Origin of the sequence: Liquorilactobacillus hordei DSM 19519 (genome assembly GCF_019443985.1) — a bacterium.
GTDB lineage: Bacteria > Bacillota > Bacilli > Lactobacillales > Lactobacillaceae > Liquorilactobacillus > Liquorilactobacillus hordei.
On sequence record NZ_CP049303.1, the window covers coordinates 346028 to 403698 of the forward strand.

A 57671-nucleotide genomic window follows, 5' to 3' on the forward strand; every position below is an offset into this window, starting at 1 on the left:
ATATTTTACAAAAGGCGTTAAAATGATTATGAAAGCGGTTTACAAAAGGAAATATAACTCGGTGGAAAGAAACAAGTTGTATTGCGAATTGCATTGTGAATGCGGCTTATTATAATGTTTTGCTTGATAATGACGAGGAGGTCTAGAGATGTCAAAAAAAATAATCGATTTTGAACAATTAAAAAAGTTTGACGATGAATTCAAACCGGTACAGCTCTTATCGACAGAGGGTAAATTGTTGGAACCTGATTGGGAGCCAGATCTGAGTGATGACGAACTGGTTGAACTCTTTAAACAAATGGTTTGGTCAAGAACACTTGATGAGCGTTCGACAAAATTGAATCGTCAAGGACGCCTAGGATTCTATGCACCTACTGCAGGTGAGGAAGCAAGTCAGATTGCATCGAATTTTGTAATGGAAAAAGAAGATTTTGTTTTACCAGCATATCGTGATGTACCACAACTTGTGCAACATGGCTTGCCATTATATCAGGCATTTTTGTGGTCACGGGGACATGTTGATGGAAATAAGTATCCTGCTGAATTACGGGCATTACCACCACAAATCATTATTGGAGCACAATATGTTCAAGCTGCAGGGGTAGCACTTGGCTTCAAGTTAAAAGGCCAAAAGAATGTGGCCTACACTTACACTGGCGATGGTGGAACATCACAAGGTGATTTTTATGAAGGAATCAATTTTGCAGGTGCATTTCAAGCTCCCGCAATCTTTGTTATTCAAAATAATGGTTTTGCAATTTCAGTACCGCGTAGCAAGCAAACAGCTGCCGGAACTTTGGCCCAGAAAGCAGTGGCTGCCGGAATTCCTGGAATTCAAGTAGATGGAATGGATGCATTAGCTGTTTATGAGGTAACCAAGGAAGCTCGCGATTATGCGTTAGCGGGTAATGGTCCAGTGCTGATTGAGACACTGACTTATCGTTATGGACCGCATACACTTTCTGGAGATGATCCAAAGCGTTATCGTACAAAGGAAACAGATGAACTTTGGGTCAAAAGAGATCCATTGGTAAGGATGAGACTCTATCTGGAGAGCAAAGGACTCTGGAAACAAGAAGATGAAGAAACTTATGTTGAACAAGTCCGTACAGAAATTAATGAAGCAATTAATAAGGTTGAAAATATGCCAAAACAAAAAATTAGTGAATATTTAAAGAACACCTTTAAAGAAACACCAGTTGGAATTCAAAGAGAAATTGAGAAATTTGAAGAGAAGGAGGCAAAATAATTATGGCGAACAAGACAATGATTAAGGCAATAACTGACGCACTAGATCAGGAACTGGCAAGAGATGAGAAAGTTCTTGTTTTTGGCGAAGATGTTGGAAAAAACGGTGGAGTTTTCCGTGCTACGGAAGATCTTCAAGCAAAGCATGGTGAAGAACGTGTTTTTGATACACCTCTTGCTGAGTCCGGAATTCTTGGACTTTCAACTGGACTAGCTTTGGAAGGCTTTCGTCCAGTACCCGAAATTCAATTTTTTGGTTTTGTTTTTGAAGCAATGGACCAAATAGCAGGACAGATTGCGCGAATTCATTTCCGACTAGGCGGAACCCGTGAGATGCCAATTACAATTCGTGCTCCTTTTGGTGGTGGTGTGCATACACCGGAGCTACATGCTGATAGTTTAGAAGGGTTAGTATCACAAATTCCGGGATTACGCGTTGTTATCCCAAGTAATCCATACGATGCTAAAGGTCTCTTAATCTCAGCGATTCGTTCTGATGATCCAGTAGTATTCTTAGAACATATGAAATTGTACCGTTCAATCAAGGCTGAGGTTCCTGATGAGGAATATACTATACCTTTGGATCAAGCTAACATCGTAAAAGAGGGTACGGATTTAACTATTATTGCTTATGGTGCAATGGTCCAAGAAGCAATCAAAGCAAGTGATGAATTGGCAAAACAAAATATCAGTGCAGAAGTAGTAGATTTACGAACTGTGTCGCCGATTGATGAAGAAACTATTTTGGAGTCAGTTAAGAAAACCGGTCGTGCAGTAGTTGTGCAGGAAGCCCAAAAACAAGCAGGAGTGGGTTCGCAAGTAGCTGCACTTATTGCTGAGAAAGGTATCTTATATTTAAAAGCACCAATTGGACGCGTTGCAGCACCGAATACACCTTACCCATTTAGTGAAGCTGAAAGTGACTGGCTACCTAACAAGCAGGATGTAGTAGAAAAAGCACAAGAAATTTTGGAATATTAGGAGGCGAGCAAATGGGTGCGTATCAATTTAAATTACCAGATATTGGTGAAGGAATTTCAGAAGGAACAGTTGCACAATGGTATGTAAAAGTTGGTGATGTTCTAAAAGAAGATGACGATTTATTAGAGATTGAAAATGATAAGTCAGTTGAAGAAATTCCTTCCCCAGTGGCAGGAACAGTCAAGAATATTCTTGTGGATGAAGGAGAAACTGCTGAAGTTGGACAAGTTTTAATTGAGTTTGAGGTCGAAGGAGCAGGAAATGTTACCAACGGTGCAGAAACAGCAGCACCACAAACATCTGTTGAACAGACACCAGCTTCTCCAGCTGTAGAGGCAGTGACAGAAACTAGTGTACCTGAGATTGAGAAAAAAGAAACTAATGTTACCAAAATGGCTGAAGTAGACAGAACGTTGCCAGTCTTAGCGATGCCAGCAGTTCGCGTATATGCTAGGGAAAAAGGCGTGGATATCATAAATGTGAATGGTACAGGGTCCCATGGACATGTCACGAAAGAGGATGTTGATGCATTCTTGCAAGGTGGAAATAAACCTGAGGCAGCAGAAACAAAAGAGACAGAAAGTGTAGTCACAACAAGTTCTGCAAGTAATAGTTCGCAAGCAACAAGTCAGAAATGGCCAGAAACTAGAGAAAAAATGTCAGGAATTCGTAAGGCTACAGCTAAAGCAATGGTGAATAGTGTTGGTGAAATTCCACACGTTACAGTTTTTGACGATGTTATAGTTGATAAATTATGGAACCATCGTAAACAATACAAGACGATGGCAGCCGAACGAGAAGTCAGACTTACTTTCTTGCCATATGTAGTTAAAGCATTAGCAGTTGTAATGAAGGAATCCCCAATCTTTAACTCATATGTAGATATGGAAAAACAAGAAATTGTATATCGTAACTATATCAATGTTGGAGTTGCAACGGATACCGATAGAGGTTTATTTGTGCCGAACATCAAAAATGCTGATCAAAAGAGCTTGTTTGGTCTAGCAAAACAAATTACGGAAAATACGGAAAAAGTAAAAAATGGTAAACTCGCCAGTGATGATATGAAGCATACAGGGATGTCGATTACGAATATTGGTTCAATTGGTGGAGGTTTCTTTACACCAATTATTAATTGGCCAGAAGTTGCAATTTTAGGTTTGGGCAAAATTACAAAAGAGGCAGTTGTGGTGGATGATGAAATTAAAGTGGCCTATGTACTGAAACTTTCACTTTCGTTTGACCATCGTATTATTGATGGTGCAACAGCTCAAAGAGCGCTTAATCGCCTAGATGAACTGTTGAGTGAACCAGAACTGTTATTGATGGAGGGGTGAGCAGATGGTAGTCGGAGATTTTGCAATTGAACTCGATACAGTTGTGATTGGTGCTGGACCTGGTGGGTATGTCGCAGCAATCAGAGCTGCTGAAAAAGGTCAAAAAGTTACGGTTATTGAAAAAGAATATATAGGTGGCGTATGTTTAAATGTTGGCTGTATTCCTTCAAAAGCATTGATAGAGGCAGCTCATCGTTACCAAAGAGCAATGAATTCATCTGAAATGGGTTTACGTGTTACGGCAGCAACCCTTGATTTTAAACAAACACAGAAATGGAAACAAGAAAGTGTAGTTGATAAATTAACAGGTGGTGTGGCAGGATTATTTAAAAAACATCATATTGATGTAATTTGGGGCAGTGCATTTTTGAAAGATGACCATAGTTTGCGTGTAATGACAGATGATTCTGCTCAGACGTACAGTTTTAATAATTTAATTATTGCTACTGGTAGTCATCCAATCGAGATTCCTAACTTTAAATTCAAAGGAAGGGTCCTAGATTCAACAGGAGCTTTGGCACTTCAAGAAGTTCCTAAGAAGTTGATAGTAGTTGGTGGAGGTTATATCGGATGTGAACTGGCTTCTGCATATGCTAACTTGGGGGCACATGTTTCTATCCTTGAAGGGGCAGACCGAATTCTAGCTAATTATGAAAAAGATTTGGTATCTGTTGTTGAACATCATTTTAGCGGCCAACACGTTGATATTTATACTAATGCAATTGCGAAGATGTCAGAGCAGACAGATAAAGGTGTTAAAATTAAATTTGACGTTAATGGCGAAGAAAAAGAATTGGAAGCTGATTACTGCATTGTTTGTGTAGGACGCAAACCAAATACTGCGGATATGGGTTTGGAACATATCGGTGTGAAGATTGGGGATCGTGGACTGATTGAAGTTGATGCACAGTGCAGGACGAGCGTTGACAATATTTATGCAATTGGTGATGTGATTCCTGGTGCTGCACTGGCACATAAAGCCAGTTATGAAGGGAAAATAGCGGCAGAAGCTATTTCTGGTTCCAAAGGAATTGTAGATTATCGTGCTATGCCGGCCGTTTGTTATACAGATAGTGAAATCGCAACGACAGGCTTAACTGTGGCAGAGGCTAAGGAACAAGGACTTGATGTTAAGAAGGCACAATTTCCGTTTGCAGCTAATGGGCGAGCAATCTCAATGAGCAGTACCAATGGTTTTGTACGTCTTGTATTTGAAAAAGATAGCCAAGCAATTGTTGGAGCACAAATTGTTGGGCCAAATGCCAGTGATTTAATTACAGAGTTAACACTAGCAATTGAAACAGGTGCAACTGTTGAAGATGTTTCATTAACTATTCATCCACATCCAAGTATTAGTGAAGCTGTTATGGATGCTACTGACATTGCCCTAGGATTACCAATTAATATTTAGGGAGTGATTTTGAATATGCAATATGTAGCGATGAAGACATTCGATATTCGAAGGAACCTAGCAACTGAGCAGTACTTAATGAACAGTGATAAATTAGAATTACCAGTTGTGTTATTTTATATTGAGGATCGTTGTGTGATTGTTGGACGCAATCAAAATACTATTGAAGAAGTTGATCAGAATTATTGCAGAGAAAACGGAGTGACAGTTACCAGAAGGCTCTCTGGTGGAGGTGCCATGTATCAAGATCTGGGGAATTTATGCTTTAGTTTTATCGTTGATGCTAAGAACCAAGAGTTTGGTGATTTTAAAAAAATGGTTTCCCCAATAGTTAAGGCCCTACACGAAATGGGTGTGACAGGAGCAGAAGTAACTGGACGTAATGATATTGTTGTTGATGGAAAGAAATTCTCGGGAAATGCAATGTATACTAGAGGCGGAAAAACATTTTCACATGGAACGCTGATGCTAGATGTAGATACTTCAGAGGTTGCCAAGACATTGACAGTACCTTTAGACAAAATTCAATCTAAAGGAATAAAATCTGTACGTAGTCGAGTTACAAATTTACGTCCCTATCTTTTGCCAGAATACCAAAATATTACGACTGAAGAATTTCGTGATTTGTTGATCACTAAAGTTTTAGGAGTAGATAGTATTGAGCAGGCAAAGGAAAATGAATATCTCTTAACAGCTGAAGATGAAAGCAAAGTTGATGAAATAGAGGCACAATATTACAGTAACTGGGACTGGGTATATGGTAAATCACCTAAGTTTACTGTAAAGAAACGTAAACACTTTACAAGTGGGACAATTGACGCACGTATTCTTGTCGAAAAAGGAAAAATTGAAAACATAAAATTCTATGGTGACTTTTTCGGAACAAATAATGTGAGTGAGCTCGAAACAAAGCTTACAGGTAGTGTTTTTGATAGACCACAATTAGAAGCAAAACTTCATGATAGTAACTTAAGTCAATATTTTCAAGGTATTCCTGAAAAAGAAATAATTGATTTATTGGCTGGTTAATCTAGCTAATAGAGATTGCGCAGCATTATAAAAGAAGGACTGTATTTTGTGACAGTCCTCTTTTTGTATCTCATACTGGAGATGATATTGTATGAAGTTGAATGTAAGAAGGGGAGAACGAAATGAAGTGGCAGACTGCTTGGGTACATGAATGCGGTGATTTTTCAGCTTTACCTTTTAAAATGACTGAACTAACAGAAATAATTCAAATGACATTGAACGTTAGCGGAAATGCTGTCAGATTTGAGTTATCAAATCTATATGGTGAGGAAGATCTTGTGTTCAATGAAGTGAGTTTTAGTGCGGATAAAAAGTTCCACGTGAAACATAGAATATATTATGATAGTAAGACGACGATTATCATACAAAAGGGCACAACTATAATGACTGATGCGTTAGATGTTAAGATTCTTCCAGGACAAAAAGTTTTTCTAAGGTTAATTAGCAGTCGAACACAGAAATATATGGACTTTGCTAGTACCTATGATACATCAATGACAAATGCTGCAATTGTTAGAAGAGCTGGAGTAAATCCATCTTTACGGCAAACATTTGGCGCAAGGCGAGGCTGGTTTTGTTTAAGCAAAGCAGAAGTGTTTAGTAATTACCAACCAAAAATTGTTTCACTAATTGGAGACTCATTAATTGAAATGGGATATGTCAGCGATAGTCTCATGGCATTGCTATATCAGAAATTTCCAAACAAAGTAGTTGTTTTAAACCATGGAGTTTCTGGACAAAGATTACTCAACGACGCACCTCAAGGTGAACCACTTTTTGCAACCTTTGGGATGAAAACAAGGAAAATTCTACCAAAAGTTTTGCAGAATAGTCCGAACATAGTATTAATGTTTGCTGGACTAAATGATTTAATATTACCTGTTTTCAGTCAAGAAGCAAAAAATCAATTAGCTCAAGCTCAAGTTCTTTTTAAGGAAGTTGAATATATTTATAAACAAATAACAAGCAACAAGAGTGAGTTTATGTTAAGTACAATAACACCATTTGAGATTGGGCACACAAAAGAGATTCATACTTCAGTGATGGAGCAAAATCTTCTCACCAGAATAAACTTAAATAAACTTTTCCAAAAAAAATATCAAACTGAATTAATTAATAGTGCAGCATTAGTTGAGGATAAGACTTGCCATTTGCTTAGAGAATATGATTTGGGAGATCATATTCATATTAATAAGGCAGCCGGTGAAATTATTGCACAGAATATATGTGATAAAGTTATAGCAAAAACTGGATTAGTATAATATTGTCTTGGTGATGTGTATGGAAGAGTAGTATACTGTGCATAGAAAATTACTACGAGGTTATATGATGATTGACTTACACGAAATACTAGATAAAATGAATCCAAACCAAAAAATTAATTACGATAAGATCCTTCAGAAAATGGTAGTTACTTGGCAAAAAGATAAAGTTAGGCCATCAATTTTGTTGCATAGTTGTTGTGCACCATGTAGTACCTATACTTTAGAGTACTTGACACAGTATGCCGATGTAACTGTCTATTATGCAAATTCAAATATTCATCCAAGAGCAGAGTACCAACGAAGAGAGTATGTCCAACGAAAGTTTATTAGCGATTTTAATCAAAAAACGGGGAATGATGTGCAGTTTATTGCAGCACCATATGAACCGCAAGAATATTTTTTGGCAGTTAGAGGTCTTGAAAAAGAGCCTGAGGGTGGACAAAGATGTCGTGCATGTTTTAGCTACAGACTTGATTTGGTTGCCGCAAAGGCGGTGGAATTAGGGTTTGATTATTTTGGAAGTGCATTAACAATTAGTCCACATAAGAATTCACAGGTGGTCAATAGTGTTGGGATAGAAGTCCAAAACTTTTATAGTACGATGTATTTGCCAAGTGATTTTAAAAAGAACAATGGATATCGACGATCTGTAGAAATGTGTCAAGAATACGATGTTTATCGGCAATGTTATTGCGGTTGTATTTTTGCTGCGAAGGCACAGGGAATTGATTTAGCAAAGACGAGAAGAGAAGCTTTGGCATATTTGAAGGATAAAGATGTAGCTGAAGATTTTATGAATATCAAGTTTGTATACCATGAGGAAGAAAATAACCCTTTAAGATGAACGGCTTTTTTAAGGGAAAAATCGTTTTCTAAACTTTAGAATCTGTCAAAAAAAGTGACAGATTCTTTTTTTTATATATCTTTTTCTTAAAATGTATATTTTGCCTTTGTAATGTATAGATGTGATGATAGAATGCTTTTAAGGTGTATATTTTACAAAAATAGGGGGTATTCAAATGAAAGTGATGCTTTCCGACTTTAAAGAATTAATGCAGAAAGATAATATGGTTGAAATAAAATTATTAAAAAAAGACCATCCAGACTGGACAATTGTGACACAACCCTATGACGAGAAAGAACCATCGGCTTTTTTCGCTGAGCTTAAGGATGTCGATGCATTGATTACAGCTTTTTTACCGATTAATAAGATGATACTTGATGCAGCGCCAAGATTAAAATTAATATCGATTAGTGCAGTTGGCTATGAAAAAGTTGATTTGAAAATGGCGCAAAAAAGAGGTGTCAGAGTCTGTGCAATCGGAGAGTACTGTACTCAAGATGTAGCTGAATTTACAATCTCATTAATGTTTGCACTAGTAAAGAGATTGAAACAATATGATAGACTTGTGGTTGAAAAACATCGGTGGGAGTATGATGCATTTATGGCTCAACCCAGACTTTCACGGATGACATTAGGTATTTTTGGTTACGGCCGAATTGGTGCGGCAGTTGCCAAGATGGCAGTTGCGCTAGGTATGCGTGTAATAGCATATAGTCACCATATCACTGCTGGAACAATAAAAGATAATGTAGAATTTGTAAGTGAAGAAGAATTATTAGCGAAATCGGATATTATATCTAATCATATGAGGGCAACAACTGAGAACTACCATTTTTTTAATGCAGATATTTTTAAAAAAATGAGACAAAAAAAGCCTTACTTCATTAACGTTTCAAGAGGTGAAACTGTTGATGAAACAGAGCTTTTGTCAGCCATTGATAATGGGATGGTTCGAGGAGCGGCGCTCGATGTTTTAGAAAGTGAGCCTCCTGCTTTAGTCAATAATCCTTTGTTGCAGCGAGATAACATCATAATTTCTCCACATGCAGCCTTTTATTCTCAAGATTCGATGGCGATGTTGCAGCGAATTTCATGTCAGAATGTAACTTCTTTTTTTGAGGGACGAGATGAAAAAGTTTTTAACTTTGTTGATCAGTATTGATTTTATAATTTTTCAAATAAGTTCTAACTAAAAAGGCCATCAAAAGCAACAAAATTACAGTGAACCAGATTGATAATCGTGTTCCAAGCGTGAATGAATAGGGAATATCGGCAATTACAATCATTATTGTTGTTGATACAGAAGCAGCAATTTGGCGGAAAGTATTGTTTAAGGCAGATGCATGGCTAATATCTGGTGGATTGATATCTTTGAATGCTTCTGACATTGCTGGTGCAAAAACCAATGAGTTTCCGATCATTCTTGTAAGGTAAGCAGTAGCTATTAACCAAGACGGTGTTGTTTTTGTTAATAAAACTAGTGGAATAGTCGCAAGTAGCATTAGAAAAATACCCATATATAATAAGTGTTTGGGACCATGGCTGTCATAATAGCGACCTGCTAGCGCTGCAAAAAGTGCATTTAAAATAGCACCTGGTAGCAGAATGAGCCCTGCTTGCATGCTGTTTAAGCCTTGGACGTTTTCCACAAAGATTGGAATAATTTGCTCTGTGCCGATTAGAACCATGAAAGCAATCATGCCAATTAGAGTTAAGAGACTGAATGATCGGACTCTAAGAATTTGAACTCTAAGAACTGGTTGAGGAAGGTGCAACTGTCGTTTGTAAAAAGTACTTAATAAAAAAATACCAATGATAAGTGCAAGCCCAGCTAATAGATAACTTTGCTTATATAAAGTTAGGCTTGCTAGTGACAGGGTTGCTCCGGTAAGAGAAAGAATTACGGATAAGATGTCAATTTTGACGTCTTTTTTTTGTGAGTAATTAGGAAAATAAAAGAAGGCAATTAACCAGACAATAATAATGAGAGGTAATACAAGGATAAAAAGGAAGCGCCAAGTTAAAAAGTGTAAAATAACACCTGAAATTGTTGGCCCAATTGCTGGACCTGAAGCAATTACTAGGCCGGATAATCCTAAAACAGTTCCTCTTTTTTCAGGAGGATAAATTGTAACCATGGTTGTCATCTGGAAAGACATCAGTATTCCACCAGCACAAGCTTGAAGAATACGGGCAGTCAACAAGACGAGGAAAGTAGTTGCTAAAGAGCCTAAAATAGTACCAAAAATAAAAATGCCAGTTGTTACTAGAAATAACTGTCTATTTGAGTATTTGTCATACAAATTAGAAGAAAGAGGTGTGATAATTCCAATAATTAGAATGTAGCCAGTTGTCAGCCACTGAACATTACTTAAAGACACATGCATTGTTGTTTGAATAACAGGTAAAGCAGTAATCATCATTGTTTGGCTGGCTAGTGTAAGGAATGTAACTAGCAAAACAAGAATTGTAACAATTGTTCTTGTTTCTTTTGTAATATTTATATTCATAGATGTTTCCTTTCCATATAGGTAGATATTCATATTAAATCTTTGCACATAAGAAATATATTATAATAGTTGTCTTAACACTCAATGTTATAGTTTATTTTAAGCGATATCAAGAACTTTTTCGGTTGATGAAATAATGATAAATTAAATAATAATATTCGTTTTTAGATTATACTTGTATGCTAAAGCCTGTATCGAGATAGTTTTTGTTAAAATTATTAATTAAAAGACGAATAATACGGATTAGTGGCGTTGCAGAACAATGTATAAAAGGATATACTTGGGAAAATAGATTTAATAAATTGAATGAGGTGCTGAAATGAAAGCAATTCTGACTACAATTGGTAAGGACCAAGTAGGAATTATCGCGGGTGTTAGCCATTTTTTGGCTGAAAAGGAAATTAACATACTTGATGTTTCTCAGACTATCATGGACGGCTATTTTACAATGATGATGATGGTCGAGATAAAGAATGAAGATGCTGATTTTACTGTTCTTTCAGAAGAACTTGAAAAATTAGGAACAAAATTGGGCGTTGAAATTAAAATTAGACGTGAAGAAATTTATCATGCAATGCATCAGTTATAGGAGGATATTTAATTAAAGATGGAAACCGAGAAGATTATTGAGACAATCCACATGATTTCTGACGAGAACCTTGATGTCCGTACTATTACAATGGGAATTTCTTTACTTGATTGTATTGATAGCGACAGCACAAAAGCCTGTGAGCGCATTTATAATAAGATAATGAAAAAGGCTAAAAATTTAGTCAAAGTTGGTAAACAGATTGAAGCAGAGTATGGCATACCAATTATCAATAAGCGAATCTCTGTAACACCAATCTCAATTATTGCAGCAGCAAGTGCTGATAAGAATTATCTGAAGTATGCACAAACGTTAGATCGTGCGGCCAAAGAGTTAGGTGTCAATTTCATAGGTGGATTCTCTGCACTTGTACAAAAGGGCTATCAGACAGGAGATCTTAAATTAATTAAATCATTACCACAAGTTTTAGACGAGACAGACTTAGTATGTGCCTCAGTTAATGTGGGATCTACACGCAGTGGGATTAATATGGATGCTGTCGGAGAAATGGGTAAGATTATAAAAGAAGCATCAGAACGTTCTTTTATGACAAACACAAAAATGGTTGTCTTTTGCAATGCAGTTGAAGATAATCCGTTTATGGCTGGTGCTTTTCACGGTGTTGGTGAGCAAGATACAGTTATTAATGTTGGTGTTAGTGGACCAGGTGTTGTTAAACATGCACTTGAGAATGTTAAAGGTGCGTCAATGGATGTTGTTGCAGAAACTATTAAGCAGACGGCATTTAAAGTTACGCGAATGGGACAACTAGTTGGAACGATTGCGGCAGAACGTTTAGGAGTTTCCTTTGGGATTGTCGACTTGTCTTTAGCACCGACGCCAGCTGTCGGAGATTCTGTTGCACAAATTCTCGAAGAAATCGGGCTTGAAAGTGTGGGAACTCACGGTACAACAGCGGCTTTAGCCTTGTTAAATGATGCGGTTAAAAAAGGTGGAATTATGGCCTGCAGTCATGTGGGAGGATTATCTGGTGCATTTATACCAGTTTCTGAGGATGCAGGGATGATTGCTGCCGTTAATGCGGGTGCTTTGAATATTGAGAAGCTTGAAGCGATGACTGCTGTTTGTTCTGTCGGATTGGACATGATTGCAATTCCAGGTGACACCCCTGCTGATACAATTTCTGCGATGATTGCTGACGAAGCAGCAATTGGTATGATTAATAACAAAACGACTGCTGTTAGAATTTTACCAATTCAAGGTAAAAAAGTTGGTGAAATGGTAGAATTTGGTGGATTGCTTGGATATGCTCCTGTGATGGGTGTTAATAAGGCTTCTTCATCACAAATGATAGCTAGAGGTGGATTAATTCCAGCACCTATCCATAGTTTTAAGAATTAAAATTAATGTAACGATTATTTTGGCAGATAGTACTGATTTCTTTCAGTAATCTGTCTTTTTTAGTACCTAAAATATAGATATTTAGATAATAAGACTTATAATTAGTGAGTGATAAAAGCCTTTTCGTTCAAAAACAATCATAAATGCTTATTTATATGATTGAAAATGAGTTTTTTTGCATTTTTTTGATTGATTTTTCGGGCTAGTGATGGTAATATGCTTTAGGAGGTAATGTAAGTGCTTGCAGAAGAACGGCAACAAGTAATTTTGAGAATGCTTCGTGAGAATGGAATTGTAAAGTTACATGATGTTTGTGAAGAAGTTAAATGTTCAGAATCGTCAGTTCGTAGAGATTTACAAGAATTAGAAGAGAAGGGTATTTTAATTCGTGTGCATGGTGGTGCCAAAATACGTCAATCCTTACAAAAGGAATTAGATATGAGCGGCAAATTCTCTCAGAATACTGAACAAAAAAATCAAATTGCGAAGATGGCAGTAAGTCTTATTCAAGACGAGGATGTTATCTACCTTGATGCAGGCACATCTACATTGGCTATGATTCAGTTTCTGAAACAAAAGAAACAATTAACTGTGGTTACAAATGGAATTATGCATGCAACTGCACTTGCTGACCAAAATATTAGAACTATCTTGGTTGGTGGAGAGCTGAAAAATACGACAAAGGCAATTGTTGGTGTAGAAACAGTTAAGGAATTGCAACGTTATCGGTTCAACAAAGTCTTTTTGGGAATGAATGGGGTTCATATCGAATATGGGTATACAACTCCTGACCCTGATGAAGCAGCTGTCAAGCTTGCAGCAATAAAACAAGCTGCAGAGACATTTGTTTTGGTAGATAGCACAAAATTCGACCAATTCTCTTTTGTTAAAGTGGCAGAGGTATCAGAAGCCAAGATAATTACTAACAAGTTATCCAAGCTGGTTTTTGACCAGTATAATAATCAAACAGAAATTCAGGAGGTTTCGTTATGATTTACACAGTTACAGTTAATCCATCAATTGATTATATTGTGCAACTCAAAGAACTGACTTTAGGTGAAGTTAATCGTATGGATTATGATGCAAAACTTCCCGGGGGAAAAGGAATTAATGTTTCACGTATTCTCCGAGAATTAGGACAAGATAATGTTGCTCTTGGTTTTTTAGGTGGATTCACAGGTAATTTTGTTGAAAAATCGTTGAAGACAAAGGGTTTGAAGACGGAATTTACACATATAGCAGCTGATACACGTATAAATGTGAAAATCAAAGCACAGGCTGAAACAGAAATCAATGGTAAAGGTCCTAAGATTTCTGATGATGAAGTTGCAGCTTTCAAAAAACAATTTGATAAGTTAACAGAAGATGATGTAGTTATTTTATCTGGTAGTTTAGCTCCAAGTTTATCAAAGGATTTTTACTTTGAATTAATCGAATTAATCAGCAATAAAGGTGCAGATTTTGTAATAGATACGACTGGTGAAAGTTTAATGAGAACATTGAAGGAACATCCATTAGTTGTTAAACCAAATCATCATGAATTAGCGGAGTTGTTTGGTGTTGAACTAAAGGGAATTCCTGACATTGTTGAATATGGCAAAAAATTATTAGACTTAGGTGCGAAACATGTATTAATTTCAATGGCAGGCGACGGTGGATTGTTGATCACACCTGATAAGGTTTATTATAGTCAAGCGCCAAAAGGAACTGTAATCAATTCAGTTGGGGCTGGAGATTCAATGATTGGTGGATTTGTGGGGACGTTTGCAGCTACAAAGAACTCACTTGAAAGTTTCCGATATGGGTTGGCATGTGGGAGTGCAACTGCTTTTTCAGAAGATTTAGCAGATCGTGCTAAGATCGATGAGATTCTGCCACAAATAAAAATAGAAGAGTATAAAAATTAAAAAAAGGAAGTGTAGTAATGGATATTCGTGAATTGTTATTAAAAGATGCAATGATTATGAATTTAAAAGCAACAACGAAACAAGAAGCTATTGATGAAATGGTACATCAATACTATGTTACGGGTGTTATCAATGACGAAGAACTTTACAAGAAGGATATTGTAGCTCGTGAAGCCCAATCTACAACAGGAATTGGTGATGGCATTGCTATGCCACATGCAAAGGATAAGGCAGTTCAAAGAGCAACCGTTATGTTCGCTAAGAGTGAAGGCGGAGTTGATTATGCTTCACTTGATGGTAACCCAGTTCACTTGTTCTTTATGATTGCTGCTCCAGAAGGTGCTAATGATACTCATTTGAAAGCACTTGCTACTCTATCAGGTCTCTTGATAAATCCAGATTTGGTTGCAAGTTTGAAAAAAGCACAAACACCTGAGGAGGTACAACAATTATTTGCAGATGCACAAGCTGCTAAGGAAGCTAAGGAAAAAGTAGAAGAAGAAAAAGAAAAGGCTGCCGCTAAGGCACCGGTTTCATCTAACCGTCCTTATATTGTAGCTGTAACAGCTTGCCCAACTGGGATTGCCCACACATATATGGCTGAAGAAGCATTGAAAAAACAAGCTGAAGCAATGGGTGTTGACATTAAAGTTGAAACAAATGGTTCAGAAGGTGTAAAACATCTTTTAACAGCTGATGAGATTTCTCGTGCCGCAGGTGTTATTGTTGCTGCTGATAAGAAAGTTGAGATGGCACGTTTTGATGGTAAACATTTAGTTAATCGTCCTGTTGTTGATGGAATAAAAAAAGCTGAAGAACTTATTAATAAAGCAGTGGAACAAGATGCTCCGATTTTTCATGCAGATGCAGATTCTAGTCAAGAAGATGAAGGTGCAAATGGAACAGTTGGAAGTAAGATATATAAGGATCTAATGAATGGTGTTTCTCACATGCTGCCTTTTGTTGTAGGTGGTGGTATCTTAATGGCGTTGTCATTCGTTATTGAACAATATCTTGGTGGAGCCAAGTCAACTGGTTTTATTTTCTTGAATAATGCAGGAAGTCTTGCCTTTGCATTTATGATTCCAGTGTTAGCAGGATATATCGCTGAATCCATTGGTGATCGACCAGCATTGATGCCTGGTTTCGTTGGTGGATTTATGGCAACTGTTTATAGCGGTTCATTTGGTGGAGTTTATACTGCTAATGTTATGACAAATGCTAAGAGTGCAGGTGGATTCTTAGGTGGAATCGCTGCTGGTTTTATCGCTGGTTACTTAACGATTTTCCTGAAACATTTATTCTCTAAGTTACCTAAGTCACTTGAAGGTATGAAACCAATGCTTCTTTATCCAATTGTTGGTTTGTTCTTAGTTGCTTTCTTGATGTTCTTTATTGTAAACCCAATTTTTGCAGTTATTAATACATGGTTAACCACATTCTTGAACCACATGGGAACAGGCAATGCTGTATTACTTGGTTTGATTTTAGGTGGTATGATGTCCATTGATATGGGTGGCCCATTCAACAAAGCTGCATATGTTTTCGCTGTTGGTGCATTTACAGCAACTAAAAATGGTGATTTGATGGCCGCTGTAATGGCTGGTGGTATGGTTCCTCCATTTGCAACAGCTATTGCAACAGCATTCTGGCCAAAGAAGTTTACGGATGATGAGCGAAAAGCAGGTATCACTAACTGGGTACTTGGTTTCTCCTTTATAACTGAAGGTGCCATTCCATTCGCAACAGCTGATCCATTACATGTGATTGGTTCAAGTGTACTGGGAGCTGCAATTGCTGGTGGTTTAACACAGCTTTGGCACGTAAGTGTTCCAGCTCCTCATGGTGGTTTATGGGTAACACCATTAGCTACTAATGCTTTTGGTTACATTGCAGCCGTTGTAATTGGTGCAATCATTGCAGGTGTTGTATTAGGAATTTGGAAAAAAGAAAAAGTAAATAATTAGGAACAAAAAAGCCAAGCTGAGGAAGAAATTCTTCAGCTTGGCTTTTTTTCTGAGCAAAATTTAAAACGTTGATCTTACCTTTGATCTTTAAAGATACTGTACGATCTTTTTAATAGTTTAAATGTTTTAACATAAGTATGATAAAAGCTAAAAGTAAACTTCTCCAGGATTAAGCTCCAAAGGTCTTGGGAAAACACTTGTTGAAAATACAATTTGAGTCTTTGTTTCACCAAAACGTTGAATATCATTAATAAAATTATCAAGAGCCCTAGTGGACTTAAAGTAACATGTGATGATTTGCGAATAGCTACCTGTTACACAATCACAAGAAATAACGTTTCCTACAGATTTTATATATGGATAAAAATCATCTTTATCTTTAGGTGAAAGCCGTAAGCTAACATATGCTTTGATGGGATACCCAAGAACCTTATAATCAATAGAAGTCTGATAATTTGTAATGATGCCGCGTTCTTCAAGATGTGTTAAGCGAGTTGAGACTGCTGGTGCAGAAATAAAGCAAATATCAGCCAGCTTTTTCAAGGAAATACGGGCGTCTTTTTGTAATGTCGATACAATTTTTAAATCAATTTCATCCATTAAAAATCCCTCCAAACGATCCTATGTAGCTTAATATAGCATACTATTTTAATTTAAACACGTATTAAAAAACAAAAGAACGGTAAAAATATACCAAAAAACGAATAAAAAAGGATAATAATTATAGTTCTATGCTATTTTATATAAATGACTAATATAAAAATTAAAGAAGTTCATTTTGTAAAAAGAATTTTCTCAACAGCTTTTTTCATGTCACTTGAAGAGATAACTTTCTTTGCACGCTTATTATGCTTGCTTAGAAGTTGTTCAATAGCACTAGGAAATTCAACATGACTCTTATTTTTAAGAGCTTGTAGTGCAGTAAAACCAGTTTCAAAGGCAGCAGAATCATGGAGACCAATTAAAACTGACTGGGGAAACTTATAAGGACTGGCAGTTGAGACAATGACGGTCGGTATTGTGGAATCAGGATATTTTTCCTTATACAGCCTAGCCACATAAGAGGCAACAGCCGTATGAGGGTCAATGATTGAACCATCAATTTTATAAATGCGAGAAATTTCATTAGCAGTTTGTTCTTCATCAGCAAAAGCTGCAAAAAAATCCGATAATGAATCTTTTATTTCCGAGGAAATACTATATTTTCCGTTATTACTTAATTGCGTCATTAAATCAATAGTTGCTTGAACATCTTCATTATTAATGTAAAAAAGAAGCCGTTCAAGGTTACTGGAGACCAATATATCCATTGAAGGTGAGGATGTTACATAAAATGGTCTGTTTTTATCATAAATACCTTCATTAAAAAACTCTGTCAGAACATTATTTTTATTAGATGCGCAAAGAAGTTTATTAATAGGCAAGCCCATCTTTTGGGCATAGTAACCAGCTAAAATATCACCGAAGTTACCTGTTGGTACACTGAAGTTGATAGCAGAACCTAGAGAGATCTTTTGCTGTTTAACCATTTGTGAATAAGCATAGAAATAATAAACGACTTGAGGAAATAGGCGGCCAATATTGATTGAATTAGCAGAGGAAAATTGATAATTGTCATTTGCCAATTTTTGAGAAAGTTTGTCATTGTTAAGTATTCTTTTTACATTTGTTTGAGCAACATCGAAGTTACCATCAACGGCATAAATAAAAGTATTCTTTCCTTTTTGAGTTAGCATTTGTTGTTCCTGAATGAAACTTACACCATCTTTTGGATAAAAAACAATAATTTTTGTACCTTCAACGTCTGCAAAACCATCCATTGCAGCTTTACCAGTGTCTCCTGAGGTAGCAGTCAAGATAACAATCTCTTTTTGTAATTTATTTTTCTTTGCCGCAGTTGTCATTAGATGTGGTAAAAGTTGTAATGCAATGTCCTTAAAAGCAATTGTCGGTCCGTGGAACAATTCCAGATAGCCATTATTGTCATGAAATGATAATGGTGCAATGAGACTTGTATCAAAATTGTCTCCATAGGCATTTTCTATACATTTTCTTAATTCACTCTCAGAAAAATCAGTGTAAAATAGGCGAAGAACACGAAATGCTAGTTCTTGATATGAAAAGTCAAGTAATTCAGATAAGTCAAAATCGATTTTGGGAATGCTCGTGGGTACATATAGGCCGCCATCGGAACTTAATCCTTTTAGTATTGCTTCGGATGCAGGAATGGTATTTGCTTTTAAATCCCTGGTGCTACGGTATAGTAAGGACATGGATTATTCGCTCCTTTTTACTTGTTAGAAGTTTCTCATTTATATATGAAGAATACCATAAATAGATAACTGATAACAGTATATGTGATGATGTAATTAAAAAAGTAGATAGTATGAAATCATATAAAGAAAACTTATTTTTGATTATTTACTCTAAATATTAGATTTTTATGATAGAATAGTTGCAATAAACAAAGTGGAGGATACAATATGCAAGTCGTTAATATTGGTGTTTTAGGGCTGGGAACAGTCGGAAGTGGTGTTGTCAGATTGTTGAAGGATCATGAACACAAGATATCTAGTATCACTGGTAGAAAACTTGTTGTTAAGACAGTCGTTGTACACAACCTCGAGAAAAAACGTGACGTTGATCTAACTGGCATTAAAGTGACTAATGATATCAAAGAGTTAATTAATGATGATGAAATTAATATTGTTGTTGAAGTTATGGGAACAGTCACAACGGCCAAAGAATACATTGAGTTATTATTAAGGGCTGGTAAGCATATTATTACAGCTAACAAAGATCTAATCGCAACACATGGATCAGAATTAGCAGAACTTGCTGATCAAAATAAATGTGATTTATTTTACGAAGCAAGTGTTGCGGGTGGCATTCCAATTTTGAGAACAATTGTTAATTCCTTTGCTGCTGATAGAATTATAGAAGTAAAAGGAATTGTAAATGGAACTACAAACTATATCTTGACAAAAATGAGCCAAAATAATATGTCCTTTGCAGATGCTCTAAAATCAGCACAAGAATTAGGCTTTGCTGAACCAGACCCTACAAATGATATTGAAGGTATAGATGCTGCATATAAGATGATTATTTTGACTCAATTTGCGTTTGGAATCAATATTGCCTTAGATGATATAGAAGTTAAAGGTATAAATGGAATAGATTTGGAAGATATTAAGCAGGCAAAAAGCTTGGGTTACAATATTAAGTTGTTGGGAATTGCTAAATTAATTAATGATAGAATCAGTGTTGCAGTTGGACCGGTTCTTGTTCCTGAGACACAGCCATTATCAGCTGTACAAAATGAAAATAATGCTGTTTTAGTTACAGGAGCAGCAGTTGGGGAGACAATGTTTTATGGACCTGGAGCAGGGGAAATGCCAACGGCTAATAGTGTACTTAGCGATATAATTGCTGTCACGAAGGACATAGTTTTAGAAACAACAGGAAATCGGTTTAATGATTTTTCACGTGAAGGGAAGCAGGCTTTGCCAGATGAGATTAAATATCCCTATTATATCTCACTAAAAGTTAAGGATCGTCCAGGTCAAATGTTAAAAATTACTGAAGTTATGACAGAACTTAATGCAAGTTTTCATTTGATTATTCAAAGCGAATACGATGATGTCAATGCCCGTGTTGTTATGACAACGCATAAGATGTCTGAACAGCAGATTAAAGAAATCATCAAAGAAATTGATAATCTGGAAGAAATTGAAGTGATTGCTTCATATAGAATTCTGTCAGAATAATCTTAAGTAAAGGTTGGAAAGATAAATGCAATTTGAATTTAGAGTGCCAGCAACAAGTGCAAATCTGGGACCAGGATTTGATTCAATCGGAGTGGCGGTTAATCTTTACCTCACAGTAAAAGTTTTAGGAGAAAGTAATAGCTGGGTTGTAGAGCACAATATGGGAAAAGTTTACCATGATGAACGCAATTTAATCATTAGCACTGCATTAAAAGTTGTTCCAACTCTTAAACCACATAAGGTAGTTGTGAGCTCCGACATTCCTTTGGCCCGTGGACTTGGTAGTAGTTCCTCCGCAATAGTAGCTGGAATTGAAATTGCTGATAAAATTGCTAACTTAAAGCTGACAAAACAGCAAAAATTAGAAATTGCGACTAAATTTGAGGGCCACCCTGATAATGTTGCTCCAGCAATTTTTGGAAATTTAGTTGTGTCATCATATGATGGGAATAGTGTGACAAGCATAGTTGCTAAGTTGCCTAGGGTGGAATTTGTTGCATATGTACCAAATAAAAGTTTACTGACAAAAGAAAGCAGAGGGGTACTTCCAGAGTTACTTCCTTTTAAAACAGCAATAGAGGGAAGTGCTGTTGCAAATACATTGGTTGCAGCTTTAATGATGGGAGACCTTGATAAAGCAGGCAAAATGATTGAATCTGACAGATTTCATGAGCATTATCGCGAGAAATTAGTTCCTTATTTAAAGGATATCAGAGAGGCAGCCCATTTATTGGGTGTGTATGGTACATATTTAAGTGGAGCTGGCCCAACGGTTATGATGATTGTGCAAGAAAAATTTGCTGCAAGAGTAGCAAAACAGTTATCAACTAGATTTACTGATGGGAAATTTCTGGTTATGAAAGTTGATGAAGTTGGCTGCAGGGAAGAATAACTAAAGATATGAATTCTAGAGGCTGGATCAAAAGGTATCTTTTGGTCTGGGCTCTTTATTTTTTTATTTTAAAGCATCTTACATAAAGCTTTTTATGCAATTTTGTAAAAATAGTAGAAACATTTTTATGAAATTGATTATATTCTATGGTAGTATTATACTGTATATTATGTATATTTTACCTTGATATGGTAGAATAAGAATTATATATTGTATTATATACAGAGGAGAAATTAATGACTCGCGAAATAGGGTATAAGGGTCAAAATAAGTCTTATTTATTTATAAAGCGTGTTATAGATATTCTCATTTCGAGTTTAGCGTTGATTGCGATGATACCAATATTTGTGTTGATGGTAATAATCTATAGCTTTGGAAAAAATAAGGGCCCATTGTTTTATAAACAGGAACGTGTAGGAAAAAACAGAAGAAAATTTTACATTTATAAGTTCAGATCAATGGTTGTAGGTGCGGCAGATGTATTGAAAAATGATGCAGAATTGTATAAATTATATGTCGCTAATAGTTATAAGTTACCTCCAGACAAGGATCCAAGAATAACAAAATTAGGTCATTTCTTAAGGAAAACATCAATTGATGAATTACCGCAATTTATTAATATATTCAAAGGAGAAATGAGCTTAATTGGTCCGCGACCGATTATTGAAGAGGAATTAAAAGAGTATGGCGATCGGGTGGACAAGTTTTTATCTGTTACTCCAGGAGCGATGGGGTACTGGCAAGCTTCTGGAAGAAGTAACATTGAATATCCTGAGAGATGTGAGTATGAGCTCTACTATGTAGATCATGCTTGCCTTTTATTTGACTTGAAAATATTGTTGCAAAATATTGTTGCAATTTTTAAAGCCGATGGAGCATTTTAGAGCAGTAAGAAAGTAGGACCCAATGAAAACTGAGATTTACGTGGTTAGCCACAAAAATATGAAGATGCCAAACGAAAGTATATATGTGCCTGTTCAAGTTGGTACAAATAAAGAGAATTTTAAGGGATTTGAAAGAGATAATACAGGCTTTAATATTTCTAAGAAAAATCCTAATTATTGTGAACTAACTGTTCAATATTGGGCATGGAAGAATAGGGCAGCTGACGCAAAAGGAATTGTACATTACCGTAGATATTTCTCTAATGGAGGAATGTTTTTTTTCAAGACACCTGATGAGAAGTTTAACGAGATTCTTAAGAGTGATAAAGTTGCGAGTCTATTAGAAAAAAATGAAGCAATTTTACCACGCAAGAGAAACTACTATATTGAAACATCATGGTCTCATTATGAGCATGCACATCATATTGAAGGGCTTGAAATTGCAAAAGAAGTTATTAGTGAACGTTATCCTGATTATATTGATGCTTTTGAGGAAGTGGTTAATAGAAAAGCTGTTCATATGTTTAATATGTTAATTGCAAAGAGCGAGGTATTTGACAGCTACACAGAGTGGTTATTTAATATCTTACCAGAAGTAGAAAAAAGAGTTGATATCTCTGAGTATTCCACATATGAAAAAAGAATTTTTGGATTTATTAGTGAAATCTTATTAGATGTTTGGTTTGAAAAAAATCAGATAAAATATACGGAATTGCCTGTACTCTTTATGGGTAAGCAAAATTGGTTCCGAAAAATTGGTTTATTCTTTTTAAGAAAAATGGGACTGAGTAAAAAAGCAGTATAATTTATTTAGGTTAGTTATATTTTTGAGCAATTTATAGATTGATTTCGGAGGGAAAAACAGATGACCAAGTATTTGATTGTTGGAGCAGGATTATTCGGAGCAACTTTTGCATATGAAGCTGCCAAAAAGGGGCACGAAGTTAAGGTAATTGAAAGACGTAACCACATTGCAGGTAATATCTTCACCAAAGAAGTGGATGGTATTCAAGTTCACCAATACGGAGCACATATTTTCCATACATCAAACAAAAAAGTGTGGGACTATGTAAATCAATTTGCAGACTTCAATCGCTACACAAACAGTCCGGTTGCAAATTATCATGGTGAAATTTATAACCTACCATTTAATATGAATACATTCAATAAATTATGGGGCGTTGTAACACCTGAAGAGGCGCAGGCAAAAATTGATGAACAAAAATCAGTTTTGAATGGTAAACGTCCTGAAAATTTGGAAGAACAAGCAATTTCTTTGGTTGGTACGGATATTTACGAAAAGTTAATTAAAGGTTATACAGAGAAGCAATGGGGGCATTCAACGAAAGACTTACCAGCTTTTATTATTCGTAGATTACCAGTTAGATTAACTTATGATAATAATTACTTCAATGATGATTATCAAGGAATTCCAGTCGGCGGATACACCCAGATAGTTGAAAAGATGCTTGATAGTGATTTGATTACTGTTGAGACAGGTGTTGATTTCTTTGAAAAGAAAGCTGAATATTTGAAGGAATTTGATAAAGTTATATTTACTGGGATGATTGATGAATATTTTGACTATTCATTAGGAGAATTAGAATATCGAAGTTTGAAATTTGAAACAGAGGAACTTGATGTTAATAATTATCAAGGAAATGCAGTTGTAAATTATACTGATGCTGAGACACCTTTTACAAGGATTATTGAGCACAAACATTTTGAATTTGGTAAAGGCGATAAAAATAAGACAATCGTTACACGTGAATATCCAAAGACTTGGAAACGTGGAGATGAGCCATATTATCCAGTCAATAATACAAAAAATAATACGTTGTATAAGCAGTATAAAGAGTTAGCAGATAAGGAAGCTAAGAATGTTTTATTTGGTGGTCGTTTGGGACAATATCGCTATTACGACATGGACCAGGTTATAAGTGCGGCACTGAATGTTGTAAAAGCAGAGGTCGAGGACTGAGATTAGTTTTCAACTACTAAAAATTTGAATATTGAAAAAAACTTCAATAATGGGGTTAGTTTGGAAATGATAAATAATATAAAAAAAGAATCTTTAATAGCTCCATTGAACAACAGAGTAGTAAAGTTACCGGAATTAATTTATTTATCAATGTTTGCTATATATATTATAGCGAATACATTTAGCGGGACAATGTTTGTTTTGAGTAGCCTTGTCAGCAGCAGTACATATTTAATAAGTGAATTATCGGTAATTGGGATTCTTATAAAGATTTTGTTATTTGATAAATGGGATTTAAAAAGTATAAGTATAATATTGTTGTCAGGATTAATTCTGTGGCAAATATGTACAACTTCGAGTGAATATCTATTTTTTTATTACTATGTGTATATAGTTGGTGCAAAAGATGTAGATTTTAGAAAAATAATAAAAGTATTTCTAGGTGCAGTCATTTCGGTATCTGTTATTGCAGCTATTGCATCTTTATCGGGAGTCATTATAAATGTGACAATTGGTAGATTGCTTGAGTCGACGGTTAGATATTCTGTTGGAGCGGTCTATCCAACTGATTTAGCCGCAAGATGTTTTTATATCTTGTTAGCTTACACGGCTTTGAAAAAATTTAAGTTTATGCTTCCTGAGTATATAGCTGCAATTTCTTTTTCAATCATGATTTATGCGCTCACAGATACACGCCTAGATTTTTTGTTGATGATTATGGTTATTTTAATTACAATTTTCAAAAATTTTATTTGTCATATTATTGAGAAAATAAAGATAAATATTGCGACGGGCACTATTTTTATAGTAATTTTATTAAACATAGTATTGGCCTATCTTTTTAAGCCTTCGGTTCATCTTTTCCAGATAGTGAATAAGGTTTTGTCTGGGAGACTGACATATGGGCATGAAGCTTTTAAAAACTACAATGTTACTTTTTTAGGACAGTTTATTTATCAAAATGGAAATGGTGGAGTGCATAATCAACCATTTGATTACTTTTATATTGATGTTTCGTTTATTCGTGTATTGATGATGGAAGGAATTCTTGCATTTTTTGTCTTATTAGCTGTAATTTACCTTTCATATCGTAAGTTTTATAATGAAAAGAGTTTTGTTTTGATAGTCTGGTTATTGCTGGCAATACTTAGTTCATTAATTGATCAGCATTTATATGAATTGTCTTTTAACATCATCTTTTTGGGATTGTTTGCAGATTTAAGTTATTGGCGAGAGAAAAGCATCGAGTGAAGTAAAAAACATGATATCAGTTATTCGATTGAAAATAAACATTAAATCGTTTACGATATTGTGTTTTTTTAGTGCAATGTATTAAAATGTGCTTGAGCAATGGCACAAAAAAGTAATACATGTAGTTTCAATAAATAAAATTAAGGACTTGGCTGAATGTAAGAACGAGATATGGAGAAAATCTAACTTTTTTGGGTAGTTATCTTTACCGGGAGTGAATGTTTAATGATAAGGGAGCATAAAGAAACGCTTGATATGACCCGAACTCTACAAAATTTAAGTTGTGAGCAAGAAGAAGTTAAGAGTTCGGTTTTGAATTTCGCAGAATGTAAGCTGATGGAGAAACAAAAGGGAGTATTTGTGATTGAAGGTCAAGCTGGAACAGGCAAAAGTGTTTTAGTTACATCGATATTTAACGAGATTCAAAGGGCTCACAATGACAAAAGTTCAGTTTTTAGTGGAACCAATAATTATGTTCTAGTTAATCATCCTGAAATGTTGAAATTTTATAAAAGAATTGCAGGAGAATCTTCAGTTTTATTAAAAAAGAACTTTGATAGACCAACCTCTTTTATCAATAAAATGTTAAAGAATACAGAACAAGCCGATATTGTGATTATTGATGAAGCACATTTATTATTAACTAAAAAAGATGTATATAATCATTTTTTCCAGGAAAATCAACTGCAAGAAATTATAAAGCATGCAAAGGTAGTTATAGTAATATTTGATGATAATCAAGTATTAAAAGCAAAGAGTTATTGGTCAAAACAAAAATTAATAGCAATTTTAGGTGAAAAAAGCATCGAAATTAAGCACTTACAAAAACAGTTTAGAGTAGAAGCGGACGCTGATGTACAAGATTGGATCGCTGAGTTTTGCAGTAAAAAAATTCAGCAAGTACCAAAAAAACAAAAATTCGATTTTCGAATAATGAATGACGCTAAAGAGATGTACGAACTTGTAAAAGAACATGAAAAAGCTGTAGGTCTTAGTAGGCTATTAGCAACATATGATTTTCCCTACCGTTTAGATGGAAATGATTATTTTGTAAAAGCAGGAAATTTGAATTTACGTTGGGATAGAAGTAATCCAAAAGAATCTCTGGCATGGGCGGAAAGATCAGATACAATTAATGAAGTAGGCTCGGTTTATACAATTCAAGGATTTGATTTAAATTATGCGGGTATAATTTTGGGACCTAGCTTAGGTTATGATGAGAAATCGAATAAGTTAATTGTTCGTCCAGAGTTTTATGAAGATCAAGCGGCTTTTAATGGGATAAAGCAACTAGGATCAAATATTGAAGCAACTAAGGAAAGATTAATGCTGAATGCTTTGCGTGTTTTGTTGACTCGAGCAAGGAAAGGTTTATATATCTATGCCGTAGATATAAATTTGCAAAAAAAATTACTAGAATGCTAATCGATGCTCATCATACAATGTAAGTTTATTTTAGTTCAAATAAGGAAGTGTAATATTAATGCAGACAGACATATCTCAAAAGACCCATTACATATCATGGCCTGTATTGGCTTTAATGAGTTTTGTTACCGTTATTGGATTCGACGATTTAATATACAACTTTAAAAATCAAGGAATAGGTGTAATAACATCTTGGATTTTGATGCTAACCCTATATGTTATTCCATATTCATTGATGGTTGGACAATTAGGTTCTGTTTTTAGCAAAGAAGGTGGTGGGCTTAGTTCATGGATTAGGGGTACAAATGGTGAATTTTTGGGATATTTTACAGCGTGGACTTATTGGGCTGCTTCAATTCCATATGTTGTTGATACTGCAAATTCAGTAGTAGTTGGATTAGGTTGGGCAATTACTGGTAGTGGAAAATTTCAAGCTACCATGACTAATGGACAATTTGCTTTTTGGACGCTGATAATTTTTGTGGTATTTATTTTAGTACAGTCTAGATTTAAGAAATCACTAGAGTTGTTGAGTTCTATAGGTGGGCTTGCAATGTTTGGCATGACAGTATTATTTGTAATCATGGCAATTGCTTCTTTGGGAATGGGGGGACATATTGAAACACAGCCTATGAATCTGGGAGCAATTATTCCTAAATTTGATTTAAAGTATTTAACGACAATTGGATTATTGATCTATGCAGTAAATGGATGTGAATTAATTGCACCATTTGTGACGAAGATGAAGAAACCTGCAAGTGAGTTTCCAAAGTCAATGCTTTTGTTAGTAGCGATGACAGCATTTTTAACTATATTTGGATCATTTTCATTAGGAATATTTTTTGATGCACATCATTTACCAAAAGATTTGAAAATGAATGGGTCGTATTATGCTTTTCAAGCACTAGGAGAACAGTATCACGTAGGCAATTTATTTATGTACCTTTTTGCATGGACTGAGGTTATCTATCTTGCAGCCCTATTGGCAGTTCTTTTAGATGCTATGACAAGAATGCTGATTTCGGATACAGGAGTTAGATTTATGCCCAAAATATTACGAAAAACAAACAAGAATGGGCTTCCAATCAATGGATATATTTTAACCTGTGTGTTATCAGGATTTATTTTATTGCTTGGAATATTTTTACCTGATATGAATGACATTTTTAACTGGTTATTGAATTTAAATGGTATTATTTCACCAGGCGTAACTTGCTGGATCTTCTATGCCTTTATGCAAGTACGGAAAAATCGTGCAAAGTATCCATCAACCTACGTGTTTATAAAAAACGATAAAATTGCGTGGTTTGTTGGACTTTGGGCTCTGATTATCACTGCAGTTGCGACAGTATTTGGTATATTCCCACAAGATGTTGCTTTTATGGGAGATACATGGTGGTATGAGTTAACAATAAATCTTGTTGCGATAGTGGTGTTGATAGGATTAGGTGCAATTTTACCGCTAGTAACAAGATATGAAAAAAGAAAGTAGATATTTAACAAAACATCCATAAAAAAACAGTCTGATAATAATTGTATAGATTAGAACACAGAGAAAAAGTTCAGTGTTAAGTTGATTAATAATAACTAACACAGAATCACAACAAAATTGTACATTGGGCGTTCAGCCTAGTATTTAGTGATATAAGAATTATGAAAGCTCTGCCTTTCTTAAAAGAGGAATGTTTATCTAAGCAAATGTAATTTTTAATCCAAAGAAAAATAAATAATTGACTTTTTATTTGTAAGATGTTTTAATGTTGTATAAATAAAACGAAAGAAGGATTTAACAAATGCATACCCGTACAGAACTTACAAATTCATATTATTATGGCTTTGCCTACGTTAAGTAGCATTCGTGTTTGAGGACACGGATGAAACGTCCGTGTCTGGGGTGTGCAAGGTTATTTTTTGCCAGCTAGACATGTTGTAGTCTAGCTGTGATAATAACTGATTCTTCGTTGAATATTCGGTTAAACCAGCTAGATGAAAAATTCTAGCTGGCTTTTTTTATTTTATTCATAAAGAATAAGGAGGAAAGAACATGAGTATGGAATCAGATAAACGTAAAAGACTGGCATTCGGGTTGTACTTGAACTATTTTGTTCATGGAATTGGTCTGATAATTTTAGCTCAGAATATGCAAGAACTTGGGAAGTTATGGGGACAACCTCTAGCAGTTGTTTCTTATGTTATTTCAGGGGTTGGGATTGGTCGCTTAGCTGCATATTTATTACTTGGCAGCTTGGCAGATCGATATGGAAGAAAGAGTTTTGTTTATATTGGAATTGGTAGCTATTTTGTATTTTTTATTGGGATGTTGCTTGTCAGAGATGTTACAGCTGCTTATGTATTAGCGATTCTAGCAGGTATTGCAAATTCAGCACTTGATTCAGGGACATATCCTGTTTTTCTTGAGATGGGAAAAAACAATGGAGCTTCAAATATTTTAATCAAGGCGTTCATGTCAGCGGGAGAATTTATTTTGCCTTTGGGTGTCTCTTTCATAGAAGTCAACAATCAATGGTTTGGTTGGTCATTTATAATTGCGGCGATGATCCTAGTTTTAAATGCAATAATTTTACTTCCAGTGAAATTTCCAGAAAAGAATCTTGCACAAGAGGCTGAACAGCAGTTATTTGCCCATATACTAGCTTGGCGAAGAAAATCACTTGCAGTTTTACTCTCTTTTTACGGATACAGTTCAATGGCTTTGATGATTTTGTATACACAATGGATTAGTCTATACGCTGAACAACAGCTGCATTTTAGCAACTTACAGGCTCATTTATTGCTTTCACTATATAGTGTAGGGTCAATTACAGGTGTTATTATTGTATTCTTGCTACTTCGGAAGAAAGTCGCCGAAACAACACTTTTAATATCATTGAACGCACTAAGTTTAATAAGTTTACTAGTAATTAATCTTACTAGCAGCAGTTTGTTAGTTAGCATTGCATCACTTATATTTGGAATGAGTGCGGCAGGAGGTATTATGCAAACTGGGTTGAATCTATTTTTGAAATTATTTTCAAAACACAAGGGATTAGTTACCGGAGTTTTCTTCACTTTTGGAAGTTTAGCATCTTTTTCAATTCCGTTGATCACAGGCTGGCTTTCAAAAGTTAGCATCAGAACAGTAGTGGAATTTGATATAGTGATTGCACTGATGGGTCTCTTGTTTTCGATAGGCATACGGATAGTTCTTGGATCTGAAATGAATCTTGCACAGGCTCGAAAAAGAATTAAATTAATTGATTATTTGGTAGTACATTTACTTGAATATCGTTTTAAACAAGTTAAAACTGTTGGTAGAATAAAGTTTTTGAATCAACAAATGATTTTAGATGAAAAGCAAGAACAAGTAGTACTCAACAGGATTTCAGTGCAGAGTTCAAATAAGGAGCTGACACCATATCTGCAGGATGTTTATCGGCATATTATGAAAAATTCACGAACATACGAGGCAGAGGACGTTAAAAAGAAAAAGTTAACAAAATAAGGGAGGGCTTTTAATTGAATTATATAACAGCAGGTGAATCACATGGACCGCAATTAACGGGAATACTAGAAGGATTTCCGGCAGGGGTATTACTTGATATAGACGAGATTAACCGGCAATTATCTGCTAGACAAGGTGGTTATGGGAGAGGAAATCGACAAAAGATTGAGCATGATACTATTCAAATAGTTGGTGGCGTACGTCATAAAAAAACATTAGGTTCACCAATTGCATTAGTGATTAACAATATTGATCATGCTCATTGGGCTAACATTATGGATCCAGTTGCTACCGAGACAGAAAGAAATACTTTAAGAAAAGTTACACGACCACGTCCAGGCCACGCTGATTTAATTGGTGGGATGAAGTACGGTCATCGGGACTTACGCAATGTTTTGGAACGGTCTTCTGCACGTGAAACGGCAATGAGAGTTGCACTCGGTGCAATTTGTAAACAACTTTTGAAGCAATTGGACATTAGTATTGTTGGGTATGTGGAACAGATTGGAACGGTCAAGGCATTAGGCAATCGAACAACCGATACAAAAGAAATCGTAAGCGAAATATCACAAAATGATTTACGGATTATTGATAATCAGAAAGTGGCTGAAATTCATGAGTTAATAGATGAAGCAAAGAAAAATGGAGATACTCTTGGAGGTATTATTCGGGTAGTTGTAAATAACTTACCAGCAGGATTGGGAAGTTATACTGGATGGAATACTAAATTGGATGCAAAACTCGCAGCAGCTGTTGTGGGAGTGAATGCAATGAAAGGTGTCTCTATTGGAGATGGTTTTGAGACTGCTGGTCAATTTGGCAGTCAGGTCATGGATCCAATTGATTGGCATAAAGAGACAGGTTGGACACGAACAAGTGATAATTTAGGTGGTTTTGAAGGTGGAATGACCAATGGAATGCCAGTGGTAGTCTTTGCTGCGATGAAGCCAATACCAACCTTATACAAGGCTTTGCAAACTGTTAATGTAGAGACACATCTACAACAAAAAGCCAATGTTGAACGTTCTGATACAACGGCAATTGTTCCTGCTTCAATCGTTATAGAGAGTGTGATTGCAATTGAACTTGCTAAAGAAATTCTGAATACCTTTGAGGGAAGTAATCTCGAACGTTTAAAAAAACAAATTGCTGATTATCGTCAAGAGGTTCGGGATTTCTAATGATTGAGAGCGAGGAGGGAAGTAATTTAAAAGTAATCAAGTAACACTAAGGATGATATATCGAATTATTAAGGAGTAGTTGCAAGAATGAAAAAAATTAAGTTAGATACTCTTCCCCCAAAGGGATTACACGGAACTGTTGATATTCCTGGGGATAAAAGTATCTCCCATCGAGCTTTAATGGTAGGTGCAATAAGCGAAGGGCAAACGACCATTAATCATTTTTTATGGTCGCAAGATTGTCAAAATACTTTAGAAGCACTTCGACAATTAGGAATTAAGATTGAAGCAAATAAAGAACAGGTAATTGTACACGGCAAAGGAGTAAGGGGGTTAGAGGCCTCTGCCCAACCACTTGAGATGGGAAACTCAGGAACTACAACTAGATTGTTAATGGGTTTGCTTGCAGGAACGGATTTTACTAGTAGGCTGCAAGGAGATAGTTCTTTATCAAAAAGGCCAATGAAAAGAGTTGCCGAGCCGCTTTCTAAAATGGGTGCTCAAATTGAAACAACCAAACTTGGGACTCTTCCCGTAATTGTCAAAGGTAGTAAAATTCATGGAACAAAACTTCAGTTACAAGTTGCGAGCGCGCAGGTTAAAAGTGCTGTTATTTTTGCGGCATTACAGGCAGATACTCCAATGACTGTAATTGAAAAGTTACCAACAAGAAATCATACAGAACTAATGCTACGTAAATTTGGAGCTGATATTTCAACTGAAAAAGACCAAAAGACAATTAATATAAAGCCAGCTAATAGATTAAGGGGGCAGGTTGTTAATGTTCCTGGTGATATATCATCGGCAGCATTTTTCTTAGTTGCCGCAACTATTGTGCCCAACTCAAGAATAACCTTGAAAAATGTTAGTTTGAATCCAACGAGAACTGGAATTTTAAATGTTTTAAAACGAATGGGTGCAAATTTTAAGATTTTATACAGAGAAAACAATGATGAAAGCTATGGAGACATTGAGATTAGCGCAAGTAATTTAAAACCAGTTAGGATAACGGGAGTTGAGATTCCTGCGTTGATTGATGAGCTTCCACTTGTGGCCTTGTTAGCGGCATGTGCTGATGGAAAAAGTGAAATAAGAGGTGCAGCTGAATTACGGGTTAAAGAGACCGACCGAATTTCAACAGTTACTCAGGAATTGAGCAAGTTGGGAGTGTCAGTCACTGAATTACCAGATGGGATGATAATTCATGGAAGGAAGAATTGGAAAACTAATACAGTAGAATTAGATAGTCATGGAGATCATCGTATTGGAATGATGCTGGCGGTTGCCGCTTTGCGTACAGATCAAGAGCTGTATCTCAATGATCCAGCAGCTATTGCAGTTTCATATCCATCTTTTTTTGAGGATTTAAAGTCCTTATTGAATGTTCGAAAATAGGAGTTAACATAATGGAAACGAAAGAAGTTTTTATCAATGGGCTTGGTTTAATTGGCAGTTCGCTTGCACGAGCAATTAAAAAAAGAAATCCAGAAATAATAATAACTGCAGCAGATACTAATAAAAATACCTTGAAGTATGCAATTTCAAATAAAATAATTGATAAGGTTGTAGAAAATCTTGAAAATATCAAAACAGCCGATATTATTATTTTAGCAACTCCTGTGGACCAAATTATTAAAATGTTGCATGAATTAAGTAAATTACAGTTAAAAAGCGGTGCGATTATCACAGATGTGGGAAGCACAAAACAAGCAATTCTAAAAGCAGCAGAGGAGTTAGTGCAACCAAGCGTAACTTTTATTGGTGGGCATCCAATGGCAGGGTCTCATGAATCTGGTATAGCAGCAGGAAGGGCCGATTTATTTGCGAATGCGTTCTATTTTTTGGTGCCTTTAAAAACAAAAAATAAACAAATAAAAGAATTACAGTCACTTTTACAGGAAACAAATGTTAAATGGTTTGAAATAGAGGCAGACACACATGATAAATTAGTCGGACAAATCAGCCATTTACCACATATTATTGCAGCAACACTAGTAAATAGAACAGAGAATGAGTTTGCTGATTCGAAGTTAGGGATGGAGCTGGCAGCAGGTGGTTTTAAATCAACTACTAGAATAGCATCCTCTGATCCGGCTATGTGGAGCGCAATTTTAAAAACAAATACTACAATACTCATCGATCAACTGGCAAAATATCAACAGCAACTATCTGAAGTACAAGAAGCTTTAAGTAATGGTGATCAAGAACAGCTCTATAATTTATTTTTTCAGGCTAAAAATAGTCGTGATAAATTAAATTGATCAACCTACAAGGTTTAGAAATGCAAGCAGAAAATAAGGGAATATTACAACTCATATTTTCGAAAAAAGAGTGTTGTGAAAGAGCACAAAAATTACTTATTAAACAAGGATATCGAGTCATCAAGGAGGAATAGAATATGGATGTTATCCTAATAGGATTTATGGGAAGTGGAAAGACAACGATTGGGAAATTATTAGCTGAAATGTTATTAGTGCCACATACGGATTTAGACCAAGAAATTGTTGAAAGTGCAGGGCAAACAATTAAAGACTTTTTTTCAAAATATGGTGAAGTAAAGTTTCGTGAATTGGAACACAAAATTTTATTAAATCAGCTTAAAAAAAATGGAGTCCTCTCAACAGGGGGAGGAACTCCAATTAATATACAAAATTTAGAAATCTTACAGGCAACAAAAACACCAGTGATATTGCTGGAGGCTTCAACGAACACGATTTTAGAGCGTGTGGGTAAAAGTGAAGAAAGACCACTCGTGAATCAGATGTCAACACGACAATTAACGAGCCTACGGGCTGAAAGAATGCCATTTTATCAAGAATGTGCAGACTTGCGAATAAACACAGACAATCGTTCGCCGGTAGAGATTACAGAACAAATTTATAGATACTTATTGGACACCAATCAATATAGCATTAATTCAAAAGTTAAATTTTAATCTAGTTCTTCTATATTATTAAAAACAAAGGTGTTTCATAAGTCAAAGTTCTCCATAAGATTAATAGTCTTCAACCGAATTTTTGAGAAAAGGGACTTTTTCGCGGATAAAAGGAATAATGAAACGATCTAATCCAAGCTTACCAGCGTTGTAACCAGCGACGATAACTATAAATTCTAAGACGATATACTTTGGATTAACAGAAATGCTGCCAGATAAAAGATAGCTGAAATTCATCATGAGTGCAAAGAAAGTAGCTGTTGTAGTAAATGCACCAAATATTAATCCTAGGCCAATGAATATTTCACCCCAAACAACTAGAAAATTAAAAATACCAATATTTGGAGCAACGAAATTTTCTAAAATAGAAGTATACCAACCATATGCAGAATGTCCTGTTGGCTCTAATACAGGCGATTTAATGGCAGCGGATATGAACTTTTCAGCGGTAAAACCACTAACTTTTTCAATACCAGCCATTAACCACAAGACACCCAAATAAATCCTAATAATTGCTAATAAAACACTACTTACATTTGAACTGCGTAACCATTTTACCATTGTCATCCCTCCATGTAACTAATGAATTCGCTTTCATATTGTAAGTATATCTGAAAGTGCTGTATTTGTAAAGAAAAGTGAAAAATTGCACAAATTAATTGCAAGGTCAAGACGAACTGTATCAAACGTGAAAACTGGAGTTATGAAACATATTTATCTAGAGTAAACAAAAAAGGCTGGTCAAAAGTTAAATTCTGACCATGCCCTTTTTAGTTATTAAGAATAAAAATACTCTGTTCTATCATTTTAAAGATCTTCTTTTTCTGATAAGGTGATTACACCGATAGCATTTAACCCTGTATGGGTCATAATAATTGGACTTGTTAATTTTGTTAGAGAAGGAACATGGCTTTCTTCTCCTAATATCGTTTTCTTTAATCTTTCTATAAATTCGGGTTCAGGGTCAACATGAGAAAGAGCTAGGTCAACAATTGGATTATCAACGTGTCGTTTTGCAAGATCTTCGCAGAATTTAACAAAAGTTTTTTTACTTCTTCCTTTTACCACAGGATCAAGGCTTTTGTCGCCTAATTCAACGATAACTTTAAGATTGATTAATTTTGTTAGAGTACCAGCAAGGCGACTTACACGGCCACCTTTTACTAAACAATCTAGATTATCAATCAGAACATTAACTCTAGTACGTTTATGGACTTCTAAACAATGTTTTTTGATTTCTGCAATACTTTTTCCAGCTTCTAGGTCTTTTGCTGCAGCAATTACCTGGTAGGCTAGTCCGCGGTCTGTAGATTTACTATTAATAACAGTCACTTCAGTGTTTGTCATATCAGCGGCAGTTTGGGCAGTTGCACATGTACCACTTAAGACATCAGAAATCATGATTGCAAGGACTGAACTACCGTCTGCCCCTAGTTCATCATACATTTCCACAAACTTTCCCAAAGCAGGTTGACTAGTTTTAGGGAATCTGCCAGCGCGTAGATGGTCAATAAGTTCTTGACGAGAAATATCTTCACCATCTACAAATGTTTTTCCTTCAATCTCGACGGATAAAGGAATAACATTAATTGAATATTTTTTTAATTCTTCAGGTGTTAGTTGAATTGAAGAGTCAGTCAGGATTTTAATGGATTTAGTCATTCTGTATACTCCTTCGTTTTTTAATCTGTTTTTATTTATTAACATAATCTATTATACGCCAAATAGTTTATGATTCAATATCACGTGAACTTCAAGTCTAGGTAACTACTAAATATACTATGTAAATTATAACAGAAATAAGAGAATCAAGTTATTTATTATGCTTAATTAAGTATAATAAATAAGGGTTTGGGTCAAAAGTTAAATTTTGATCCACCCTCTCTATTTATTCCGGATAAATGTATTTCATAAGTTGAAATACTTCGCCTAACTCTGAATTACTGATAGCAAACTACTCACTATGTTCGTGATTTCGAGTCAACCCTCAAATTTTTTTGCTTTGTATTTCCCAATAAAAAAGACACAATCGTTTTGATTGTGTCAGGTATGATATCTATAAGGGTTCAACACTTGGGGGAGCGCTAAAGTTCTAGATATCATTTGTTGTAGGAGTTATTAGCTCTTACAACAAGGGGAAAAGAAAAAGATATATTACCAGGGTATGTAATAAAGTATAGGGCTTAAATGTGAATTATTTGTGACGATAATTTTTGTTTTTTTTAAAGAATAAAGAATTATAGAAGTGAAATTGTATTTTTAAGCGCTTTTTGATATGCAGGAGTGAGTGAGACACCTATACCTGGTTTAGCAGGAAGTGAAATTTTTCCATTTGTAAGAATAAAATCAGATGTTATGATGTCCTTGGAATAATAACGAGAAGATGCGGAAATATCTCCGGGAAAATCCAATCCAGTTAGGCTTGCAAGCGCAAGATTAGTTGCACGACCGATTCCAGCTTCAAGCATGCCACCACACCATACCAAGAGGTCGTGAGTCCAGCAAAAAGATATTATGGCTAATGCATTTGTTATTCCCCCAACCCGAGAACTTTTCAAATTTATTGCACGTGCACTTTTAAGACTGTATGCAGTTTTTACATCATCTAATGAAAAAATATTTTCATCAAGACAAAGGCGGGTTTTACATTCTAATTGGAGTCTTGAATGCTCAACAAAATCAGTTGTTCGTAAGGGTTGTTCAATCATTACTAGATTAGGAGCGGAAATTTCAGCCAACTTAGGTGCGATACTTAAATTGAAACTTGAGTTTGCATCAATCATAAAAGTTAAGTCTGGAAACTTTTGAATTACCTTTTTTATAAGATTGAGTCCTTCAATTGAGATTACTTTGATTTTGATGCGCTGATATCCTTGACTTATAGCAGAGACAACTGATTTTTCTAGTTCTGCAAAAGAGGATTTGGCACCAATACTGATACCCACAGGAATATTTTGATGATAGGTAGTATTCATTTTTTCTGCAATTAGTGCAGCCAAAGTTTGTCTTTGAGTCTTTGCAAAGAGATCCCATACTGCTGTTTCAACTGCTGCTTTTGCCATCTGATTTCCTGCAATAACACTAAGAATACTTGTTATATCTTCCGGCTGGATAATGTGAGTATTTTTCAACAAAGGACTTATGATATCTCTAATGATTGAGCGTGCTGTTTTTTGAGTTTCTGCTGTGTAATAGGGCGCAGAGAAGGCTTCAAGTTCACCGTAACCCCAAATACCTGCGTCATTTTTTAATCCAATAATTGTAATCTCTCGTTGTGAGACTGTTTCATGATTACTGATGAAGGGCCTCTTTAACTGGAGTTTTATTGGGAGAAGGTGCATTTTTATAATTTTCATAGATATTTCCTCTGAAGTATCGTTGTTAAAATTGCATTAGGATTTTCTAAATGAACATTGTGACCCACACCTGGTATGATGACACGTTTAGAATTAGGAATAAGGAGTTGCATATCACGTGTAATGTTACTGAATTTGGTATCAAGTTCACCGGCAAAGAGAGTAGTTGTAGACTGTAAAAAAGGTAGCTGATTCCAGTAATTAGGCATTTTCCCAGTACCCATACCGCAAAGACTTTTGGCTAATCCAATTCCAGATTGCTGTAGACGTTGATTACGTACAAAGGTTTGTGTTTCGAAAGATAAGTCTTTTTGACTGTGAAATAAAGGAAGATTCTCCCAAAAATCAACAAAATCAGTGAGACTAGTTGCAGTTTGTAAACGTAGCGCTAAATTGTGGTCGTTAGTAATTCTAGCTTGGCGAGCAGCGGGCGATTTAATTCCGGCAGTACTGCTTTCCAAATAGAGATGGTTCACGATTTCAGGGTATCTGAGCGCTAAAGCCAATGCTAGGCGACCGCCCATAGAATATCCCCAAATGTTGACTTTTTGGGTAGTGATTTGTTTAGATAAAGCGACTAGGTCATCTGCTTGTTGCTCAATTGAGAAGTACTTAGTATCGTTATTAACATCAGATTGTCCATGCCCCAACAAATCCGGGATAATAATTGTTCCTGGAAGTTGTGTTGCAACATTAAGAAATTCTTTGTGCGTTCCCATGAAGCCATGAAGAAGTAACCAATAAAGCGGGGCAGTACTATTTTTAATTTTGATATAGTAATATTTTGAAAATTTGGCTTTAAAAAACATTATTAGGACTCCTTCGTAGTTTGAATATGGCTTGCAAATTGATTTATTAATTCCTGACGAAGGGCAACATTATCTTTTCTATCTGTTCTTACTTCAATGATTTCAAGGCTATGTGCAGGAGTACACAAGTATTTTTTTAAGCTAGTTACAGTTTCAGCTAATGAATAGTGGGCATGGTATAGTTGTGCAACCTGTTCAATATCAATGTCTAAGGGTGTGCCAAAAACTTCTTCAAAATTTGAGCTCCCAGCTTGAGGTAGAAACGAGAATATCCCACCTCCGTTATTGTTGATAACAATAATTTTTATTTTTAAACGATACTTCTTAGCCATCATTAAACCATTCATATCATGAAAGAAAGCTAAGTCACCAATTAACAAAAGATTTTCTGCAGATTTTGTACTGACTCCTAAAGCGGTTGATACAATTCCATCAATTCCATTTGCACCACGATTACAGAAAATTCGAAAGGCATTTAAAGGTTGTAAGACACTATCAATGTCACGGATGGGCATAGAGTTGCTAACAAATAAATTGAGCTTTTTGCTCCCGGTTGAAGCGATTGCTCGAACGACTTCTAGTTCGTTTAATGTGTCAGTAGAATTAATTTTGTTGATAGAAGTATAGACTTTTTCAATTACAGACCATTCTTTCAACCACTCAGTTAGGGGATTGACAGGGGGAATTTGATTAAAGAAGTCTTCTGCGGATGTTTCTAGTGAAAATGTTGTTGTTTTTGTATAATCATTGAGAGCATTTTCCTCATCAAGCGAGTAGATTGTAGCCTGACTTTTTTTCAAAAATGAGGCCAATGAGGCTGCAACAAAAGTTTGACCGGTTCGAATGATGATTTCGGGCATTAACGCAATTAATTTATCTGAATTGGTTTTTAGCAAAGAATCATAGCAAGTGATGATATTAGGACTAGAAATTCCACGTAATTGACTTAAAGGATCAGCTAAAATAGGCCACCCACTTTTTTTAGCCCATTCAAGCATTGCTATATTAGAAAGTGCATTTTGATTGGGACCAGCTAAAATTATTCCTCTTTTATTTGACAGGTTAGTGTGTACTTTTTTTATTAAGTTGGACGATAGGGTGGTCTGACTTGAAAATGAAGTATATTTTTGTTGGTTATGATCAAGTTTAATTGGTAAGTCAGGCATCAATGGTTTACGAAAAGGTTGGTTAAGGTGAACTGGACCAGCCGGTTGATTTTGTGCAATTTGAAAACTTTTTTGAACGATATAGTTAGTGTAGTTTTGCGAATCATGATTAGTTTCAGGTAGTGGTAATTCAAAAAAGCTCTTGACCTGATTGCCAAAAAAATGATCTTGATCAAGTGCTTGAGGTGCAGCTACTTTTGTGAGTTCCGGAGGACGATCTGTAGTCATTATTAACAGCGGAACTTGTGATATTTTTGCTTCGCAGATTGCAGGGTAAAAATTTGCTGCAGCGGTTCCGGAAGTACATATTAATAAAACTGGTTTATTAATTTTTTTTGCAATTCCTAAGGCAAAGAAAGCAGCTGAACGTTCATCAACGTCGACGAAGAGTTCAATTCTTTGCTCATGTGCTAACTGTGCTAATGCTAGTGCAAGCGGAGTTGAACGTGAACCTGGTGCAATTACAGCTGTTGTAAGGCCTTGCAGTAGTAAACCGTTCAAAATAAGTGAAATATGGGTTGTTAAAGTTTCATTTTGTTTCATTCTGTATCATCCTTTAAGATATTCAAAATTGGATTGAATTTCATTCTAGTTTCTGCAACTTCTTTTTTTGCTACTGAATCAGCAACAATACCGGCACCTGCAAATAAGAACGATGTGGTCCCATTTATAATACCAGAGCGAATTCCAACTGCCAGTTCACCAGTTCCGTCAAATGAAATATGACCAATAGGTGCTCCAAATAATCCGCGAGTGAAGGGTTCTATGTTATTAATCTGAATCAATGCATCTTGTCGAGGCAATCCACCTAAAGCTGGTGTTGGATGCAGGATATTCAATAAAGAAAATAAGTCATATCTGCCGGTTCCTTTGATAGGAGTAAAAAGATGTTGAACATTTTTATTCTTGAGCAAAGTCGGTATTGCAGGATGATTAACAACTAAGCCAACTTGTTTTAGGCTATTACTAATATCACTAACAACAAATTGTTGTTCGCTCCGATTTTTTTTATCTGCAAGTAATATTTTCCCTAATTGGTTATCCTCTACTGGAGTTATACCACGACGTATTGTACCAGCAACTGCTGCAGTCTCAAAATAAGCAGCACCAAACTTTGCGAAACGTTCAGGTGTTGCACTGAGAAAGATTAGTTTTCTTTTTTTTAGAAGAATATGATAAGTATTAGGCTGTGTAGATTGAAGTCTTTGCCATAATAAGCAAAAATCGGGTTCATGGGTTAATTTAATTTTTAAATTACGAGCAAGGACAACTTTTTTTAAGTTAGTTTCTCTGATAAGTCTTGTTGTTTTTGCGACAGCAGTCTCCCATTCAGCTACATTCAGCTCAACTTTTTTAACAATTGGATTATTAAGGTGTTTCTTTACCGGGTTAACAGTAGAGATTTGTGCAGAAAAAGCCGCTTTTTCTCGGTCAATATCATCTTTACTGAAACTGCTAGTTACAAGTGTATAGTTGTTATTTTTAACAATAATTATAAATTTTGGTAAAAAGAAATAACCAGATGATAGACTGTTCCAAACGGATCTACTAGTTTGTTCAGGTGAGAAGCTAAAGCCACCAACAATTTGTGGAGGGATAGTTGCATTTATTGGAACAAGCAGAGATTGCAGGTCATCTTTCCAGTGTGAAACATGTGTAAATTGGTTTTCATGATCGTTACCTGGAATTATTTTTGAGAGGGAGTCAAAAGCATACAGTTTAAAGCCCTTTGGTGTTTGAAAAATAAAAACATCATCGTATTGCTTTGCTAATGTTAATAGATGGTCTTCATCTGCAGGTTGCAGCTTGCTATTTGTGTAATAGATTTTCTTAGGCATAAAAACAGTCCTTATAATGTTTTGATAATAATAAAAATTCTATATAACAGCTTTAGTCAACTAATTCTATCATATAGTCACCAGACTGTATTTAAAAAGGCTAGAACTGTATTAATATATAACCCAAGCTTATTTAATAAGCAATGTAATCATCTAGTTTTTGTACATTGCGGACAATAATTCTGCGCTTACTATATTCACCACTATTGGTAAATTCAATTACCCCTTCTTCTTTAAGTTTTTTCATCATTCTACTAACACTTGCATAGGTTGCAATTCCACAAAATCCTGCAATATCCTCATTAGTAACATCAAAATCAATTAATATTTTTGGACTGTTTGGTAAGTTACGACCGAATTTTAGTACTAAATCTCTCAAAAAACTAGCTAAGGCACCTAACTTACCATTCATTGTTAAACGTTGTAAACGCGAAAAGTTTTCGGATAGTCGATGACGATAGTATTGTTTTACATAATTTTGAAGCTGTGAATTATTGTTGACATACTTCCAAAATTTTACCCGATTTATTTGATAAAAAGTTGCAGTAGGTGACTCAATGCGTACATTAAAAGGTTGCTCATCATATTGCAGTGCTTCATCGTGCAATAAGGAAATTACATCAGGTTGATTAATATACGAGATGTTGAATTCTCGCCCATCTTGCAAAATTACTGAGGTTTTAATGATACCATCCTTGAGTATGAAGACACTAGCAGCCTTTAATCCATGGAACGTTAAATAAGTATGATAATCTTTGGTGATAGTCGAAATTTGTTTGTCTTTCAGAAAGTTTACGAGATAATCTATATCTTTATTAGGCATTTTATTAGTCATGATTTATCCTCTCATTACTTAATTCTTATTTGTTAATAGATAATACTCTTGATTTTATCATATCATCTTATCAATTGGTAATGCTTTAAGAACATACATTTGAGCAATGTTTTCAAGCAATACTTCTTGACAAGAAAAGAAATAAACAGAGCAGTTACTATTGTTTATGAACAAAAAAGAAAGAAGATGAAGTTTAGATGGTTGAGATAAAGCTTCCTTACGATCGCGAAACGATTACTGCAAAAATAGATGAACAGAATTTTGCAGGATCTTTAGTTTCCGAGGCAGCCACATATCATGCAAAATATTCAGAACAAGAGTTGGTTGAACGATCGTTAGATAATCCAACTGCTTCTCCAAAGTTGGAGGAATTGGCCAAGGGTAAGAAAAATATTGTAATTATTTCTTCTGATCATACACGCCCAGTCCCATCCAAAATAATTACGCCAATTTTGTTGCGTAGAATTCGTTCAGCTGCTCCCGATGCAAGAATCAGAATCTTGGTTGCAACAGGATTTCACAGACCTTCAACAACGGAAGAATTAATCAACAAGTATGGCAAAGAGATTGTTGATAATGAAGAAATTGTAATGCATTATTCTGAACGTGATGAAGATATGGTCAAAGTGGGTAAATTACCTTCAGGCGGCGATCTCATCGTTAATAAAGTCGCAACTGAAGCAGATTTGTTAATTTCAGAAGGATTCATTGAATCACATTTCTTTGCTGGTTTCTCTGGCGGAAGAAAGTCTGTTTTGCCTGGTATCTCCTCATACAAAACAATCATGGCAAACCATTCAGGTGAATTTATAAGTGACAAGCATTCTCGTACAGGTAACTTGAATCATAATTTAATCCATGAAGATATGGTTTACGCTGCAAAGACGGTTAAATTAGCATTCATTTTAAACGTTGTACTTGATGAAGACAAGAAAATCATTGGTTCGTTTGCGGGTGATTTAGAGAAGGCTCACAAAAAAGGAACTGAATTTGTCGAATCATTATCAGAAGTTGATGCGATTGAATCTGATATTACGATTTCAACAAATGGTGGTTATCCACTAGATCAAAATATTTATCAAGCAGTTAAGGGAATGACGGCTGCTGAGGCAACAAATAAAGTCGGTGGCACCATTATTATGGTCGCTGGTTGTCGAGATGGGCATGGTGGTGAGGGATTCTATCATAACATCGCAGATGTTGCTGATCCAAAGGAATTTCTTGATAAGGCTGTGAATACACCTAGACTTGAAACCGTTCCAGATCAATGGACATCACAGATTCTGGCACGTATTTTAGTCAATCATCATGTTATTTTTGTATCAGACCTTGTTGATCCAGAGCTGATTACGAAGATGCATATGGAACTTGCAACCTCATTGGATGAAGCAATGGAAAAAGCATATGAGCGTGAAGGTGCAAAGGCCAAGGTAGTAGTTATTCCAGATGGACTCGGAGTCATTGTAAAAGGTAAGGAATAGTATGGAAGCTGAGAAGGTAAGACAAATATTTCAACTTGTTTCTGAAAAACAAATAAGTGTGGAAGATGCAACTGAGATCATTAATAATTCAGGATTTACTGATCTGGGATTTGCTAAGATTGATACGGAAAGAAATAAAAGGACTGGTGTTCCTGAAATTATCTACGGTGAAGGTAAAACAGCTGAGCAGGTAATAGGAATTGTTGAGGCAATGCTAGGGAAAAAAAATAATATCTTAGTGACCAGGGTTGATCCATCAAAGGCAAAGAACATCAGAGAAAGTTTACCCCAATTAAAGTATGACGAAGTTTCTGAAATGTTGTCATGGGAGCAAAATCCGATAGATAAAACAATTGGAAAAATTGCAGTTGTGACAGCAGGAACATCTGATTTAAAGATTGCTGAGGAAGCTGCAGTTACTGCGGAAGCTTTTGGTAATAGCGTTGACAGAATTTATGATGTTGGAGTTGCTGGAATCCATAGGTTATTTGCGCGCATAGACGAGATTAGAGCAGCACAAGTAGTTATTGTAATTGCTGGAATGGAAGGAGCGTTAGCTTCTGTTGTCGGTGGACTTGTAAGTTCTCCTGTAATTGCAGTTCCAACGAGTGTTGGCTATGGAACCGCGTTTAATGGAATGGCGGCATTGTTAACGATGTTAAATAGCTGTGCTACAGGTATCACAGTTGTAAATATTGACAATGGTTTCGGAGCTGGTTATTCAGCAAGTAAAATAAATCATTTGGCGGAGGCGGCAAAATGAAAAGTTTATATCTTGATCCTTTTTCAGGAGTAAGTGGGAACATGTTGCTGGGGACGTTATTTGATCTAGGGCTTAACTTCGCAGACTTCAAGCAGGAATTAGCAAAATTAGAGATAACTGGATACGAATTAACGCTGACAGAGACTACAAGTTCGGCAATTAAGGGACATTTATTTGAAGTAACATTGAGTGACGAATTCAAAGGGCATCATGCAGATGAAGGTGTTGGAAAAATCCATCATCACGGAAGAAATCTATCTACCATTGAAAATATTATTAATAATTCTAGTCTAAGTGAGAATATAAAAAAGTCTGCTTGTACCGTTTTTGAAGAAATTGCTAAAGCGGAAGCACACGTACATGGTAAGAAGATTGATGAGATTCATTTTCATGAAGTTGGGGCAATCGATTCAATTGTTGATGTGGTAGGTTTCTTTATTGGTTTGAAATTGTTGAAAATTGAGAAGGTTATTTGCGGAACGCTTGTGGATGGAAGTGGCACAATCAAGGTTGCGCATGGAGTGATGCCTGTACCAGTACCTGCAGTAATGCAGATGAGGATGAATAGTGAAGTACCTTTCAGACAAAGAGCGGATGTACTGACAGAGTTAGTAACACCCACGGGTTTTGGAATTATAAAGTGTATCACAGATGTATTTGGTGGGATACCAGGGAACTTAGTGGTCGAACAAGTAGGATATGGTTTTGGAACACGAGAAACAGGTAGTTTGAATGCATTAAGAGGTTGTCTTTGTAATTCATTATTGAGCAATCAAAGGGTTACACAGGAACAAGATCAAGTAGTATTGATGGAAACTAACTTAGATAATATTACTGGTGAGCAGTTGTCTGATGCAACACAAGTTCTGCTTGAAAAAGGAGCCAAAGATGTCTGGACGGAGCCAATTATTATGAAAAAAGGTCGTCCGGCATACAAGTTATGTTTACTAGCAGCGCCAACCAAAAGTGAGGAATTGGTGAAGATATTATTTGCGAAAACTCCCTCAATTGGTGTTAGACAACAGCTGATGGATAGAAAAATAATGCAGCGAAGTGTTAAAGCTGTAGAGACAAAGTTTGGTAATATCCATGTTAAATATTTATCTTATGATGGTTTTTCAAAGATTTCATTGGAACATGATGAACTACTAGATTTAGCAAGAAAAAATAAAATGGCAGTAAGTGAATTGACAAATAGAATCATGGAGTTTGTACAAAACAATTAAAGTAGAAGGAGTGTTTTAAAATGAGTACATTAACAAAAAAAGAAAAGAAACTGCAGTCCATTTTGGCAAGTTACAAACGAGTTGTGATTGGATTTTCAGGTGGCATTGATTCAACTCTTGTATTGAAGGAAGCAATCAACTCACTTGGCAAAGAAAATGTTTTAGCAGTAGTAGCTAATTCTGAACTTTTCTCAGATGATGAATATGATAAGGCAATTAAGTTGGCAGATGAATTAGGTGCACAAGTAAAAGGTGTAGAACTAGACTACTTAGCCGATGAACATGTAAAGAATAATAAACCAAATTCATGGTATTACATGAAGCAAATGTTTTATGCTAAGTTGATGGAAATTGCTAAGGACTTTAATACCGATGTAGTGCTAGATGGTATGATTATGGACGATGCATCTGACTTTCGTCCAGGTCTTCGTGCAAGAGATGAAGCTGGAGCCGTTTCTGTTTTGCAACAAGCCGACATCTATAAAGATGAGGTTAGACAACTTTCACAAAAACTTGGTTTGAAGAATTGGAACAAAATCCCTTCATGTTCTGTTTCATCACGTTTTCCATACAATACAGAATTAACGAGTGCAAAATTAAATCAAGTTTTAACTGCTGAAAAGTATTTGAGAGAACAAGGATTTATGACTGTTAGAGTTAGAGTTCATGAAGATATGGCAAGAATTGAAGTTCCTGAAAAAGAAATTGTCAACTTGATTGCTAAGAAGACAGCTATAACTGAAGAACTTAACAAAATCGGCTACAAATACGTTACTGTTGATTTACAAGGCTTTGTTAGTGGTCGTATGAACCAAGAACTTTCAGAAGAAGAAAAATTAAATATTTTAGTGGGGTAGAATTTAATGCATTACTCTTTATTGGTACGTTGTATAGCAGAATTTTTGGGAACAGCTATCATGGTTGCTTTAGGTAACGGATCGGTAGCTAACGTTGAATTAAAAGGTACAAAAGGTTTTCATGGTGGTTGGGTTTTAATTGGTTTTGGATATGGAATTGGTGTTATGATTCCTGCGTTAATGTTTGCCACTGTTTCAGGGGCACAAATTAATCCAGCAATGACAATTGGGTTAGCTGTTACAGGGAGTTTTCCTTGGAAAGAAGTTGTCCCATATGTTGTTTCACAATTGTTAGGAGCAATTTTTGGACAATTAATGATTATTTTGGCTTATAGTCCTTATTACAATGAAACAGAAAATCCAGAAGCAATTTTGGGAACATTCTCAACAATTGATGCCGCAAATAGTAGGCTTAATGGATTCATTAACGAGTTCATCGGTACATTCATGTTGGTATTTGGTGCGTTATGCATTACGGCAGATAAAGTAGATTCCCGTGCAGACTTCATTGGTTTAGGTTTCTTAGTAATGTGTCTTGTTGTTTCATTTGGTGGACCAACGGGGCCAGCTTTAAATCCCGCAAGAGATATAGGACCAAGGTTGTTACATGCTATATGGCCATTTAAATATAAGGGGAGTTCACAATTTTATTATAGTTGGGTTCCTATAGTGGCACCAATTTGTGGTGCGATTGTAGCTACAACTTTATATAAAGCTATTTTTAGCTAGAAAAACAGTTTACTTTATAATAATCGAATAATCGTTCCCCAAAAGTTAGGTTAAAAAAACAACTTTTGGGGAACGTTTTTTATTTTTTTTTCTTATTAAAATGAGGTCTAAGTTCAGGCATGAAAATAATAATGATAAGAAAATTTAGTGACAAAGATAAGGCAGTGAAGATGAAGACACCATTATAGTCAAAAAAGTTAGGAATAATCCCACCAAAAAGAGATCCAAACATACTGCCAAGCGCTTGAAATGACTGATTCCAACTAAAGACAGTTCCAGTTAGCTGTGCAGGGGATTCTTTTGATAAAATAGTTTGAATTGTTGGAAAAAGTGCTCCATCTGAGATTCCAATCATGAAACGTAAGATTCCAAGTAACCAAACACTAGTTACTAGGCCTTGAGGGAAGTACATGATGATTGCAAATAAAAAACCAAAGATAAGAATCCTACCATTGCCTGTGCGATCTCCCAATTCACCAAGACGAGGGGCAGAAATCAGTGTTGACAGTCCCGGTAAAGCTGCGATTATCCCAGCTACAACAGTAATTGGACCAATGCCATGCATAAGTTCTTTGACATAGAGACTGATGATTGGTGTAATTGAATTATTTCCCATTTGGATAATCATCGTCGAAAGAAGAAGAACAATAATTATTTTAGGCCTCTGTAGTTGCGACAATGGTGAGACACGTTTTGTCTTTTCTTCAGCTTTTGGAGCTAAAGTAGAAGTAAAGTTTTCGTGTACAAAAAACAAACTTAAAAAGAAGACAATTAATAAAAGAATCCCGGTTAGGACAAAAGTGATTCTAATTGAAAATACTTGTGCGAGGAATCCCCCTAAGACAGGTCCAATCAAGTTCCCAGAAACATAACTGGTAGCTAAAATACCTAAGACAGAACCGCTTTTTTCCTTTGGTGATTCAGTTGCAATTAGCGCAGATGCATTAGGAATATAACCAGCACATAGTCCTTGAAGGAAACGTAAAAATAGTAATGACCAAATACTGTGGACAAAACCGCAAGCGGCAATGATTATTGACATCCCTAACGATGAACGAAGCAACATTAGTTTACGTCCACGACGGTCAGCAAGGCGTCCCCAGATGGGTGAAACGATAGCAACGACCAAAAAAGTGATTGCATAGGTTAAACCACTATAGATAGTCAATTGTCCTTTATTGAAGTTGCCAAGTTCACTGACGTACAGAGAAAGGAAGGGTGAAATTTCACTGAAACCAATGCCTGCAATAAAACAGCCGATCCATAAGACAATTAGATTTCGTTGCCATTTCTCCAGTTTTGCAAGCATATATGTCATCTCCATTTTTAAAAGGTAAATTCATTATAATCTTATTTTCGTCAAGTTAGCAAAAAAATAAAGTACAAAACATAGAAGCGTTAGAATTTAGGGGAAAATAACCTAATTTAATCTTGTTTCTCAAGTAGTTATGTAGTTGAATTGAAGTAAATCAACAAGGAGGAAAGCAAGGACAGATGGGTTTTTTAAAGATTGCCGCAACACAAAAAATAATCGCTCGTTTGAGAGAGAGCAATAGTGAAATAGTGACATTGAGTTTTGAAACAAATATGGCAGAAATAGCAGAGATTGTGAAGCTAAAAGAAGAATCTCTTCCAGAGAAAATAGTTGAGAAATTGGAACAAAGTGGATTAAAAGTACCAATATTTGAAATGGATGTCAAAAATGAGGACCTCAACAAGCAATTGAAGGAAATTGAGCAGATTGCTGAAGAATATGAACAAAAAAAAATTCCTAATTTTATTGAAGACTTAGTGAATTACGCTAAAGAAAAGCCAATTAGTTTTACTACACCGGGTCATCATGGTGGTAGATTCTACACAAAGCATCCAGCAGGAATGATTTTCAAAAAATTTATGGGTGATAACTTTTTTCAAGCAGATGTAAGTGATACTGTGACCGAATTGGGTGATACACTGACTCATATGGGGACTCCACTTGAGGCTCAAAAGCGAGCGGCTAGGGCATATAATGCTGATAAGGTCTATTTTGTAACAAACGGAACGACAACTGCGAATACAATCTGCTCTTTGGCGGCGCTAACTGCGGGTGATCTAGTTTTATTTGACAGGAATAATCATAAATCACTTTATAATAGTGCACTAATTATGACAGGTGCAGTTCCTGTATATATACCAACGGATCGCAATGCATTGGGAGCAATTGGGCCGCTAGACGAAGAATATTTAGAAGAAAAAAGATTAAGAGCAGAAATCAACAAAGTTGCTCCAGACAAAGCAAGAAAAAAAAGGCCATTCAGGATGGCGGTTATCCAGTTGGAAACGTATGACGGGATTATATATGATGCTCAGCGAATCATAAAAAAAATAGGTCATTTATGTGATTACATTTTATTTGATTGTGCATGGGGGGGTTACGAACAATTTGTTCCCCTAATGGAGTCACTTTCTGCCTTTACGGACCATCTTGGTCAAGAAGATCCTGGTATTTTGGTGACCCAATCAATTCATAAACAACAGGCCGGGATTGCACAATCATCACAGATATTGAAGAAAGACAGTCATATAAAAGGACAGGAACGATATATTGACCACAAGCATTTTAATCATACGTATTTGAAATATGTGACGACGAGTTATTCGTATCCAGTTTATGCATCACTTGCTGTTAATGCATATATGGCAGAACGAAATTTTGCTACAAATGAATGGAGAAAGACATTAGTACGAGGGATTGAATGGCGTAAGCAATTGTTGAACCATTCAAAGTTATTTACTCCATTTGTTCCAAGAACAGTTGTAAATAAGAATTGGGAAGATGTTACAACTGAGGAGCTTGCTACTGATAAAAATGTTTGGTTACTTAATTCTAAAGATTTGTGGCATGGTTTTATGCAGGTCAAAGATGGTCAAGTAATGCAGGATCCATTTAAGTTGATAATTAAAACACCTGGAATTGATGTTGAACATGGTGTTTATGAAAAAACGGGGATACCCGCAGCAATTGTCAATGCATTTCTGACAGAACAACGGATCATGTCAGCTAAGGCCGATCTAAACTCATTATTGTTCCTATTGACACCAGGGGATGGGGAATCTGAGTTGGAACAACTATTAAAGAAACTTCTTGAATTTGAGAAAATGTATGAAGAAGATGCATTATTAGCAGATGTGTTACCTAAAATTGTTGAAAGCAGTCATGGAAGATATGATGGCTACACACTGAAACAGTTATGTGAAGAGATGCATGAATATTATAGAAGACATCAAACTTTTACTTTACAAAAGAAATTATTTGCTAAGCATTCTTTTCAATTATATGAAGAACTGCCAAGTGTTGCGGATTTAGAATTTGTACGTAATAAAGGTAAGCTGGTTGAATTATCGAAAATTAAAGACAAAATTGCACTTGAAGGTGCATTACCTTATCCACCAGGCGTTTTTGTCGTTGCTCCTGGGGAAAAATGGGAGCAAGTTGATATCGATTATTTCCAGACGTTGTTGGGGGCGATGACTAAGTTTCCAGGTTTTGATCCGGAGATACAGGGTGTTTACTTAAAACAAGTTGATGGTGAATATGTCGCTTATGGATATGTGAAGTCCTAATTAACTTAATAAAGCTATTAGTTCACGGTTTCTAGAAATAAACATGTTTACATTAACAAAGAGGGGGCTGAGTCAAAAGTTAAATTTTGATTCAGTTCCTCTATTTATTCCGTATAAACGTGTTTCATAAGTCAAAATTCTCCGTCTAACTTCGAATTACTCATAGCAAAGTACTCGCTATGTTCGTAATTTCAAGTTAGTACTCAAATTTTCCCGACTTTGTACTGCCTTAAAAAAGTTGGACATGTTTGTTTTAATTATTAGTTAGATACTGTTTACGATATTCGACTGGAGTTAATCCGTGACGCTTAAGTGAAATTCGCTGGTTATTATACCAAGCAACATAATGTTCCACTAATGTACTTAGTTCACTGAGCGAAGTAACCTTAATGCGCCTTAAACATTCACGTTTAAGCATACTGAAAAAGCTCTCAACTGGAGCATTGTCTAAACAATTTCCCTTACGGGACATGCTTTGAATGAAATGATGATGTCTTAGTTTAGCTTGATAATTGGTCATTTGATATTGCCATCCTTGATCAGAGTGTAGAATTGGTTTAGTTGTTGCGGGAATCTTTTTAATGACTGTCTCAAGGGTTTGATCGATTAAAACACGATTGGGTGTTGAACTAACTTTAGCGGCTAAAACTTCATTACTAGCCTCATCAATAACTGTCGAAATATAACCCCATTTTCCACACGTAAGTTTAAACTGACTGACGTCAGTATGCAAAACAGTATATGGTTTATGGGCCTTGAATTGTTGCTTGAGCAAGTTAGGTACCACCTGTCCAACATGACCATGATATGAGTTGTACCGACCAGAATGTTTTGAAAAAAGAGTAACTTTCAGACCCATAGAAAACATAATTTTACGAACAGTTTCTAGACAAAGTTTAACATGATGCTGTTTTAAAACAAATCTCATGCGACGATAACCATAAGTTTGATGAGAGCGGGCAAATTCTTGCCGAATAATTTGTTTAACCTGACGATATTTATCAGGCCGGTTTAGACAAGCTAAATGATAGTAATACGTCGAACGCGCAAGTCCCGCAACTTTTAAGAGCGTAATAAAGGGATAATCACGCCGCAATTCGTTAATTGTTTTAACTTTTAGTGCTGTTTTTTGTTTCGAATTACGGCATCCAATTTTTTTAGATAAACATTCTCAATTTTAGTATAGGAAAGTTCCTGTTCTAAATGTCTGATTTGTTTTTGTTGTCTCTCTATTAACTGTTGTTCGGTCTTTTTCTTGGATGTTTCTTTCTTTTTCTTAACCATCTTGGGTCGTCCTATCTTAGATGAAATTACGGCTTTAATTCCAAATTGCCGCATTAATTTAAGCCAATTATAAACGACTGTGTGGCTGATATCAAAGTGGATGGCTGTTTTTTGAATACTGGTAGAATGGTTCAAGTAATAGGTAATAACCGCTACCTTGAAATCATTAGAATAGTGTCGGCGTTTAAGCTGTTTAAGACCGGTAGGGCCAAAAGCTTTATAACGCGACACCCAAATTACTAACGGAGTATCACTCGGCATCTTATATTTCAGACACAGTGTGTGGAGTGAATTTTCACCATTTAAATATTCTTTAACTACTTTCAACTTAAAGCTGTAGGTATAATTACGTGTCAAAAAAGCACCTCCAAAACTTGATTTACATGTCCAAGTTTTGTAAGGCACTTCACTTATGGCACACTCCCCTCTATTTATTTCGTATAAGCGTGTTCCACAAGTCAAAATTTTTCGTTTAACTTTGGATTACTCATAACAAAATACTCAAATTTTTCAACTTATGCAATATTTCCTCTTTGCTTGGTTAAATTAAGGTGATGAATATTTCTAGAACAAAGCTCCACCCAGATTGTTTAAATCAGGTTTTTCAACTGAAACAATTAGTTTATCGTTTACAAATGCGTTTAATCCTAAGCTGCTCATTTCGCGACCATACCCAGAACGCTTGATTCCACCAAATGGAATTTCAGGTAGCGTATATAAGAATGTATTAACGAAAACCATACCTGTATCAATTTGTTGTGCAACTTCTTCACCATGTTTACTGTCACCAGCGAATACAATTCCCCCTAGACCATAATGTGAGTCATTAGCAATGTTGATTGCTTCTTGTTCACTAGATGCACGGTAAACCTGGGCGATTGGGCCAAACATCTCTTCATAGTATGCGGGATTATCAGGAGTAACATCTGTAATAATTGAAGGTTGGAAGAATTGTCCTGGAAGGTCAATCGGTGTATTTCCAAAATACAATTTTGCGCCAGCAGCAAGAGCATCATCTAATTGTTTTTGCAATGTTTGTTTTGCTTTTGCAGATGATAAAGGAGCAAGGGTTGTTTTCTCATCCAGTGGATCTCCAGGTACAAAATGTTTGTAGCTTTCAGCTAAACGTTCAACAAATTCATCGTATAATTTGTCAGCAACAATGAAACGTTTTGATGATGTACATACTTGACCAGCGTTGTAGGTACGTGCACGACTTGCAACTGAGATAACTTCATCAATATTAGCATCTTCGAGAACGATAAAGGCATCATTGCCACCGAGTTCCATTGAAGACTTCTTCAAATATTTACCAGCTGTTTGAGCAACTGAGCTACCGCCACGTTCAGAACCTGTTAAGGCCACACCTTGAATACGGTCGTCAGCAATAACCTTGTCAACCTGATCATGAGTTAAGAAAAGGTTAATCAAGCTGCCTTTAGGGGCACCGGCTTTCTCAATCATTTCTTGGAAGATTGCTCCTGCCCAAGGTGTATTTGAAGAATGTTTCAGAATCATAGGATTACCAACCATATAATTAGGTGCATAGACACGCATAATTTGATAGTATGGGAAGTTCCAAGGTTCAACCATCAATAAAACACCAACAGACTCTTTTTCAATACGAGCGTTGCCAGCGGTTGTTTTCAATGGAATAGGAGACAACATCTCTGCACTATTGTCAGCAAAATAATCAGCAATCATAGCACATAATTCAACTTCACCACGAGCTTCACCAATTAATTTACCCATTTCTATAACTAATATTTTTGCAAGTTCTTCAGAATTATCACGGAGTGTTTGTGCAACATCGTGCAACTTTTGTGCACGGTCAGCAACTTTCTCTTTTTTCCATGCACGGTAGAGACTGTGCGCTGTTGAAAGAGCTTCCTCGATTTGAGTATCTGTTGCGTTTGGGAATTCTTTGACCAATTCATTTGTATAAGGGTTAACGGTTTTGTAAGCCAATGTTGTTTCCTCCTTTAGATTTATCGGTACAAGTAAAATATAGATGGGGTTTTCAAAAAAGTTGAAAAGTGACCATAGAAATTATCATAACTCAACGTTTATAAATAACTTACAAATAGGGAGTAATCCAAAAAAAGGTTGAGGTCAATGATTCTGTACGAAGATACTAAAAAAATAATTGGACAGTACCAATTTCTGTAGAATTTTAAAAGACTAATTATTTCTGTCCCAGTGCTGCGTCTACAGAAACATAAGCAACGTTTTTACTGTAAGCTTGTGATATTTTTCTTAAACTTTCTAAGAGAAGACCTAAAATGCTTAGATTTCCTTTTGTGGGTGGTGCATAGATGGTATTATAGCAAAAGAACTATAACCTATCCCAGAGTAAACCGAGAAAGTAAAGGTTAATCATTATGGTAATAAATAAAAAATATCGTGCACTTGGAACCATTATAGATTTGACAGTCTACAATCCAATGGATGAAAAACTGTTAGATGGGGCATATGAATTAATAAAAGAGTATGAGGATAAACTAACAGTGAATAGAACTTCTTCGGAAATAATGGATATCAATAATGCTTCTGGGAAAGAAGCGGTTTCCGTTTCCGAAATAAGTTACAAAATTGTCAAAAAGGCAATTGAGATTAGTCAAAAAGAGTTGGGATTCAATGCCTTAATTGGACCAATTGTTAAGTTGTGGCATATAGGTTTTGCGGATGCGCAAGTCCCTCAAAACGTAGAAATTATCCGAAAATTAGCATTAACTGATTCATTCAGTGTGATTTTGAATGATGAAAAAAGGACAGTCTTCTTGCAAAAAAAAGGAATGGAGCTGGATTTAGGCGGAATTGCAAAGGGATATATTGCTGATGCTATAAAAGACTATTGGACTAACCAGCATGTAGAAAGCGGAATTATTAACTTAGGTGGGAATGTTTTATTGGTAGGAACTCCTGCGAGAGAAGATCACTTATGGAATGTTGGTATCCAGTCTCCTTTCAGTGAACGTAATGATCCTTTAGGCATTCTAAAAACAGAAGATTACTCTGTTGTTACTTCTGGCATCTATGAACGATTTTTAAAAATAGCTGGAAAAGAGTACCATCATATTTTTGACCCTAAAACAGGGTACCCTGTGGCTAATGACCTAGCAAGTGTGACCGTTGTCACAAAAAAATCAATTGATGGTGAAATCTGGGCTAGTTTAGGATTTTATAAAGGTATCAGAGAAACTCTAAAAATGCTTTATGGGCAAAAAAACGTTGGCCTAATCTTTACTACAAAGGACGGGAAAGTCTATATTACAGAAAATATCGCAGAAAAGTTTAAATTAACTAATCAAAACTTTTTTTTGGAAGAAGATTCAGTTTTGCATTAATAAAGTTAGTTGTTCTATTAATTATAAAGTAGATTAGTAGTTGTTTTTATTTAAAAAGCATTATTTTACGTAGCAAATAAGATACTAAAATTAAGGGAGGAACTACAATGAATTTTTCAAAAAAGACGAGACAAAAAGAAATTGATTTGTTAAAACAGGGGACAGAAAATGATTTATTAGTTATAGGTGGAGGTATCACTGGTGCTGGTGTCGCTTTACAGGCAGCTGCTTCAGGAATAAAAACAGTTTTAGTTGACATGCAAGATTTTGGTGGTGGAACATCATCAAGATCTACCAGATTAGTTCATGGTGGTATTAGGTATTTAAAAACTTTTGATGTACAAGTTGTTTCTGATACAGCTAAGGAAAGAGCAGTTATACAACATATTGCCCCGCATTTAGTGTATCCTGATCCAATGCTTTTGCCAATCTACGATGAACCAGGAACAACATTTACGATGTTTTCTGTCAAAGTTGCAATGGATTTATATGATCATCTAGCAGAAATTAATAAGTCTAAGCAACTCAGAAAGTATGCAAACTATACGTTGACTAAAGATGAAGTTCTTGAGCGAGAGCCACAATTAAATCCAGATAAATTAGTTGGTGCTGGAGTATATTTGGATTATCAAAATAATGATTCACGCCTAGTAATTGAAGCAGTGAAAAAAGCACATGATGAGGGCGGAATTATGTTGAGTCGTGTGAAAGCAGTTAAAATAATACATAATGCAAATAATCAGGTTGTGGGCTGTAGGGTTAAGGACATGTTGACAGGTGAAGAATTTGAAATTAAGGCAAAAATCGTTATTAATGCAAGCGGACCATGGTCAGATTTAGTAAAATCGATTGACAATGCAAATACAGATAGGCCACAAATGAGGCCTACAAAAGGAATTCATCTAGTTGTAGACAGTTCAAAACTGCAAGTCCCTCAGCCAACTTATTTTGGCTCAGGAACAGATGACGGACGAATGATCTTTACAATTCCACGTGAGGGTAAAACATACTTTGGTACTACTGATACTGATTATCATGGCGACCTTGAAGATCCAAGGGTAGAGCTGGAAGATGTTTCTTATCTACTCAAAATAATTAACAAAAAATATCCGACAGCCAACTTAACAATTCATGACGTTGAAGCAAGTTGGGCTGGATTACGACCATTAATTACAACAGAAGATAATACAACTGATGTGGTTTCAGGAGCTAGTCAGTCTGTAAACAACTCTAAGTCTCCTTCGACAGTTTCGAGAGGAAGTTCTTTAGCAGCAGGTGAGGATGGATTGATTACTCTAGCTGGAGGAAAATTAACAGATTACCGCTTAATGGCACAAGCCGCTCTTGAAATGATTGCAAAAAAATTAGAAAATGATTTCAACAAATCAGTAATATTAGCTGACTCTAAGAAACTTATCGTTTCAGGTGGTGATTTTGATTCAGAGAATGTGGAGGAAAGTTTAAATAAATTTGCAGAAATAGGCGAAAGTAAGGGACTGAAATATGAAGAAGCCCTTTCAATCGTCAGAGTTTTTGGATCCAATGCAACTAAAATATTCGATTTATTAAATCAATTTGATAATGTTGAAGGCTTTTCGTGTGCTGAGGCGGCAATGCTTAGATACTCTCTTGATGAAGAAATGGTTCTTGATCCAGTCGACTACTTATTACGTAGAACGTATCATATGTTGTTTAAGGCAGATATGGTCGAGGAAGTGAAGAAAGCAGTACTTAAAAATATGGCTAGTTATTTAGAATGGGATGCTGAAGAACTTACTGTAAGGACTGAAGAATTGAACAAGGCAATCGAAGAATCTGAATTAGCATATCTAAAGTAGTAAGAGAAGAAAACGGTTATGTATGGGAGAACTTTAGGGTATTTGAGTTGAATGTTAGGCATATATAACTAAGCTTTTTGATATAGATGATTTTGAATAAATAAAGAAGTTGGGTCAAAAGGTAACTTTTGGCCCAATTTCTATTCTTATCTACATAAGACAGTGTAGAAAATGTTTCACGTGAAATGAAAGAAAAAAACGAAGTGTAATACCATTTGAGGTACATTTTTCTTTTGTACAAAACAAAGTCTAATTATAAATCTTCGACCAC

49 protein-coding genes (1 of these 49 cut by a window edge) are annotated in these 57671 nt (G+C 35.6%); 34 read left to right on the top strand and 15 right to left on the bottom strand.

Features of this window, described 5'->3' with window-relative positions; translation table 11 throughout:
- Nucleotides 1–148 precede the first annotated feature (148 nt).
- The 8 genes from pdhA to G6O70_RS02940 all read left to right on the top strand — a co-directional run bounded on the left by pdhA (nucleotide 149) and on the right by G6O70_RS02940 (nucleotide 9277).
- Complete coding sequence (pdhA, locus tag G6O70_RS02905; protein ID WP_057869464.1) at nucleotides 149–1249, top strand: pyruvate dehydrogenase (acetyl-transferring) E1 component subunit alpha; 1101 nt, start codon at nucleotides 149–151, stop codon at nucleotides 1247–1249.
- A gap of 2 nt (nucleotides 1250–1251) precedes the next feature.
- Nucleotides 1252–2229: an alpha-ketoacid dehydrogenase subunit beta gene (locus tag G6O70_RS02910; RefSeq protein WP_057869465.1), complete on the top strand. Its 978-nt coding sequence runs from the start codon at nucleotides 1252–1254 to the stop codon at nucleotides 2227–2229.
- Nucleotides 2230–2240: 11 nt separating this feature from the next.
- The gene (locus G6O70_RS02915) at nucleotides 2241–3566 is read left to right on the top strand and encodes a 2-oxo acid dehydrogenase subunit E2 (RefSeq protein WP_057869466.1); all 1326 of its coding nucleotides are present in this window, start codon (nucleotides 2241–2243) and stop codon (nucleotides 3564–3566) included.
- Nucleotides 3567–3570: 4 nt separating this feature from the next.
- A complete protein-coding gene (lpdA, locus tag G6O70_RS02920; RefSeq protein ID WP_057869467.1) occupies nucleotides 3571–4977 on the top strand; it encodes a dihydrolipoyl dehydrogenase in 1407 nt (468 codons plus the stop codon).
- Nucleotides 4978–4992: 15 nt separating this feature from the next.
- Entirely contained in the window at nucleotides 4993–6006 is a 1014-nt protein-coding gene (locus G6O70_RS02925; protein ID WP_083481911.1) for a lipoate--protein ligase, read from the top strand.
- A 122-nt stretch (nucleotides 6007–6128) separates the two neighbouring features.
- Nucleotides 6129–7268, top strand: a complete 1140-nt coding sequence (locus G6O70_RS02930; protein WP_057869468.1) for an SGNH/GDSL hydrolase family protein — start codon at nucleotides 6129–6131, stop codon at nucleotides 7266–7268.
- Between the two features lie 67 nt (nucleotides 7269–7335).
- A complete protein-coding gene (locus G6O70_RS02935; protein WP_057869469.1) occupies nucleotides 7336–8115 on the top strand; it encodes an epoxyqueuosine reductase QueH in 780 nt (259 codons plus the stop codon).
- Nucleotides 8116–8290: 175 nt separating this feature from the next.
- Nucleotides 8291–9277: an NAD(P)-dependent oxidoreductase gene (locus G6O70_RS02940; protein WP_057869470.1), complete on the top strand. Its 987-nt coding sequence runs from the start codon at nucleotides 8291–8293 to the stop codon at nucleotides 9275–9277.
- Here the strand turns inward: G6O70_RS02940 and G6O70_RS02945 are convergent.
- Complete coding sequence (locus tag G6O70_RS02945) at nucleotides 9255–10625, bottom strand: DHA2 family efflux MFS transporter permease subunit (protein WP_083481912.1); 1371 nt, start codon at nucleotides 10623–10625, stop codon at nucleotides 9255–9257. The genes G6O70_RS02940 and G6O70_RS02945 overlap by 23 nt on opposite strands.
- Before the next feature lie 319 nt (nucleotides 10626–10944).
- Here G6O70_RS02945 and G6O70_RS02950 point away from each other — a divergent pair, with 319 nt between their 5' ends.
- The 5 genes from G6O70_RS02950 to G6O70_RS02970 all read left to right on the top strand — a co-directional run bounded on the left by G6O70_RS02950 (nucleotide 10945) and on the right by G6O70_RS02970 (nucleotide 16450).
- Nucleotides 10945–11214 carry an ACT domain-containing protein gene (locus G6O70_RS02950; protein WP_057869472.1) on the top strand — a complete coding sequence of 90 codons (270 nt, stop codon included), beginning with the start codon at nucleotides 10945–10947 and terminating at the stop codon, nucleotides 11212–11214.
- Nucleotides 11215–11232: 18 nt separating this feature from the next.
- On the top strand, nucleotides 11233–12576 hold the full coding sequence (locus G6O70_RS02955; RefSeq protein ID WP_057869473.1) for a PFL family protein: 1344 nt from the start codon (nucleotides 11233–11235) through the stop codon (nucleotides 12574–12576).
- 237 nt (nucleotides 12577–12813) lie between these two features.
- Nucleotides 12814–13569 (top strand): DeoR/GlpR family DNA-binding transcription regulator, encoded by a 756-nt coding sequence (locus G6O70_RS02960; RefSeq protein WP_057869474.1) that lies wholly within the window; start codon nucleotides 12814–12816, stop codon nucleotides 13567–13569.
- On the top strand, nucleotides 13566–14483 hold the full coding sequence (pfkB, locus tag G6O70_RS02965) for a 1-phosphofructokinase (protein ID WP_057869475.1): 918 nt from the start codon (nucleotides 13566–13568) through the stop codon (nucleotides 14481–14483). The genes G6O70_RS02960 and pfkB overlap by 4 nt, the downstream gene beginning before the upstream one ends.
- 17 nt (nucleotides 14484–14500) lie before the next feature.
- Complete coding sequence (locus tag G6O70_RS02970) at nucleotides 14501–16450, top strand: PTS fructose transporter subunit IIABC (protein WP_057869476.1); 1950 nt, start codon at nucleotides 14501–14503, stop codon at nucleotides 16448–16450.
- Between the two features lie 147 nt (nucleotides 16451–16597).
- On the opposite strand, the gene G6O70_RS02975 is transcribed toward G6O70_RS02970, so the two are convergent.
- Nucleotides 16598–17050 (bottom strand): Lrp/AsnC family transcriptional regulator, encoded by a 453-nt coding sequence (locus tag G6O70_RS02975; protein WP_057869477.1) that lies wholly within the window; start codon nucleotides 17048–17050, stop codon nucleotides 16598–16600.
- 173 nt (nucleotides 17051–17223) lie between these two features.
- A complete protein-coding gene (gene thrC / locus G6O70_RS02980) occupies nucleotides 17224–18723 on the bottom strand; it encodes a threonine synthase (RefSeq protein WP_057869478.1) in 1500 nt (499 codons plus the stop codon).
- 210 nt (nucleotides 18724–18933) lie between these two features.
- Between thrC and G6O70_RS02985 the strand changes: the two genes are divergently transcribed.
- The 13 genes from G6O70_RS02985 to G6O70_RS03045 all read left to right on the top strand — a co-directional run bounded on the left by G6O70_RS02985 (nucleotide 18934) and on the right by G6O70_RS03045 (nucleotide 34268).
- A complete protein-coding gene (locus tag G6O70_RS02985) occupies nucleotides 18934–20217 on the top strand; it encodes a homoserine dehydrogenase (protein ID WP_057869479.1) in 1284 nt (427 codons plus the stop codon).
- A gap of 25 nt (nucleotides 20218–20242) precedes the next feature.
- Nucleotides 20243–21109, top strand: a complete 867-nt coding sequence (thrB, locus tag G6O70_RS02990) for a homoserine kinase (RefSeq protein ID WP_057869480.1) — start codon at nucleotides 20243–20245, stop codon at nucleotides 21107–21109.
- 236 nt (nucleotides 21110–21345) lie between these two features.
- Nucleotides 21346–21993 (top strand): sugar transferase, encoded by a 648-nt coding sequence (locus tag G6O70_RS02995; RefSeq protein WP_057869481.1) that lies wholly within the window; start codon nucleotides 21346–21348, stop codon nucleotides 21991–21993.
- A 22-nt stretch (nucleotides 21994–22015) separates the two neighbouring features.
- A complete protein-coding gene (locus G6O70_RS03000) occupies nucleotides 22016–22798 on the top strand; it encodes a DUF4422 domain-containing protein (protein ID WP_057869482.1) in 783 nt (260 codons plus the stop codon).
- A gap of 60 nt (nucleotides 22799–22858) precedes the next feature.
- A complete protein-coding gene (glf, locus tag G6O70_RS03005; protein ID WP_057869483.1) occupies nucleotides 22859–23974 on the top strand; it encodes a UDP-galactopyranose mutase in 1116 nt (371 codons plus the stop codon).
- A gap of 66 nt (nucleotides 23975–24040) precedes the next feature.
- A complete protein-coding gene (locus G6O70_RS03010) occupies nucleotides 24041–25225 on the top strand; it encodes a hypothetical protein (protein WP_157047954.1) in 1185 nt (394 codons plus the stop codon).
- Nucleotides 25226–25450: 225 nt separating this feature from the next.
- Nucleotides 25451–26650: a DUF2075 domain-containing protein gene (locus G6O70_RS03015; RefSeq protein WP_057869485.1), complete on the top strand. Its 1200-nt coding sequence runs from the start codon at nucleotides 25451–25453 to the stop codon at nucleotides 26648–26650.
- A 58-nt stretch (nucleotides 26651–26708) separates the two neighbouring features.
- Complete coding sequence (locus G6O70_RS03020; RefSeq protein ID WP_057869486.1) at nucleotides 26709–28142, top strand: APC family permease; 1434 nt, start codon at nucleotides 26709–26711, stop codon at nucleotides 28140–28142.
- 558 nt (nucleotides 28143–28700) lie between these two features.
- Complete coding sequence (locus G6O70_RS03025; protein ID WP_057869497.1) at nucleotides 28701–30152, top strand: MFS transporter; 1452 nt, start codon at nucleotides 28701–28703, stop codon at nucleotides 30150–30152.
- 14 nt (nucleotides 30153–30166) lie between these two features.
- Entirely contained in the window at nucleotides 30167–31333 is a 1167-nt protein-coding gene (gene aroC / locus G6O70_RS03030) for a chorismate synthase (protein WP_057869487.1), read from the top strand.
- 87 nt (nucleotides 31334–31420) lie between these two features.
- Nucleotides 31421–32728, top strand: coding sequence for a 3-phosphoshikimate 1-carboxyvinyltransferase (gene aroA, locus G6O70_RS03035; protein WP_057869488.1), 1308 nt, complete (start codon nucleotides 31421–31423; stop codon nucleotides 32726–32728).
- Nucleotides 32729–32739: 11 nt separating this feature from the next.
- Nucleotides 32740–33594, top strand: coding sequence for a prephenate dehydrogenase (locus G6O70_RS03040; protein ID WP_233419144.1), 855 nt, complete (start codon nucleotides 32740–32742; stop codon nucleotides 33592–33594).
- Nucleotides 33595–33731: 137 nt separating this feature from the next.
- Complete coding sequence (locus G6O70_RS03045; protein WP_057869489.1) at nucleotides 33732–34268, top strand: shikimate kinase; 537 nt, start codon at nucleotides 33732–33734, stop codon at nucleotides 34266–34268.
- Nucleotides 34269–34328: 60 nt separating this feature from the next.
- On the opposite strand, the gene G6O70_RS03050 is transcribed toward G6O70_RS03045, so the two are convergent.
- From G6O70_RS03050 to G6O70_RS03080, 7 genes are all read right to left on the bottom strand, one after another.
- On the bottom strand, nucleotides 34329–34829 hold the full coding sequence (locus tag G6O70_RS03050) for a DoxX family membrane protein (RefSeq protein WP_057869490.1): 501 nt from the start codon (nucleotides 34827–34829) through the stop codon (nucleotides 34329–34331).
- Between the two features lie 246 nt (nucleotides 34830–35075).
- Nucleotides 35076–35930: a DegV family protein gene (locus G6O70_RS03055; RefSeq protein WP_057869491.1), complete on the bottom strand. Its 855-nt coding sequence runs from the start codon at nucleotides 35928–35930 to the stop codon at nucleotides 35076–35078.
- Nucleotides 35931–36505: 575 nt separating this feature from the next.
- Nucleotides 36506–37624, bottom strand: a complete 1119-nt coding sequence (gene menC / locus G6O70_RS03060; protein WP_057869492.1) for an o-succinylbenzoate synthase — start codon at nucleotides 37622–37624, stop codon at nucleotides 36506–36508.
- On the bottom strand, nucleotides 37621–38433 hold the full coding sequence (gene menH / locus G6O70_RS03065) for a 2-succinyl-6-hydroxy-2,4-cyclohexadiene-1-carboxylate synthase (RefSeq protein WP_057869493.1): 813 nt from the start codon (nucleotides 38431–38433) through the stop codon (nucleotides 37621–37623). The genes menC and menH overlap by 4 nt, the downstream gene beginning before the upstream one ends.
- A gap of 2 nt (nucleotides 38434–38435) precedes the next feature.
- Nucleotides 38436–40142: a 2-succinyl-5-enolpyruvyl-6-hydroxy-3-cyclohexene-1-carboxylic-acid synthase gene (menD, locus tag G6O70_RS03070; protein ID WP_057869494.1), complete on the bottom strand. Its 1707-nt coding sequence runs from the start codon at nucleotides 40140–40142 to the stop codon at nucleotides 38436–38438.
- On the bottom strand, nucleotides 40139–41437 hold the full coding sequence (locus G6O70_RS03075) for an isochorismate synthase (protein ID WP_057869495.1): 1299 nt from the start codon (nucleotides 41435–41437) through the stop codon (nucleotides 40139–40141). The genes menD and G6O70_RS03075 overlap by 4 nt, the downstream gene beginning before the upstream one ends.
- A 133-nt stretch (nucleotides 41438–41570) precedes the next feature.
- Nucleotides 41571–42260 carry a Crp/Fnr family transcriptional regulator gene (locus G6O70_RS03080; RefSeq protein ID WP_057869498.1) on the bottom strand — a complete coding sequence of 230 codons (690 nt, stop codon included), beginning with the start codon at nucleotides 42258–42260 and terminating at the stop codon, nucleotides 41571–41573.
- Between the two features lie 209 nt (nucleotides 42261–42469).
- On the opposite strand from G6O70_RS03080, the gene larA reads away from it, so the two are divergent.
- Genes larA through G6O70_RS03105 form a run of 5 tightly spaced genes read left to right on the top strand, consistent with a single transcriptional unit; the run spans nucleotide 42470 to nucleotide 47328 of the window.
- A complete protein-coding gene (gene larA, locus G6O70_RS03085) occupies nucleotides 42470–43753 on the top strand; it encodes a nickel-dependent lactate racemase (protein WP_219934296.1) in 1284 nt (427 codons plus the stop codon).
- 1 nt (nucleotide 43754) lies between these two features.
- Complete coding sequence (gene larB, locus G6O70_RS03090) at nucleotides 43755–44516, top strand: nickel pincer cofactor biosynthesis protein LarB (RefSeq protein WP_219934297.1); 762 nt, start codon at nucleotides 43755–43757, stop codon at nucleotides 44514–44516.
- Nucleotides 44513–45742: a nickel pincer cofactor biosynthesis protein LarC gene (gene larC / locus G6O70_RS03095; protein ID WP_219934298.1), complete on the top strand. Its 1230-nt coding sequence runs from the start codon at nucleotides 44513–44515 to the stop codon at nucleotides 45740–45742. The genes larB and larC overlap by 4 nt, the downstream gene beginning before the upstream one ends.
- 20 nt (nucleotides 45743–45762) lie before the next feature.
- Nucleotides 45763–46599 carry an ATP-dependent sacrificial sulfur transferase LarE gene (gene larE, locus G6O70_RS03100; protein ID WP_057870414.1) on the top strand — a complete coding sequence of 279 codons (837 nt, stop codon included), beginning with the start codon at nucleotides 45763–45765 and terminating at the stop codon, nucleotides 46597–46599.
- A 6-nt stretch (nucleotides 46600–46605) separates the two neighbouring features.
- Complete coding sequence (locus G6O70_RS03105) at nucleotides 46606–47328, top strand: MIP/aquaporin family protein (RefSeq protein ID WP_057870413.1); 723 nt, start codon at nucleotides 46606–46608, stop codon at nucleotides 47326–47328.
- A gap of 79 nt (nucleotides 47329–47407) precedes the next feature.
- Here G6O70_RS03105 and G6O70_RS03110 read toward each other — a convergent pair whose 3' ends face one another.
- Nucleotides 47408–48637, bottom strand: a complete 1230-nt coding sequence (locus G6O70_RS03110; RefSeq protein ID WP_157047992.1) for an MFS transporter — start codon at nucleotides 48635–48637, stop codon at nucleotides 47408–47410.
- Nucleotides 48638–48822: 185 nt separating this feature from the next.
- Here G6O70_RS03110 and G6O70_RS03115 point away from each other — a divergent pair, with 185 nt between their 5' ends.
- A complete protein-coding gene (locus G6O70_RS03115; RefSeq protein WP_057870412.1) occupies nucleotides 48823–50931 on the top strand; it encodes a putative ornithine decarboxylase in 2109 nt (702 codons plus the stop codon).
- Nucleotides 50932–51184: 253 nt separating this feature from the next.
- On the opposite strand, the gene G6O70_RS03120 is transcribed toward G6O70_RS03115, so the two are convergent.
- The 3 genes from G6O70_RS03120 to G6O70_RS03130 all read right to left on the bottom strand — a co-directional run bounded on the left by G6O70_RS03120 (nucleotide 51185) and on the right by G6O70_RS03130 (nucleotide 54183).
- On the bottom strand, nucleotides 51185–52027 hold the full coding sequence (locus G6O70_RS03120; protein WP_219934266.1) for an IS3 family transposase: 843 nt from the start codon (nucleotides 52025–52027) through the stop codon (nucleotides 51185–51187).
- Nucleotides 52028–52047: 20 nt separating this feature from the next.
- Nucleotides 52048–52572, bottom strand: a complete 525-nt coding sequence (locus tag G6O70_RS03125; RefSeq protein WP_219934265.1) for a helix-turn-helix domain-containing protein — start codon at nucleotides 52570–52572, stop codon at nucleotides 52048–52050.
- Between the two features lie 207 nt (nucleotides 52573–52779).
- Complete coding sequence (locus G6O70_RS03130) at nucleotides 52780–54183, bottom strand: NAD-dependent succinate-semialdehyde dehydrogenase (protein ID WP_057869990.1); 1404 nt, start codon at nucleotides 54181–54183, stop codon at nucleotides 52780–52782.
- 413 nt (nucleotides 54184–54596) lie between these two features.
- Between G6O70_RS03130 and G6O70_RS03135 the strand changes: the two genes are divergently transcribed.
- Nucleotides 54597–55562, top strand: a complete 966-nt coding sequence (locus G6O70_RS03135) for an FAD:protein FMN transferase (protein ID WP_057869991.1) — start codon at nucleotides 54597–54599, stop codon at nucleotides 55560–55562.
- A 107-nt stretch (nucleotides 55563–55669) separates the two neighbouring features.
- Nucleotides 55670–57400 (top strand): FAD-dependent oxidoreductase, encoded by a 1731-nt coding sequence (locus tag G6O70_RS03140; protein ID WP_057869992.1) that lies wholly within the window; start codon nucleotides 55670–55672, stop codon nucleotides 57398–57400.
- Between the two features lie 253 nt (nucleotides 57401–57653).
- On the opposite strand, the gene G6O70_RS03145 is transcribed toward G6O70_RS03140, so the two are convergent.
- On the bottom strand, nucleotides 57654–57671 hold the 3' end of the coding sequence (locus tag G6O70_RS03145; protein ID WP_057869993.1) for a LutC/YkgG family protein. The gene runs 687 nt beyond the window's last position; the window shows 18 of its 705 coding nt (coding positions 688–705); its start codon lies off the right edge, out of view — the gene reads right to left on this strand; its stop codon occupies nucleotides 57654–57656.

Bases quoted from the DNA above. Each gene is read 5' to 3' on its own strand.
- thrC (WP_057869478.1), bottom strand. From the start codon at position 18,723: ATGTCCTTACTATACCGTAGCACCAGGGATTTAAAAGCAAATACCATT.
- aroA (WP_057869488.1), top strand. From the start codon at position 31,421: ATGAAAAAAATTAAGTTAGATACTCTTCCCCCAAAGGGATTACACGGA.
- G6O70_RS02915 (WP_057869466.1), top strand. From the start codon at position 2,241: ATGGGTGCGTATCAATTTAAATTACCAGATATTGGTGAAGGAATTTCA.
- G6O70_RS03050 (WP_057869490.1), bottom strand. From the start codon at position 34,829: ATGGTAAAATGGTTACGCAGTTCAAATGTAAGTAGTGTTTTATTAGCA.
- G6O70_RS02970 (WP_057869476.1), top strand. From the start codon at position 14,501: ATGGATATTCGTGAATTGTTATTAAAAGATGCAATGATTATGAATTTA.
- larC (WP_219934298.1), top strand. From the start codon at position 44,513: ATGAAAAGTTTATATCTTGATCCTTTTTCAGGAGTAAGTGGGAACATG.
- G6O70_RS03075 (WP_057869495.1), bottom strand. From the start codon at position 41,437: ATGCCTAAGAAAATCTATTACACAAATAGCAAGCTGCAACCTGCAGAT.
- G6O70_RS03055 (WP_057869491.1), bottom strand. From the start codon at position 35,930: ATGACTAAATCCATTAAAATCCTGACTGACTCTTCAATTCAACTAACA.
- G6O70_RS03010 (WP_157047954.1), top strand. From the start codon at position 24,041: ATGATAAATAATATAAAAAAAGAATCTTTAATAGCTCCATTGAACAAC.
- menD (WP_057869494.1), bottom strand. From the start codon at position 40,142: ATGAAACAAAATGAAACTTTAACAACCCATATTTCACTTATTTTGAAC.
- G6O70_RS03115 (WP_057870412.1), top strand. From the start codon at position 48,823: ATGGGTTTTTTAAAGATTGCCGCAACACAAAAAATAATCGCTCGTTTG.
- G6O70_RS02950 (WP_057869472.1), top strand. From the start codon at position 10,945: ATGAAAGCAATTCTGACTACAATTGGTAAGGACCAAGTAGGAATTATC.
- G6O70_RS03040 (WP_233419144.1), top strand. From the start codon at position 32,740: ATGGAAACGAAAGAAGTTTTTATCAATGGGCTTGGTTTAATTGGCAGT.
- G6O70_RS03025 (WP_057869497.1), top strand. From the start codon at position 28,701: ATGGAATCAGATAAACGTAAAAGACTGGCATTCGGGTTGTACTTGAAC.
- G6O70_RS03140 (WP_057869992.1), top strand. From the start codon at position 55,670: ATGAATTTTTCAAAAAAGACGAGACAAAAAGAAATTGATTTGTTAAAA.
- G6O70_RS02935 (WP_057869469.1), top strand. From the start codon at position 7,336: ATGATTGACTTACACGAAATACTAGATAAAATGAATCCAAACCAAAAA.
- G6O70_RS03105 (WP_057870413.1), top strand. From the start codon at position 46,606: ATGCATTACTCTTTATTGGTACGTTGTATAGCAGAATTTTTGGGAACA.
- larB (WP_219934297.1), top strand. From the start codon at position 43,755: ATGGAAGCTGAGAAGGTAAGACAAATATTTCAACTTGTTTCTGAAAAA.
- G6O70_RS03080 (WP_057869498.1), bottom strand. From the start codon at position 42,260: ATGCCTAATAAAGATATAGATTATCTCGTAAACTTTCTGAAAGACAAA.
- G6O70_RS03015 (WP_057869485.1), top strand. From the start codon at position 25,451: ATGATAAGGGAGCATAAAGAAACGCTTGATATGACCCGAACTCTACAA.
- G6O70_RS02995 (WP_057869481.1), top strand. From the start codon at position 21,346: ATGACTCGCGAAATAGGGTATAAGGGTCAAAATAAGTCTTATTTATTT.
- G6O70_RS02975 (WP_057869477.1), bottom strand. From the start codon at position 17,050: ATGGATGAAATTGATTTAAAAATTGTATCGACATTACAAAAAGACGCC.
- pfkB (WP_057869475.1), top strand. From the start codon at position 13,566: ATGATTTACACAGTTACAGTTAATCCATCAATTGATTATATTGTGCAA.
- pdhA (WP_057869464.1), top strand. From the start codon at position 149: ATGTCAAAAAAAATAATCGATTTTGAACAATTAAAAAAGTTTGACGAT.
- larE (WP_057870414.1), top strand. From the start codon at position 45,763: ATGAGTACATTAACAAAAAAAGAAAAGAAACTGCAGTCCATTTTGGCA.
- G6O70_RS02910 (WP_057869465.1), top strand. From the start codon at position 1,252: ATGGCGAACAAGACAATGATTAAGGCAATAACTGACGCACTAGATCAG.
- G6O70_RS03135 (WP_057869991.1), top strand. From the start codon at position 54,597: ATGGTAATAAATAAAAAATATCGTGCACTTGGAACCATTATAGATTTG.
- glf (WP_057869483.1), top strand. From the start codon at position 22,859: ATGACCAAGTATTTGATTGTTGGAGCAGGATTATTCGGAGCAACTTTT.
- thrB (WP_057869480.1), top strand. From the start codon at position 20,243: ATGCAATTTGAATTTAGAGTGCCAGCAACAAGTGCAAATCTGGGACCA.
- larA (WP_219934296.1), top strand. From the start codon at position 42,470: ATGGTTGAGATAAAGCTTCCTTACGATCGCGAAACGATTACTGCAAAA.
- lpdA (WP_057869467.1), top strand. From the start codon at position 3,571: ATGGTAGTCGGAGATTTTGCAATTGAACTCGATACAGTTGTGATTGGT.
- G6O70_RS02955 (WP_057869473.1), top strand. From the start codon at position 11,233: ATGGAAACCGAGAAGATTATTGAGACAATCCACATGATTTCTGACGAG.
- G6O70_RS02945 (WP_083481912.1), bottom strand. From the start codon at position 10,625: ATGAATATAAATATTACAAAAGAAACAAGAACAATTGTTACAATTCTT.
- G6O70_RS03000 (WP_057869482.1), top strand. From the start codon at position 22,016: ATGAAAACTGAGATTTACGTGGTTAGCCACAAAAATATGAAGATGCCA.
- menC (WP_057869492.1), bottom strand. From the start codon at position 37,624: ATGAAAATTATAAAAATGCACCTTCTCCCAATAAAACTCCAGTTAAAG.
- G6O70_RS02925 (WP_083481911.1), top strand. From the start codon at position 4,993: ATGCAATATGTAGCGATGAAGACATTCGATATTCGAAGGAACCTAGCA.
- G6O70_RS03110 (WP_157047992.1), bottom strand. From the start codon at position 48,637: ATGCTTGCAAAACTGGAGAAATGGCAACGAAATCTAATTGTCTTATGG.
- G6O70_RS03020 (WP_057869486.1), top strand. From the start codon at position 26,709: ATGCAGACAGACATATCTCAAAAGACCCATTACATATCATGGCCTGTA.
- G6O70_RS02985 (WP_057869479.1), top strand. From the start codon at position 18,934: ATGCAAGTCGTTAATATTGGTGTTTTAGGGCTGGGAACAGTCGGAAGT.
- G6O70_RS03045 (WP_057869489.1), top strand. From the start codon at position 33,732: ATGGATGTTATCCTAATAGGATTTATGGGAAGTGGAAAGACAACGATT.
- G6O70_RS02930 (WP_057869468.1), top strand. From the start codon at position 6,129: ATGAAGTGGCAGACTGCTTGGGTACATGAATGCGGTGATTTTTCAGCT.
- G6O70_RS02940 (WP_057869470.1), top strand. From the start codon at position 8,291: ATGAAAGTGATGCTTTCCGACTTTAAAGAATTAATGCAGAAAGATAAT.
- menH (WP_057869493.1), bottom strand. From the start codon at position 38,433: ATGTTTTTTAAAGCCAAATTTTCAAAATATTACTATATCAAAATTAAA.